Below are 45,434 nucleotides of genomic sequence, written 5' to 3'. Positions count from 1 at the left end.
TGAATATCATTTTAGATACAATAGAAGAAACAGTATGAATACAATATTTGATACACTGATAAAAAGGATGGCAACTTACGAACCGAAAAGGCTAAACAAGCCTGATACCTAAACGCCTATACCTATTTTCTTATTTAGTACCATTTCTTTAAACGCTAACACCGTGCTATCTTGATTTAGGTCAATTATATCTGTAAGAAAATCATCCGCGGTTTTTGCTTTCAAACCGAATGAATCTAATATATTCTTCAGGAAAGTCTTTTATGTTATTAGTAACTATAAGGTCGGCATTTGTTTTTATAGCAGGGGCTAATACATGGCAATCTTTGGGATCAGGCAGCTGTAAAACTGGAACCAGCGCATCATAATTTTGCACCAATGCATCCGGGAATGCTATATTGGCTTTTTGCACCCTTTTTTCAACTTCTTCAGGTGGTACTCCCTTTCTTTCCATTGCACTTCGCCACTCATCAAATATGTTGTTACTCCACTTTGGAGTGTATAAATCGTAATAGGCAAGCCAAAATAATAAATCCCTGGTTATAACCGGGTGAATAACGTTTGTATCCAAAACAGCTTTAAACCTTACATTATGAATCATATAATCCTTAAAAAAACAGTTATATCAGCACCTATCTTTCCGGCGTTGCGCTTACCGGCACCACTGCAAATAAAATTGAACAGATAATAACCCAGAAATACATTGCCGGTTTTTTACAGGACGTTGATTTTAACGCCTGGTACGAGAACAGGCGCACCGGCTACCCGGAATTTGTTTTAAACACCAGCACAAACCTGAATGTGCCTTCAACAAGTTTTTCCCCTGCGCTGGCTATACCCGCAGAGTGAATAGGGGCAGGGCAGTAAAAGATAAGCCCGGAAGCCGGAAATAATCCTCCCGTCTTCCGGGCTTTACTGACTTTCGGACTGATTTCATCCTTACAAATTAACTTATCCGCAAATAAATTTTCTGCTATCTTCACGCTTCTAAAAACGAATCATTATGGCACTTTTTCAATCAGATAATCCAACCTTATCGCAAAAAATTTTCAGCCGCTCCATTGCGCAGGACGAAGCCGGCACAATGACGGTTCGCGGCTCCGTTGGTAAATTTGGTTTTCTCTTATTCATGGTACTGGCAGCAGCTTCCTATACCTGGTACCTGTATTACAATAACCAGCCGCAAACCATGATGACCTTAATGTGGGTGGGCATAATAGGCGGTTTAATTTCGGTGCTGGCTATATGTTTCAAGCCCACGCTGGCGCCTTATCTTTCCCCGGCTTACGGCATACTCGAAGGCTTTTTTCTCGGCGCTATATCGGCCGTATTGAACGATGCCTTCAGCGAAAAATATCCCGGCCTTGTAATGCAGGCGGTAGGCTTAACGTTTGGCGTGGCGCTGGCCATGTTCCTTTTATACAATTTCAGGGTGATAAAAGCCACGGAAAGATTCAAGTCAACCATATTTGCAGCCACTGCAGGCATTGCCATATTTTATCTTATCACACTGGTGTTACGGTTATTCCATGTGAACATCCCGTTCATGTACGACAGCTCTTTACTGGGCATCGGCCTTTCCTTATTTATTGTGGCCATTGCCGCATTAAACCTTATCATAGATTTTGATATGATAGAAAAAGGCGCTGATATGGGCGCTCCAAAATACATGGAATGGTATGGCGCTTTTGGCCTGCTCGTAACCATGGTTTGGCTGTACGTTGAAATTTTAAAATTATTAAGCCGCTTTGCAGGCAGGAAATAATAATTAACCAGAAGCCTCACCAAAAAAACCGCGTTGAAAAAGCCAGCGCGGTTTTTTTATTGTTTTTCATTATTGTCCGACTAAATAATTTAAAATCTTGTATTTCAATGTTTGACCTCACCCCAACCCCTCCCGAATGGTCGGGACAAGTTCTCCAAAGGAGAGGGGCCAGAACCCGCTCTGGCAAAAGGTTTCAAGAGATTTGATAATTTTTATCCGGGCAATAATGATTGTTTTTATTAAATAAATCAATATTGAACTAATCTTGAAATCTTGAGTTAATTAATAATTTGGAATGCCGTGAAAAGCCGAAGGATCGGAATGCGAGGCCTAAGTATTTAAACTCCAGATTTGATAAATCAACCATGTAAGACATGTTAGGAGATGTAAGAAGATACTTACTGCAAAGCAGCTAACATAATTTTACATGGCTTATATGGTTAACAAAATATACTCAGGCAAATTCCTGAACAACCCGTTCACAGATAAAACAACCCTGTACCTCAAATTATTAATCAGCCGGTATAATTTATTACCTGATGGTTTAACTATTTTTGCGGCAGTGAAAAAATGGCTCTGCTCCATATTGCTTTTATATATTTTGTTCAGCATAATGGCGCCCTGCTCTTTTTTTTGACAAATGCGAAGAAGAACAGCAAACCCAACAGACTGCGAACAACAAACAAAAAAGCGATTGTGATAACTGCTCTCCTTTTTGTGTTTGCTCATCAGCACATAACTTTACCAATAATATTATCGCAACCATTGAGCCTGTAATTTTTAAGAAAGACATCATTCATAACAGCTATTATCTTTCTCCTACATCAGAATACCACCCTTCATTTTTTCAGCCTCCGCGTTTGGGTTAATAAATCACGCAGTTATCAAAAATTTACTAACCAACGAGAGTTCGGGATAGCAATTTTAATTAATCCAATGCTTTAGCATTGGGATGAATAAGCCAGTTTTCAACCGGCTTTAGCCAAAGGGAACCTGAGGATACTTAGGCTAAAGCCTTTTTATAGAACGTTTTTTAATCCCAGGCCTGAAGGCCTGGGTTATCATGAACGTTAACCAACTTTTTTTACATGAAGAAATTATTGTTACTAATCATGGTAATGTTATATGCGCATATAGCATATTCTCAATACACCATTAAATTATCTATACAAACCGCTGAAAATAAAACGCCGCTTGCAGGCGCCACAGCACACGCTGAATGATAATTCAGCCCTGCAGTTCAAGAATAGTTATTCCGGGTTTAACCGTTCCATCGCCATTCCGGGTTATTTATTTGAAGGCCGGCAGCAATCTTCTTATACTGAATTAAATTTTACTGCGAAGCAGGATAATACTTTCTGGATAGCAGGATTGAATTTTTTAACGGATGATTTTAAAGAGCAACCGCACAATACAACGCTGTTAAGAAATTATCATTATAATACTTATGGCGTATTTGTGCAAAACACCTGGGCGCCAGCCGGACATTTCAGCCATGTTTAAAATATCGCCTGTGCTTACGGCAAGGCTGGGCGGCGGCCTGGGTTATAAAACACCAACCGTATTTACAGAAGAGGCAGAGCGCATTCAGTTTCAGCATATACTTCCTATAAATGCAGCAACGGCCGTAAACGAAAGATCAGTTGGCGGCAATATTGATCTCAACTATAAAACCCATATTGGCAGGCTTGGTTTTAGCGGCAATATTTTATTTTTTTACACCAAACTAAACAAGCCGTTAATATTAACGGATACAAGCGATGGCAATAAAGCATTTGTAAATGCAAACGGGCATATTGATACAAGAAGCCTTGAAACCATCCTTCGTTTTAGTTATAAAGGTTTTAAGCTGTTTATCGGATATACTTATGGAGATGTGAACAGCCAATGATGTTAAAAGCTGGTTTCCGCTTACGCCAAGGCGCCGCTTAAATAATGTATTGATGTATGAAAAGGAAGATGATCTGAAGATTGGCCTCGAAGCCTACTATTACAGCCCGCAAAAATTAAGCGACGGCGCTGTTGGAAAACCGTACTGGATATGCGGCGTCATGGCTGAAAAGCTTTGGGATAAGTTTTCCGTATTCATCAACTTCGAAAACATTTTCGATACAAGGCAAACGAGGTTTGATACAATTTATACCGGCACAACTGACAACCCAGCCTTCCGCGATATATATGCGCCGCTGGATGGCTTCGTGGTGAATGGCGGCATTGAACTAAAATTTTAGTTATATAAGGTTTTGCCCTATTTTCGATGCATGAGGGCATTATTCATGTTCTGCTTAGTGCTAATTGCGCAAAGTCTTTTTGCGCAATTAACATTGCAGGGAAAGGTTATTGATTCGGCTACCGGGCAGCCGCTGGCCAACGTTAGTGTATTTATCAGCAACACAAGCGCAGGCACAACTACAAAGCAGGATGGAAGCTTTAGCCTGTCCATCCCGCAGGGCACATACCAAATCGTTTTTTCATATATTGGCTACACTACAAAAACGTTTACTACCAATACAATAAGCAACTCGTTCCATATAGGCCTTTCACCTGCAGAAAACCGGCTGGCAGATGTTGTGCTTATGCCTTTTGAAAAAGATGGCTGGGCCAGGTGGGGCAAATTCTTTACCGACCTTTTTATCGGCACAACAGATGAAGCCCTGCAATGCATCATACAAAACACCAAAACAATCAGGTTCAGGCAGGATAAGAAAAATAAAACGCTCCAGGCAGTGGCGTTTGAACCACTGATCATTACCAATAAAGCGCTGGGATACAAAATTCAATACCAGTTGGAGGAATTTACCTACGATTTTAATAACAAATATCTTTTTTACCAGGGCTATCCTTTATTTATGGAAATGCAGGGCAGCCGGCATAAACAAAAACACTGGCAGGAAAAAAGAAGGGAAGTGTATGAAGGGTCGCAAATGCATTTTATGAGAAGCCTGTACAGAAACACCCTTATGCAGGAAGGCTTTGATGTATTCAGGATGCTTAAAACAGAAAATGAAGAAAAGAAAAGAATAAAGCAGGCGCTTAGATACGGCCCCATACCAAAAGACAGTTCAGCCTATTATGAGAATATTCTTGCGGAGCCTGATGAAAAATCAATTATATATTCAGGCAGGCTCACCGGCGATAGCATTGCATTTGGGATTAACGATATTACCGCCGGCTTTCAATTTGATAATTATCTTTATATCAACTACAACAAAAAGAAGGTGCCGGATGCCTTTCTCAGGAGCTTTCCAAAAAGCACTGCAAACATGGCTTCAGAAATAACACTGCTCGAAAAAGTAATTTTACAGGTTGAAGCCAATGGCAACTTTCATCCACAATTAGCGCTGTTAAATACAGGCTATTGGGGATGGAGTGAAAAAATATCAAGAATACTGCCGTTTGATTATACGTATGGCAGGTAACTATGCGGAAGTGGTTGCAGATGTTCAGGACGTGATTTATATTGTTATTAAGAGCGGATTTCTGAAAATAATCAATACGCAATATTCAACAATCAATGATCAACTCCCGGGGCTTTTACACCTGAACATTGGGTATTGCCTATTGATTATTTTAAATGTTCAGCAACCGGCCATGCCCTGCATAAAAGCCTTTATTTTAATTGGTAGGTAAGCCGCTTCATTTCAATTTCTGCGGCCTTTGCCGCATAGCTCAGGTTCACCAAAAGATAACCGGCATTGGCAAAGCTTTCCTGCGCATTCTTTACATCCACAATGGTGGCTACACGCGCCTGGAATTTCATCAGCACCAGGTCAAGTAACTGTTTTGCCAATGCATAGCTTTCCCGTTGGTTTTGCAACTGCTGCAGCGATTTTTGATAGGCTTCATAATTCTTTACGGCGGTTGATGTATTATCCCGCACCAGTATGTTTTGCTGCAGCCGGGCATTCGCTGTATTGATCGCTGCAATCTTTTGCTGCCGTTTATAAACAGAGCCGTTATAAATGGGCACTGTTAAGCTCAGGCCCACGTATGGCCCATAAGTTTGATTAAGCAATACATTGCCGGCTGCTGTTTGCGAACGGCTGTAACTATAGCCGGTATTGGCATACAGCGAAGGGTATCGCTGCGCTGCCGTTTCCTTTTCTATCAACTGGTTTATAGTAACCTGCATGTTTGCCGCCGCCACGTCGGGGCTGCGGTAAATATTATCCATCACATCTTCCAGCCTGAGGCCTGCATCCACAATAATTGTATCAGCAATTACGATATTGCTGTCGGGCTTTAAAGTAAGCGTGGTCAATAAACTTGTTTTTGCCTGCTCAATAGCAAGCTCCTGTATTTTTCTTGACTGTACCAGGGCATTTAAATCAAGCTGCGATTGAAACACGTCGGCATTGTTCGCCAGCCCCACGCCCAGTTGCGTTTTCACGATATTCAGGCGTTGTTCGCCCACGGCAATCGAAGTGTCAAGCGTTGTTAAATAGCTCTGCTGGCGCACCACATCATAATATTGCGTCATTACGGTAGCAATGGTATTGATAATGCTTGCATTCAGATATTCCTCGCTTTGTTTCTCCAGTTCTTCAAGCCGGTGCTTTGTAGCCACTACCAGCAGGCCGTTGTATAAAAGCAGGCTGCCCTGCAGCCCCGCCGCAGCCGTGTTACCCGCAGCCGATTTGCGGTTAATGGTTTCACCCGTGCTTATTTTCTGGTTCACGGCGTTTACCTGTTCCCTGTCCGTAGCTGTGCCTGTCACCACGGGCAGGCCGCCAGCCATGCCATAGCTGTTATTAATGTCTGCCGCTTCCGCATTATTCCTCGCCACTTCAATATCATAACTGTTGCGCAATGCAATGGCAATAGCGCTGTCAAGCGTAAGCGGCTGCTGGCCAAAACAGGCAATGCCCGTTAGCAACAAAACACACAGCAAACTTCGCTTTGCTGCTATTTTTTTTATGAAACCAGCCACAGTAATGCCATGAAGCACGGTTGGCCTGTCCCGGTTTTTCCGGGAGTCATTCCGTTGTACAGTTGATTTGATATTCGGTAAAAGATGCATGCGGTTTTTATAATGTGTAACTGTTAAACAAATAAATTTCTCCTGTGTATTTTATTCCATGTTGTATAAAAATGTGACACGTTTTAATGTAAACCACATAATAATGAGCAAATTTACCCGGCACACGGTATAAATATTATTTTTAGCCAGGAACACTTGGACGCATTTTTCAGTTCTGCTTTTGTATAATTTTGGCCCGAAAAATTTCACGTCGGTTTGCGGTTGCTAAAATACAATTAGTATTCACCGGCAAATTAAATTTTGTATAGCGATTCCTGATTATTTTTCCAGGCTTTAACATTAAAGCAACCTGTTATTAAATTATTATGCAAACAAAAGTTCTGCGCATTCACCCAAAAGATAATGTAGCCGTTGCACTCACGGTATTGTATAAAGGCGAGCAAATTAACCAGGCCCCGCTGCCCCAGGTGGAGATACAGGAAAATATACCGGCCAAACATAAGTATGCATTGGTTGATATACATGAAGGTGATGAAATATGCATGTACGGTGTTTTGGTAGGCAGGGCCATGAGCTTTATACCAAAGGGCGGCTTGCTTTCCATAAAAAATGTAAAGCACGCTTCCGGCAATTTTATACTAAAAGAAAGGCATACGGAATGGCATAAGCCCGATGTAACGGCTTTTAAAAACAAAACCTTTAATGGCTATTACCGCGCCGACGGCTCCGTGGGCACAAGGAATTTCTGGGTGGTAATTCCCATGGTTTTCTGCGAGAATAAAAATGTGGATGTGCTGCAGGAAGCCTTTATGAAAGCATTGGGTTATGCGCCCAAAGAATCGTCTTATGAAGCTATGGTGCACCGCATGATACAGGAGTATGAAAGCGGCAATAAAGAATACGATCTCCTGTTTGCCGATGAAGATGAATTTGCGCCGGAAAACAAAAAGATATTCCCGAATGTTGACGGTATAAAATTTTTAACCCACACAATGGGCTGCGGCGGCACACGGGACGATGCCAGGGCCTTATGCGGTTTGCTGGCCGGGTATATTACCCATCCTAATGTGGCCGGTGCAACTGTATTAAGCCTCGGTTGCCAGAATGCACAGGTGGCCACGCTGAAAGAAGAGATTGAAAAGCGCGATGCGAATTTTTCAAAGCCATTGATACTGCTTGAACAGCAAAAGATAGGCAATGAAAAAAAATTGCTGGGCGAAGCCATCAAAAAAACCTTTGAAGGCCTGGTACAGGCAAATGAACTGAAGCGCAGGCCTGCACCGCTCCATAAATTGTGCATAGGCCTGGAGTGCGGCGGGTCAGACGGCTTTTCCGGTATTTCCGCTAATCCCGCTATTGGCTATACTTCTGATATACTGGTGGCATTAGGCGGCGCTGTTATCTTATCAGAATTCCCCGAGCTCTGCGGCGTTGAACAGGAGCTCAGCGACCGCTGCATGGATGATACAACAGCAGAACGCTTCATGCACTTAATGACCACATATAATCAAAAGGCTATGGATGTTGGCTCCGGGTTTTATGCCAACCCCTCTCCTGGTAATATTAAAGACGGCCTGATAACCGATGCCATTAAATCAGCAGGCGCTGCAAAAAAAGGCGGCACTTCTCCTGTGGCAGATGTGCTGGATTATCCCGGCAAGGTTTCAAAGCCAGGGCTGAATTTATTATGCACGCCCGGCAGCGACGTGGAATCCACCACGGCCGAAGTGGGCGCCGGCGCTACTATTGTTTTGTTTACAACAGGCTTGGGCACACCAACAGGTAATCCGGTAACGCCTGTATTAAAACTATCAACCAATACTGCCCTGTATCATAACATGACGGATATAATTGATATAGACACCGGTCCAATTATTGAAGGCAATGAAACGATTGAACAGGCGGGCGAAAGGATTTTGAACTACATTATTGAGGTGGCCAATGGCAATGTACAGGCTAAGGCAGAAGCAGGCCTGCATGATGATTTTATTCCGTGGAAACGCGGTATATCCTTATAGCTTAAAAACGCTGCATTGCAAAACGCGGTCTGACGCTTTGAAGCGTCAGACCGGTAGCGGTAAAAGGGTAAAATAACGTGAGATCAACAAGAATCAAGTAGTAATAACCATCAAAAAATTTCTTTTATGGGATTTACCACTTGTAAAACTCGCTGCCATCTGTTCTCCCCTATCATTAACCACCAAATGCGGCTTTACCCCCAAAGAACCAGCCTGTAGAGACTTTACCTGGTTACAGCGTATCTGAGTTGCAGATTGAGCATATCTTGTCGCAAATATTTACTAAATTTGCGACAAGATTTAAGCGGAAAAATGTCTAAAAGCATTGAACTACAAGTATTAGGGAAGATAAAGCGTAGCCCGCGAGGTACGCTTTTCTTTGTGGACAGCTTTACCACGATTGCTAATGCCAAATCGGCAAACAAGGCTTTGGAGCGCCTGGTAAAATCAGAGGAATTAGAAAGAGTTGCACAAGGTATTTACGTTCGTCCTGTAATTGATGATTATATTGGAAAAGTTTTGCCAGGCATTGAAGACATTGCCGTTGCCATTGCCAAAAGAGACAGGGCAACCATAGTACCAACAGGCAGTTATGCAATGTATAAATTAGGGCTTACAACACAAGTGCCTTTAAGCATCGTGTATTACACCGACACATCAGCGCGAAAAATAAAAATCGGAAAACAATCTATTACGTTTAAAAAAGCAAGTTCAAAGAACTTAGCTTTTATTGGCGAAGCAAGTATGTTGGCAATCCAAGCATTGCGAACAATCGGAAAAGACCAGGCAACAGACAGCGAAATAAAACAGATAAAAAAGATTTTGAAAAATGAAAATCCCAAACGCCTGCAACACGATTTACAGTTGGCACCTGTTTGGATTAGAAAAATAATTGCAGAAACGAAATGAATAAGTTTACACATCTAAAAGAATGGTTTAAGTTGCCTGACGAAACTAAAATCAGACTGTTTGCAGAAACGAGCAGACAGATTGGTTTACCTTCTTCGTCAGCCGCAGAAAAAGATTGGTGGGTCGTTCATACGTTGGCAACAAGACTACGCAACAATGATACAGACAATGATTTACGGACAGCCATTGCCATTTGACGAGCTCATAAAACGGCTGACGGAATTACAAAAACGGATAAACACAATAAGCCAGCGCACAACAGGCAGACCAAATGAACAAACAAATAACATACAGACAAGAAGGGCAAACCGCTAACGTCGGTTATCCTTGTAAACATTTTATCAAAATACTATATACAATTGAACAGCCAATGAAACGCCCATGTAAAAATGTATTCTTCACAGGGTAATGTACATCAGGGCGTTCCATGAGGCCATTAAAAAAACAAACTTGTACGAATGCAATTATTCAAAACCTCTGCCGGCCTTATTCTTCAGCGTAACGAAGCACATTTTATACTGCACGAAGATTTTGATGCGTTGATAAACCGTGATGATTTATTTGAATACCTGACGTCTGTTTCATCAGGGAAAACTTCCGTTAACTGGAATGAAATAAAAATTCTTGCCCCGATAGGCAAACAGGAAGTGTGGGCGGCCGGCGTTACCTATTTACGCAGCCGCGATGCCAGGATGGAGGAAAGCAAAGAAGCAGGCGGCGCAGTTTTTTACAGTAAAGTATATAACGCAGCAAGGCCGGAACTGTTTTTCAAGGCCCTGCCTTACAGCGTTGCATCACCGGGCGAAGAGGTTTTTATCCGTGCAGATTCCAAATGGAATGTGCCGGAACCGGAGCTTACACTGTTCATCAATACAAAAGGAAAAATTGCGGCTTATACCATTGGTAACGATATGAGCTCAAGGGATATTGAAGGCGAAAACCCTTTGTACCTGCCACAGGCCAAACTGTATTACCGCAGCGCAGCGCTCGGACCCTGTTTATATATAACTGAAAAGGAAATTTCTTTGGATACAGCCATACACCTAAGCATTAAAAGAAATGAAGAAGCCGTGTTTGAAGGTTCCATACAACTTAACCGCATGAAACGCCGTTTTACAGAACTTGCGGAATATTTATTCCGTGAAAACATATTTACACATGGCTGCTTTTTAATGACAGGCACCGGCATCATTCCGCCAAATGATTTCACGCTGCAATCCGGCGATGAGGTGGAAATTGGCATTGAAAATATTGGTGTGCTGGCAAATGTGGTGGCATACAGAATATAAGCTATATGCCCTTGTTCCTGCCTGCCGGGCTTCTGTTAAACATTCTGTTTCGCCGCAACATTTTCCCCTTTAATCGAATTTATTTTCAGGCTATTAAACAATAATGCAAAGTTTGTATCCTTAATTGAAGGAGTTAAACTTTAGCATGAAGTATAAAATTTTATTTGTAATTGTCCTGGTATTTTCTGCTGCTGCTGTATTCAGCCAGGTTGTACCTGGTTCCATAAAAGGCGTTCTGAGGGATAGCACCGAACACCAGGTGCTTAAAAATGCAACGGTGATTATTTTGCGCAGCGATTCTTCTTCATTTAAACAATCATTATCGGAAAACGATGGAAGTTTTTTAATAACGGATATACCCGCTGGCAGGTATATTTTAAAAATCGTTTTCAGCAGCTATGAAACCCGTTTAAAGAATTTTACCATAGACAGTACAAATTTTACGCTTAATGCAGGTACAATCTATATGCAGCCGCATGCGCATGAACTGGCTGAAGTGGTGGTGGAAGCGCCGCCAATTGTTATAAAAGAAGATACGATAGAATATAATGCCGGTTCATTTGCCACAAAGCCCAATGCAACGGCTGAAGACCTTTTGAAAAAGATGCCCGGCCTTGATGTGGATAAAGACGGGAATATAAAAGCGCAGGGGGAAACGGTACAGCGGGTGCTGGTAAATGGAAAACGTTTTTTTGGCGATGACCCGCGCACAGCCACCCAAAACTTACCCAGCGATGTAATTGATAAAATACAGGTTTTTGATGACCAGAGCGACCAAAGCCAGTTTACCGGGTTTGACGATGGCAACCGGGTTAAAACAATTAATATCATAGTGAAAAAAAATTCCGGCACTTTTGGAAAACTTGCTGCCGGCGCGGGAAACAAAGGCTTATATAATGCTTCCGCAAACTATAACCAGTTTAGCGATGACCAGCAAATAAGCTTCATCGGGCAATTAAATAATACCAATAAACAAAACTTTACGCCGCAGGATATTTTTTCTTCTTCAGGGAGCGGAGGTGGCGGCGGTTCGGGAGGCGGCGGCCAGAAACAGAGCAGCAGCAGTTCCGGTTCAACCAGCAATAATTCAGGGCTTATAACAACCAAAGCGGCCGGGCTGAATTACAGGGATGTTTGGGGCAAAAGCACCAATGTATATGGCAGCTATTTTTACAATAATATGCTAACGGATAAGGATCAAAAAACCCAAACAGAAAATTTCGTGAGCGGCGACTCTTCCGTCTTCAACAATAAAGAGGAAGCTTCAATAAGCAAGAATGTAAACCAGCGTTTAAACCTTAATGTTGAAGCCAAGTTTGATTCCATGAATTCAATGATCATAAGGCCTAACATTACCTACCAGGAAAAAACAAGCAATGCTTCTTCAACCGCAAGTACAACACAGGGAACATCAGACCTGTTAAATACATCTGCCGCCTCTACCAGCAGCTATAACAAAGGTTATAATGGTAACATTGACGTTCTTTTCAGGCACCGCTTTAAAACAACGGGCAGAACATTTTCGCTGGGTTTATCAGGCTCCGGCAATTCAAACGATGGGAATGGAATGAATTATTCCCTCACAGATTATTACAACAGCGGCGTGGATTCTCCTTACCTGGTTAACCAGCATTACATTTCTTCCACGCAGGGGCAAAGCATAAGCGCTACGGCTTCTTATACCGAGCCCATTGGTAAAAAATCGCAGTTAGAGCTGAATTATAATTACAGCTATAGCCTGAACACCACCAATAAAACAACCTACGATTACGATAGCGCTACGGAAAAATTTTCATCCATTGATACCTTACTCACCAACAACTATAAAAACACCTATTCCTCAAACAGGGTTACGCTGAATTACCGTATTCAGAGCGGCAACCTGAACCTTAGCTTCGGCAATGGCGTGCAGTTTGGCGATCTTAACAGCATTAACAGCAGCAAAAACGTTAATCTTGTACAGCACTATGTAAATATGTACCCCACGGCTAATCTCTCATACCAGTTTAGCAGAACTGCCCATTTTCGGTTTAATTACTCCGGCAGAACAAGCCAGCCCAGTGTAACCCAGTTGCAGCCTGTGGTTGATAACAGCGACCCGCTGAATGTGGTAATTGGCAACCCCAACCTGAAGCAATCCTTCACGCATACCTTCAGGGCCATGTATAATAACTTTAGTTTCTCTAACCGTGGCACCAGCTTCAGCTTCGATCGTGGCAATGGCTTTAACAACTATCGCAACGGCGGCAACGCAAATAACAGCAATAATAATAGTAATAGCAACAGCAGCGCCACCTCCAATAATTTTCATAATATTTTTGCCACCTTAAATGCTGACTTTACCAGCAATGATATTGTAAGCGCGGTTAAAACAAATACCATAACAGGCGTTGATACAATAACCTACGTAAACTTAAACGGCGCATATAATATTTCTGCTTTTTTTAATTATGGCTTTCAATTAAAAAAGCCTAAATCGAACCTGAACTTTACAACCAACCTTACCGATAAAAAAAGCATGAGCATAATTAACGACACCCTTAATAAAACAACGAATTATACTATAGGTGAAACGGTACGGTTTACCACGAATGTGAAAAAGAATTTTGACGTGAATTTTTCTGTAACGCCCACTTATAACATAGCCCGCTATTCAGTGCAGTCAGGTAATAATGATAATTACTTTTCCCATAGCATAAGCCTGGGCGCCACTTACTATACGGAATCGGGCTGGATACTGGAAAACGATTTTACCTACACGGCTTATACCGGCAGGGCCGATGGCTACAATACATCTGTGCCATTATGGAATGCAGCTTTTGCCAAACAGATATTTAAAAATAAAGCCGGCGAATTAAGGTTCAGCGTGTACGATTTATTAAATCAGAATGTAAGCATTTCAAGAACAGTTGAATCCACTTATATCAAGGATGTGCAAACGAAAGTGCTTACCCGGTATGTAATGCTTACATTTACGTACAACATCCGCAACTTTTCAAAAGGCCAGCAGCAAAAAAAGCTGCCCGAGTTTAGGAATGATGATAATATGCCGCCGCCCGGAGGCGGTGAACCTGGCGGTGGCGGGTCACCACCAGGCGGGCCTTCAGAATAGCCGGAGGTTTTGTAAAATGTTTATGCCCGGCTTTGTTCTGAAGCAGGAACGGGCAGTTTCGTTTGCATTGCAACCAGGATTATATCCATTGACGCTTTGTTTTCATTGCACCTTTATTTTTATCCTTCCCCAATGCAGTTTTCTTTCCATGGGGTTGAATGTTTTTGTTTCATAGCTGGCCAAAAATTCTATTTCATGGCTTATAGGGCAATCAGGTGAAATTTGAATAACAGAACTGAAGGTATAGCCATCCGGCCAGCGCGCCGGTATAATTTCATCAGCCAGCTTTTCTTCGCTGGCAATAACATAAGGGTCTTCTGTATATAACCGCAGCCGGCTGGTATCCTCGTAAAGCATGATCCTTTCACCGGCATTCGCCATCCCGTCTGCATTGCCTTTTCCATAAGCCGAATCTTTTATCAATATCCCATCATCAATTTTTATATTGGTGAATTCAGGAACGTTATAAAATACAGGCACTATAAATTCATCTTCGGTTTTATCCCATGAGGCATCTATTTTTATATAAAAACGTATAGCGGCAGGTTCTGCATGTGGCGGAGGTTTTTTAAAACAGGATAAGATGAATGGCGGAAGCGCTGCAAATTTTATAGTGTCCTGACAAGACACACTATTTAAACCTGCAGCTTAATTAGCTTTCAAGCCAAAACAAGCCGGCACATCAAAATATTAATTAACCGTTTTTTGCAAAAACTTATGCCGGTAAAATTTTACGGAGTATATTGGCGGCAGGCGTAATCGCGCCATTCCTGATCGTTCACAATACGGAATTGTATTAAGGGAACAGCTATTCAAAATAGTTTGTCCTGTTTTTAAACTGTAATATGCGCATGTTCAAAAAACCAGCAACCATTCTGTTATTTTCACTTGTATTATTTTTTAAGCTGAACGCCCAGCCGGCTTATGAACTGAATGAAGGCTGGAAATGTATGAAAGCTTCATCTGTTAAAGAAGATGGCAATACCATTTCTTCTTCCAATTATAATATTGGCAAATGGAAACCGGCGACAGTGCCCGGTACGGTTTTAACTACCATGCTGAATAATAAAGAAGTGCCCGATCCATTTTATGGAATGAATAACGAAAAGATACCGGATATATACAATGTGGGCGCAGCTTATTACACATACTGGTTTGTAAAGGATTTTACGGAAACCGCTTCATCAACAGAACAGGTTTATTTGAAATTGAGAGGCATTAATTATAGCTGCAATGTATTTCTGAATGGCCGTCAGCTAAACAAAACACTGCACAAAGGCATGTTCTTAAGCCAGGAATATAACATCACCTCTTACTTAAATAAAAACGGTAAGAACAGGCTGGCTGTGATCGTTTACCCGCCTGATGCGGTGGGCCATGCCAATGGCGGCCAGGGCGGCGATGGAACGATAGCCAGAAATATCTCGCATCAATATGTGGCAGGCTGGGACTGGATTCAGCCCATACGCGACCGCAATACCGGCATCTGGGATAAGGTGCTGATTGAAAAAACGCAACAGGTAAAAATTCAAAACACGCATATTGTAACCGATGTGCCCGGCATAAGAAAAGTGGAGGGCGCACAGCAACCAGCCATCATTCACGTTTCAACTGAATTATATAATCCCACCGAAATAGCCGTTTCAGGCATTGTAAGTTATGAACTGGGGGGCAATACAGTTTCTGAGCCTGTTACGGTGCCTGCACAATCAACCAGGGCTGTTCAGTTAAAAGACCTGCTATTGCAAAACCCGAAATTGTGGTGGCCGAATACGTATGGGCCGCAAAATGTATATCCGCTCAATCTGAAATTTACTATTGGCAATGTGTTGAGCGATGTGGATTCATCAACTATTGGCATTCGTGAAATAACCACAGACTGGAACAATGTTACGCGTAGCAGGGAAGTAGCAGTAAACGGGCAGAAGATATTTATAAAAGGCGGCAACTGGATCATCTCCGATGCTATGCTGCGATTTTCAAAAGAACGTTATGATGCAGAAGTGCGCTTTCATCATGACATGAATTTAAACCTCATCAGGATATGGGGCGGCGCCATCACGGAAAGGCCTGAATTCTATGCAGCCTGCGACAAATATGGTATGCTGGTGATGCAGGATTTCTGGGGCAGCGGCGATTGCAATGGTCGCTGGGTTGACCCGATGAAAAAAGATGACCAGTGGGCGAGAAGAAATTACCCCGATGACCATCATTTATTTATTGCATCTGCTGCCGATCAGATTAAACTGATACGCAACCATCCGTCGCTGGCAATATGGTGCGGCGGCAACGAGATAACCTTGCCGCAGGATATTTTTCATGCGCTGAAAGATTCATTAATGCCATTATTAGATGGTACCCGCTGGTTCATTGACTACTCCAATTCAGACAGCATGAGCTATAATTTCCTGGGCGGCAATGGCGACGGGCCTTATGGCATACAGGATATTAAAACTTTCTGGGGCGAAAGAACATTTCCGTTTAATTCCGAAGTAGGCTCTGTGGGCGCCGGCGATTATACCTCGCTCAAACGCTTTCTGCCGCCGGAAAATTTAATACCGCCTGTTTATGAAAACGGTAAGTATGAAGTTGATTCTGTGTGGCAATATCATAAATATATCGGCTATGATAAAACCCCGGATGCCTACGGCGGGGCAAAAGATGCAGAGGATTTTGCAACAAAAGCCCAGTTAATAAACTATGATCAGTACCGCGGCCTCATTGAAGGTTTTTCAGCGCATGCATGGGAATGGTACACAGGCGTCATTATCTGGAAAACACAAAACCCCTGGACGGCTTTGCGCGGGCAGATGTATGATTACTATCTCGATCCCAACGCCTGTTTGTATGGATTGAAAACAGCAGGCGATCCCTTGCATATTATGTTCAACCCGGTTGACAGTTCGGTAATGGCTGTGAACAATACCTTTGAAACACATCGCGATATGATGCTGCAGGTTTTACTCGTTGATATGAATGGCAAAGAAAGAATGGTAACACAGGCGTTCTCAGAAATAGGGCCTACCGTTGTAAAAAAATATCTGTCCATTGGCCCGGCGTTAAAAGAAGCGGCAGCAAAGCAGGGTGTGTTTCTGGTATTGCGTTTATTGAACTTGCGGCAGCAACCCATCAGCGATAATTTATACTGGCTGCCCGATTCAACAGGTAACTATTCAGGCCTGCAAACGCTGGCATCAACAGATTTGAATGTAAAAGCAATAAAAGTTAATAACAATCAAATTCAGCTTACATTAAATAATCCTGCTGATAAGCCGGTAGCATTCTTTAACAGGGTATCATTAATCAACAGCAAAACAAAAGAAAGAATATTACCAACATTTTATAGCGATAATTATATTTCTGTTTTGCCCGGCGCATCAAAAACAATTATGATTGATTGCAGCAGTATGCCTGCAGATGCTGCAGTAGAAGTAGAGGGTTGGAACACAGGGAAACATGCGTATAAAATAAATTAAAGATTGTCATGTGGTCAGACGCATCAGGCGTCAGACCAATAGCGGTTTGCTGGCAGGTTATAGCTATGACTGTTAATCCATTTTTTAATGAAAGTCTGAGACTTTGCGCATAATAACTGCGAAGTCAGGAGACTTCGCAGAGCGCAGGACTTCGCAGAGCGTAAATAATCCGGTCAAACGCATCCGGCGTCACACCGGCAGCAATATCTTTAACAACGCAAACGTTTGTTTACGCATCATTGCTGTACGCGGGTTAAATTTGAGAGGGTGGCAAACAGGCGCCCCGCATCAAATAAATAATTCACTATTCATATAATCAAACCAATACAACATGCAACAAACCGAAGAGTATGCACAACCAATTGAAGTAGCTGCAAAACCGCAATCAGGCACATCAAAATCCATCATTATTATCGGCGCTTTGTTTTTCATTTTTGGTTTTGTAACATGGGTAAACAGTACCCTCATCCCTTACCTGCAAATTGCCTGTGAGCTGAATACCTCGCAGGCCGTGTGGGTTACGTTTGCTTTTTATATTTCCTATGCCTTAATGGCGTTTCCCTCATCGTGGGTGATTAACAAAGTGGGCTTTAAAAGCGGTATGATGTATGGCCTTCTTGTAATGGCCATCGGGGCATTGATATTTATTCCTGCTGCGCACCAGCGCACATTTGGCTTATTTCTTACCGGCCTGTTTGTAATAGGCATTGGCCTGGCTTTATTGCAAACGGCATCCAATCCATATATCACCATCCTCGGGCCGATAGAAAGCGCTGCCAAACGCATGAGCATTATGGGCATTTGCAATAAAGGCGCAGGCGCACTGGCGCCATTGGTAATGGGTGCTATTTTATTGAAAGACATGAGCGGTTTTGAAGCCAGCCTTGCCACACTTAATCCTGCTGATAAAGCAGCCAGGTTAAACGAGCTTGCATCACAGGTGGTGATGCCCTATATTGTACTGGCCGTTATACTGGTATTGCTGGCCATCATGATACGCTTATCTTCTTTGCCAAACATACAGGCAGAAGAAGATGCTGATGCAGCAACGGGCGGCCGGCCCCTCTCCTCCTACACATATCTCTTCTTCGGCTTTATTGCTTTGTTTTTATATGTGGGGGTTGAAGTAATGGCCGGTGATATTATACAGGTGTATGGCAAAGAAATAAATATTCCGCTTGATATAGCCAAACATTTTACCACTTATACCATGATAGCGATGCTTGTGTCTTACCTGCTGGGCATTGCATTAATCCCAAAATATATCAGCCAGGAAAAATCGCTGCGCATTGCAGCTATATTAGGTATTATTTTTTCAATGGGCGCTATTTTCACGTCGGGTTATACATCCATCACTTTTATTGTTTTACTGGGTTTTGCCAATGCACCTGTTTGGCCGGCATTATGGCCGCTGGCCATAGATGGCCTGGGAAAACATATAAAAACCGGTTCTGCATTGCTCATTGTGGGCATTGCAGGCGGCGCCATCCTTCCAAAAATATGGGCCATACTGGGCGAGCATGTTGGCCTGCAAAAAGCATTCTGGATTATGGTGCCCTGTTATCTTTTTATTTTGTACTATGCTGTTTCCGGAAGCAAGATCGGCAAAAAGGTGAGGTAGGGCGCCGTATATGTTACAGCCTGGTTTATAACACCAGGCTGCCGGCATCATAACATAAAGCGCCGGCGCCCAGTACGCCGCAATGCTTCAAATCTGATATTTCAATGCTAAGATGCCCGAGTGATTTCTGGTAGGCGAATGTATTAATGCAGTCCCACATTGTTTTTTGAAAATAAGGATATACTTTTTTTATAGAACCGCCTATAATGATAAGCGCCGGGTCGTAGGTATATAATATCATTTTTATAGCATTGCCAAGATGCGTTCCAAACGCTTCAAAGCATTTTACAGCCGCCGCATCGCCTTTCATGGCTTTATCGTATAAATATTCCCCTTCTTCGTGGTATTGCTTTAAAAAAAACTGGCCGCTGGTGAAATATTCAAACGGGTAACCATTATAGTCCACCATGCCAAATTCCCCGGCGCCGCAATTGGCGCCTGTATATAGCTTATTGTTTATCATGATGCCGGCGCCAAGGCCTGTGCCAATGGTAAGGCCGATAAAAGAGTGATAGTTGCGGGCCTTGCCAAAATATTTTTCGCCCAGCACAAAACAATTGGCATCATTGTTTACGTAAGCCGTAATTCCATAGCGCGCTTCCAGGTATTGCTTCAGCAATACTTTTTTCCAGGAGGGTATATTTTGCACATCATATACAATGCCCTTTTCTATATCAACCACGCTGGGCACGCCTATTCCAATGGCCGTAACCGATTCGTCCATCAACCCGTCTATAAGCTGGTATAATTCATCCAGCACCTTTTCTTCGGTGCCTGATGATGAAACTTTAACTGATACGATTTCTGTAATTGTTTCCGCATTAATTCTTGCCCCGCGAATGTATGTTCCTCCCAGGTCCACGCCGATGATTGATGTTTTGTTCATTGCATTAATATGTTTTCGATTCTTTTTTTGCTATCCGGATAGTTTTATTGCTGATGATGGGTTTTGCCCAAATGATTATACTTAAAATATACCCGAGCGTTACATAAATAAAAAGCATGCCGGCGCGCAGGCCCGCCACATCGCCTATGCGGCCAATAACAAGCGGGATAACAGCCCCGCCTGTAACGCCCGTAAGCAGGATGCCGGAAAAAGTGCCGTGGTTTTCGCTTACAGAATTAAGCGCCAGTGAAAATATTACCGGGTACATAACCGATGCAAAGAAGCCCACCATGGGGAATGCCCATCGGGCAACAGGGCCGCTGGCAAACAGGCCAAGCGAAAAGGAAAGTATGGCTAAAACCGTAAATAAAGCAAGCACTTTTTTGCTATCCATTACCTTGAGCAGCAAAAGGCCCAGTACGCTGCCCGCTGTCATCAGCCCCCAGAAATACGCCACGGCAGAAGCCCCGATGGTTTGCGCATCATAGCCATGGTATTCATATAGAAATTGCGATGTCCAGTTAGCCACGCCCTGCTCTGTGCCTACATAGCAGAATATGCCAATAAAAAAGAGCACTACTTTTTTGTTTTTTAATAATTGCAGGTGCACCAGCATGGTGCCGGCTTTTTCATCAGCGTTAAGTATTACTTTCGGAAATTTTGAAAACAGTATTACAATAATCATCAGCAAACAAACAGCAGCAAACAGCCAATACAACGATATCCACGGCAAATCGGCAGGCGTTACAGATTTCAGGATATGTATCAATGCACTGCCGCTGCTTCCTGCATGCGCATCATTAAAACGGGTTACCAGGGAAGAATATACCAGCGGGCTAACGAATGATGCCAGGCCAAAAAACAATTGGGCCATTACAGAATTGAATGCAAAATGCTCTTCCCCGCCCGAAGTTCTCAGTAAAGGGTTAATAACCACCTGCAGTATCGCCATGCCGCAGCCTATTAAAAAAAAGGAAACAATCGCCGTTAAATAATTGGGCTGAACGGCCAGCCATATTGCACCTGCAAAAGCCAGTATAAAGGCCGCCACCATCATCCTTTTCTCTTTATACTTTTCGTTTAGAATACCTGCCGGTATTGACATAACACCATACGCTATAAAGAAGGCAAAAGGAAGTATGGCCACCAGCGTAAGGTTCAGCTTAAACTCTTTTATAATATCCGGCACCAGGGGGCCGATTACATTGGTGAGAAAAGAGATCACAAAAAATGTGAGCATGATAAGCGCTACTGTTTTATAGCTGCGCCCGTTTTGTGAATATGGCTGGTTTGGCATTATATATAAATTAGAGATTGATTAAAATGCAACACAGGTGAAATATGGTTTTGTTTACAGCACTTTCAGGTAACGGGCCATCCAGTATGGCATAAGGTATTCTACACCTGTAAGCTCGCTTTTGCCATCATTTCTATCCTTTAATTTAAGCGCATTTACATCTTTTCCGTTGCTGCTGTCATCTACCCCCCAATTTTCTCCGTCCCTCAATTTGAAAGCATTTGCATTGTAGCGGTTAACGGGCCTTTCCCGCGGGGATAAGACCTCTTTATAATATTGCATCCTGAAATTGTCCGGTAAAAGCTCAATGTCTTTACGCTTTGAGTTGTCAATGGTCCATCTTATCTGGTCCAGCGGAAACTCACGCAGGTTCCATAAGGTGGAAGCCTTATCAAAATCGCCTGAAGTACCGTAGGCTATCAGGTTCCATACAGGATTTTTTTCAGGCGCTTCTATTTTCCAGTAATCATGAATAGCTTTTGCATACTGCTTTTTTAAATCGTTGTTATATGCGTAATGATACAATACCCAGTAGCTGAGAAATTCCATTTCATCATCCGAATGGTTCCAGGGGCCCTCTCCCATTTCATGCCCATCGTAAACATATCCCGGCGTGGCCCGTATGCTGTCCGGGCTTATCATTATATTTTCCAGGTAGCCTGACTGGTACAGCAAATCCATACCTGCTTTTTTATAAATTTCTTTCCCGGTTAATGCATAGCCTAATTGCAAACCGGCAATAATATCTGTTGCGCCCAGCTTTCTGTCGCTGATGGTTTTGGCATACCAGTTTACATATTCCGGGTTCCAGCGGCCCCATAAAGTATGTTTGCCGTCCACATCCACAAATGTGTAATTATGTTCCAGTATATGGGTTAATATCTTATCCATAAAATCAGCCACCCTTGCTTTCTCCGCCTTTGTTTCCGCTACGCATTGATCCATTACCGCGGCGGCAAATATGTGCCCGCAAAACTCATCGCTGCTGGTAGTGCCTTTCCATTGCCAGCCGGAATCAACGGAAGGATGCCATGCATCTTCACCGGAAACAGGGCTGCCCGCCCGTTCATAAGAACGTGAAGGGAAACCTTTAAGCGGGTTTACCGTTAACAGCCTTTCATACGCAGCAAATGTTTCCCATGCATAGCGCTTTGCCTGCGCATCTTTGGTAACCGCATACCTGAATGCTTCGGCGGCTATATAAAATGAGCTCCACAATCCATCATTGTCTGTGTCCACCATTTTTGCAGTGGTTATATCGCCCGGCACAGCAAAATTTACCTCGGCAAGCAGGCCATAGCGTATATGCCTTTGCCTGATCTTTTCTTCAAAACAGGAGGCTTTTGACAAATAAGTTTCCGGTGAGAATTTTATTTCATTTAAACCGCTGGCCGTAAGCATATACACATTGCCCTTACTGTCCGCGCCCATGCTTATCACGCTGTCTTCATTCAGCCATCTTTTTGATGCCCAGTAATCATATTTTGCATTGTTGAGCCTGGTAAAAGCGCCGGCGCCCGTGCCTGCCCATAATGTATCATGTACATTAATAAGGCATTGTATGTTTAGTGAAGGAAGCTTTGTTTGCAATGAGACGGTTGTTTTTCCCGTAGCGTTATCAACGGCTATATAACCATTATTGGTTCCGATATAAACATTATTGCCAATAATTTCAAAAGCCTGCAGATTGCTGCCTTTATAAAATGGTTTTACCTGGCCTTTTTCAACTTTATATAAAATGCTTCCGGTTAAAACATAAAAACTGTTTTTACAGGCTTTAATATCAATAACGGGTGCATTTAAGTTTGGTAAGGCAAGCAGTTTTTTGTTTTTAATGATACCCAGGTTAGAGCCGCCTGCAACCAGTACGGTTGAATCGGCGGTTATTGCCATTTTGCTGTACACATTTTCAGGCAATGCATAAAATGGAATGCCTGTGCCTGCATTGGTTAAAATATACCCGTTATACAAATTGTACAGATAGCCGGTGCCATCCTGCAGGGTTATGTCAAGGGGAATGCGGTCTTCCAGTGTGCGGTAACGCAGGTCTTTTACCACCATGCCGTTGCTCCCGATGCATAAGCCTGCATCAGCAAGCACATATACCACATCGTTATAATCAATGAGCACTTTCTTTAAAGCTGCGCCCTTAACCGTGCCTGCCAAAGTAAATTTTACAGATACCGGCTGCCGGAATACGGAATCATTATTCTTATCAGCAGCCATGCTTTTTACAAGCATGCCAAGTATAAACCCTGTTGTAAGCACCAGATATTTTCTCATCTAACAAATTATTTTTTAAAAGGAATACTACCGTGAATAAATTAACCGCAAACATCAAATTTGAAACGCCTGGCGCCGCTAATCTGACGGATCAACCACCACATATTTTATGGATTCTTTCCCGCCGGGTAAACCGCAGGAATAGGTAATATGCAATAACCCGTCCGGGCCCTGAAGCATGGAAGGATAGGAGAAGCTGCCTTCGCCTTTTGGCTTATTCTCCAGGCTCATCATTATTCTCCAGGTTTGGCCTTCATCCTGCGATTGATACAAAGCCAGCCTGTAACGTCCATCTGCTTCATCATTACCAATAAAAACCCATTTACCGTTTGCAAGTTTTGTTACCATTACACTGGCCGTGTTGGGAATATGTATTTTTTCTGCGGCAGACCAGGTTTCCCCGCCGTCTGCCGATTCGCTCACCTGCACCCGGTTGGGCGCATCCCCGTTATCGCGCATATACGCTACTATATTGCCATTGTTTTTTACCACGAGCGCGGGCTGCACATTTCCCCTTCCAACAATTGGCTTGCTGTTATGCCAGGTTTCACCGTCATCATCAGATATGGCTATCATGGAAAAATTAAAGCCATCTGAATACAGCGGCAGCAGGATGCGTTTATTACCGGCAAGCAAAGGGCATATACGGGTCATCCAGCCGATGACTGTTTTGCCTTTATCGGTGGCGGCTTCCTTAATCATATCATCATAAGCGGGCGCATAAGCTGACCATCCTGCATGGTTACCGGGCAATTGCCTGAATTTATTGTTTACCTCCTGGGAGAAACTGCTGTCCGGATGAAGGAAGATATTGCCCTGCCAGTTCCATACCGGGGCGCCCGGCTTACGGTAATCAACAGATGTTTTATAATTCAGAACAGCATATTCCCATTTATTGGCCAGTACGGTTATCCATACAAGAAACAGCTTGTTTTCGTGATTCAGGAAAAGCACTGGGTTGCAATCGGGCAGGTTATAGGTATCGGCCATTAAAAAAGGCTTGCTCCACCGGGTTTCGCCTTTGCACAACCGGGCGCCCATGATCTTTACGTCATCAGCCGTTCTTTCCCCGCTGCCCTCAAACCAAACTGTAAGATAATCACCGTTTGGCAAACAGGTTATGCAACTGGAATGGGTATGCAACTGCTGCAGGGGAAAAACCAGCATGCTATCCTTAACCGCCTGCGCCACGGCATGCACGGTAAGCATAGCTATCACTACAGATATACAGGATATTCTTTTTCGCATTTATACAGGTTATGAAATAATAGTATCATCAACATAAAACGCTTGAATAAATTTTCCTGGGTTTGCTCTTCATAAGAAGCTGTTTTAAATTTTTTTTCGCACGGAGAACACAGAGCCGGCAGAGGCGCTTCATTACGCTGTTTACTCCTTTGCTCTTGCGAAGAATCGCTAAATCCCTGCAGAGAATTAAATTTTCAAACAGTTTCTAAGAGAAAATTATAAACAATCAACCCTGTCAGGTTATACCTGACATTACAGAGGTTTTTTACCGCAGCCCTTCTTTTTCCAGGTATTGTATAACCTTAACCGGCTCGTTGGTTTGAAAAATATTGGCGCCGCCGGTTATATATTTTTGAAAAGCCGGCAGGTTGCTGCCTGTTAAAAGGTAATCATCCATATCGCCGAGCAGGTTTATCCAGGCAGAAGCCTTACCGGTATATATCAGGTTCAGCACACTGTCGTTATAGAAGCTTGTATCTATATGCACAACAGTGGGTTTAAAGAGCCTGATGGCAGAATCTGCCTGTGTATATGAATGCGCCCTGGGCATTAGCTTAAATGCCGCACCTGCGGTCCGCGTAATTTTTAAATTTTTATAGTCATCATCAAAAAACAACAGGTTGTCAGAATAACCCACCTCTTTAATTACATTGAGCACGTTATTCATTTTATCCGTTTTCAGATCAAGGTCGAGCACGATCTTTCCCTTTGCCGTTTCCAATGCTGCCTTTAATGTGGGAATGTGACAGGGTGTTATTGAACCGGCATGTTTCAGGTAAAATTTGCTCAGTTCATCCCAGGTAAAAGATTCCGCTTCTCCCCGGCCTGTGGTGGTGCGGTCAATTGTTTTATCGTGCATTAAAAACGGCACGCCATCCCTGCTTACGTGCACATCAATCTCCACAATATCCACGCCCGCTTCAATTCCCTGCTGAATGGCCTCTATTGAATTCTCCGGCGCCTGGTGATGCTCCCCCCGGTGCGCCGCCACCAAAATATGTTTCCGGTCTGGCGACGCAAGCCGGCTCAGCGTGGCAGAAAGATGGCCTTTATCCCTGTCGTCAACAAGGCCCAGCGTATCCATAACAAAAGCGCGGGTCATCTGGTCATACGTGCCGCCCCAGGGGCAGGGGTAAGTTACCGCTACAAAAAAAGCCCTGTACCCTTTTTGCGGAACGTCTTCGGCAACCGAAAAACTATCTGTGCCGGGCTTATAGGAAATATCCTTAAACAGCCATACATTATTTCTTATATCGGCATCATTCGAATTGGCTTCCCACAGCTTTACGCATAGGGCCTTATTATTGGTTGTTACGGTTACCTTCAGTTTATTATTTTCCCGGCTTGTTTTCCATGATAACGGATTATAGCTGCCACCATGAATGGTACAGGCAAAAAAAGCATCCAGGGCGTTAAAAGCCTGCTCCCCTGTGCCGAGGTTATGGGCAGCGTTTGGCACGTATTGCAGCAGGTTAATGCCCTTCAGGCTATCGTAATAATTCTTAACGTTGTCAATTACCCAGTAGGGGTCATTGCCCCCCATAAAGATCATTTTGGGCATGGTGAGGCGATCCCTGTAGCTGTAGGGATCAACCATAGCCAGTAATTTGCGCCCTTCTTCCGATGCAGACTGCTGCGGAATGCCAAGGTTAACATAATCCTGTATCTCAATGCTGTAATCTTTCCAGGTTTTAATCTGGTAGTCAAGGCTTATGGGCATGTTCAGCACATCTATCACCATGGGGGCAATGGCTTCCACGCGGGCATCGCCGGCGCCGGTAAGCCAGGTGGTCCAGCCCCGTTTTGAAAGGCCTGATACGACAAATTTTTCAACCCTGACAGCAGCATGCGAAGCAGTGAACTCCTGTACCGCCGTCATGGCTTTTACAGCGCTCTTTACCATGGGGAACAGCAATGGCAATGTATAATCGTGCGTTTGCTGAAACTTATGAAGCGTATAAGAAATGATCTGGTCTTCCACCAGGCCGCCAAACAAAGGCTCATTCGGCACCTGACGCACCATAGCTACACAGCTCTTATTATGCACCGCAATGCCTGACAGGTTTTGAATGATTTTATCGCTATCAGAGCTCCAGCGCGGAACGTCGTCTTTAATGGAACCGCCGCTGATGAATAACAAAGCATCTGCATGCTGAAGTTGTAACGGCACTATAATAATAAGCTCATGGTTCCATACAAGGTTTTGCCATTTCTGGGAAGTAAGCAACAGCCTGTAGCCGGTTGCTCTGGTTAACTTAAATGAATCTACGATTTTCCATTTGTATATGCTGTCTTTTATCCCGAGATAATGAAACAGCGCATTTTGCGGTGTAACATTATTTTGAGCTTTTACTGAAACTATCCCAAACCAGGCAAACAGCAAACAGGATACTAACTTTATTTTTCTTATCATTTCCCCCCTGAATCGTTATGTGTATTTAAAATTAAAAACAAACTTGTTTATCACATGCGTGGTCTGCATACATTCCACATCAGTACGGCTCGCCGGTGCCCTGCAGCAACCAGAACTTAGACCAGGCGCTATTACTGCCATCAGACTCGGAATAACTTGTAGTTTCCAGGTCATCCATAGCAGCCTGAACATTGGTTGCATTGAGGCTTTGTTCATCAGATGAATAATAAAAACGCAAAGGCATTGCACTGCGTATGGCCGCCTCGCCCACCGTAAATGCAGGATAACCCGTTCTCCTGTAATCGAACCAGGCTTCTGCAGCCGCCGTCCAGGTGGCAATCCATTTTTGCGTTATAATTTGTTCCACCGTACCATCAAAAGCCACATTGGCGCCTGCTATATAATCATCATAATCATCATCAACGCCCCAGGCAACCAATGATTGCTTAATGCCGTTATCATAATAGCTCTCCGCCGTTCCGTCCACGCTCCAGCCATCTGCTGCTGCCTCAGCCAGGATAAAATTAACTTCGGCGGCGGATAATAACCTTGCCTTGAGCAAATCTCCTGAAGCTTCGGTGTAAATATCATTCAGAAATGATACATGCGGGTTATAGCTTGTTTGCCCCGGGGTGGGATTGAGGTTATAACTGGAAGGCACGCTGGAATAAGCCGGCGGAATGCCTACATAATTCTGGTCTGTATCAATATCAACGCCTTCCACCACGTCCGGCGCCAGGTAACGCTTTCCGTCTATGATCGTGTCGGTGCCGGCTGCCAGCGATGCATCCACCACCAGGGGTATCTGCACTTTATTTGCCCATACAGCCAGCCTCGGGTCGTCGCGCAGCTCCAATGCATCTACGAGCGTAGAGCACATTTTTATGCGCCTGTAGTAGGAACCTGAAGCGTCATAATTCACAGAATTATACGGCCATGAATCATCGGAGGTGGAACCCACATAAGGCATGGCTGCATCTTCGCTTTCGTCTGTAATAATCGGATAGGTATCAGGATCATTGGCTATTTTTTCAACGCCGGCCTGCGCCACGGCCGGTTCTTTGGCAGATAAGCGCATGTAATATCTCAGGGCCAGCGAATTGGCAAATCTTCTCCAGCCGTCGGGGTCGCCCCCATAATACAAATCGGCATCAGCATCTATGCCCGAATATTCTGATGCGGAGAGCGAGAGCAGGGTATTGGCAGAATCAAGATCGCTTAATATGCCCAGGTAAATATCTTCCTGGGAATCATATTTGGGCGTTAAGTAAGCAGAGTCGCCTTCATCTCCCCGGAGCGCGTCTGAATAAGGCGCAGCGCCCCACAAATCGGCAATAAGGCCAAACATAAAGCTTTTCATTACCAGGCCCACGCCAATATGAAATTGCATATCATTGGCTGCAGCCCTTTCAAGCAAAAGCTTATTGTTGCGTAGGATAGCATAATAGTCAGACCAGCTTTGGCTGTTATCCCAATCGTAGTCGTTATGCGAAGTAAACCAGGCATCTTTTTGCGTATGCTGCACCACGCCGGCAAGATCCTGGTAGCCGATATCATTGTACAATTTTGCCGCCTCGCTTAACACGGTGGGCATGATAAGGTTTGGATTTACCTGGTCTTCCTGTACGCCATTAGGGTTGATGTTTACATCATCTAATTTTTTACAGGAAACAAACAAACCTGCCAGCAAGATAAAGACAGAGATATTATATATTAACTGTTTCATAAAATGTTTTAATATTTTAAAATCCGATATTAAGCTTGATGCCTACAGGCAGGGACCACGGAGTTACATTGTAGCGCTCTATGCCTTGCTCAAAGGAGCTGCCGGTGGGCTGAAAGGCACGCTCGGGGTCAATGCCCACACCTGCTTTTGTCCATAAAATAATATTGCGGCTGTATATGGATACATTGGCAGATGACAAACCAAGCTTTTTTACAAAAGGCTGGGGCAGGTTATAACCCACAGATATTTCGCGGAGCTTGATAAAATCGGCGTCAAATAAGGCAGCCTGTGTAAAATCCCATGGATAGTCATCGCTCAGCGGAATGATCTGTGTGCCATCCTCTCCCAGGTTTTCGGTATAGCCGGTTATATTACCACTTGCATCATACTGGGCTATAACACCAGGGTTAAACACGCCAAAATATACATCCGTTCCGCTCACGTCATACGCATAACCGCCGCTTTCTGCCGTAGGCCCGCCAACAATTGGGAAAAAATTACCTTTTGGTATTACCAGGTTGTTTTTTACAAGATAATTGCGAAGCGTTGTACCGGTTTTACCATTGGGATTGATCAACTGGTCGTAGAAGCGCGCCGTTTTCATATCTGATTCATAGTAATGATATGTTTGCGAAACGAATTGCCCGCCTTTGCGCCAGTCAATAGAAAAGCTCAATGTAAAGTTCTTATACGAAAGGCTTGACTGCAGGCCCATGGTAAAGTCGGGGTTAAAATCGCCTATCTTCTGCGGTTCACTGCTTATTGATTCGCTTTGCAGGTATCCGTCATCATCCAGAATGGGATAACCATAATATGCAGAAGTTTTATCTGTAACGGTAACCAGCGTTGGCCCGTAAATACTGCCTATATCATCGCCCACATAAGCCCTGGCTGCACCCTTTGCATCCGTCCATAACTGGTAGTATTCCACACCATCAGCAAGCTCATTTACCTTCGTGCGGTTTCTTGACCAGTTAAAGTTCAGGTCCCAGTTCCACTTATCTGTTTTAACGGGGGTAAAGCCTAAGCTTAATTCAATGCCCCGGCTGGTAAGCAAGCCGGCATTCACATTTTTAGCCGTATATCCGCTTGAACTGGGCAAACCTATTGAAATAATCTGGTTCCTGTTTTCCATACGGTAATAGGTGCCGGAAAAACGCAGGCGATGCTTAAACATTTCCAGGTCAATACCGCCTTCATAAGAAGTAAGGCTTTCCGGTTTTAAATTGGGAGACAGCAAAGTGCCGGAAGTAGTGAGGCGGGTTGCATCGTCCCAGTCGCCGGCATTAGATAATACATTTTGCAGTTTGTATGGGTCTGTATCGTTACCTGCTTTTGCCCAGCCCAGCCTTAATTTAAACATATCAATTTGCCGGGTCATTTGGAAAATATCATTCAGCAGCATGCTTAAGGAAGCGGAGGGATAGAAGTAAGAGCGGTTAGAAGCCGGCAATGTGCTCGACCAGTCGTTGCGCCCCGTAACATCCAGGTAAACCATGTTCTTATATCCCACATTCAGCAGGGCATATACACTGTTCACTTCTTTTTGAGACAGGTAACTGCTGTAAACTATGCTGGTCTGGGATATGTTGGATAAAGTGTAAAGGTTAGGCAGCGTGAGGCCTACCCCGCTTGTGGTGGAGTTCTTTGTATAATTATAGCGGTTATACCTTACGTTGCCACCTCCAGACAAAGTGAAATCGAAATCGCTCACCCGTTTTTTGTAGGTGATCAAAAAGTCAGCATTCCTTTCCAGGTTGTTTATTTTTGTAATGCCGTAAGCGCCATATACATCATTTGTATAACTGTATGGTATTTTGGTTTCGCGGTTATCGTAGTTAATATCCAGCGAATAACGGCCCATTATGCTTAATGCAGGCGTTATCTGCCAGTCTGCCCGCAGGTTGCCAAACACACGGTCGCGTATAAACGCATTATCCACGGCATAAGCAAGAAAGTAGGGATTGTTATACTCGTCTTCATCCTGGGATAATTGCTGGATGCCTTCCTGGCCCGATTCCCAATAGTTTTGCAGGTCGAGGATATTGATGTGGGGCGATACAGCATAAGCCCACTGCAAAGGATTGGTACCGCGGTCGCCGGCCGGCCGGTTATTTGAGTTGTTCCGGCTCAGGTTAACCACTGTGCTTATTTTGAATTTATCGCTCAGCTTAAGGGCTGAGTTGAAGTTAAGCGAATTCCTGTACAGGTCGGAGCCGGGGATAATGCCCCTGTTTGACATATTTGAATACGACAGGCGGTAATTGGCCTTGGCGCTGCTATTGACCACCGATATATCATTGATGCTGGTTATGCCGGTTTGCACAAAATTTTTGATGTTATCCTTATACGATACCAGCGGGGTGGCGGTATAATTGCCATCGTCATCCACGGGGCTGTTCCATTGTATGGCATCATAGCCCTTATCCAGTTCCGGGCCCAGGCCGCCTGAAGAGCCTTCGTCAATGGTTATAACGCCTCCCGGGGCAGTGTCCGGCGTGTAAGGGATAACGCCCGTAGCAAACCTTTTTTGCATGGGCAGAAATTTATAAGGTGTTTCAAAAACAGTATTGGAACTAAACTCCACCTTCATTTTATCCAGGCCTGTACCGGTTTTGGTTGTAATCAATACTACGCCATTGCCCGCCCTGGAGCCATACAAAGCCGCAGCGCTCGGGCCTTTCAGAATAGAGATGCTCTCTATGTCATCCGGGTTAAGGTTTGATATGGAATTGCCATAATCAACCTTGTTTTGATTGCCTATTTCTCCTCCATTATTCAAAGTATTGGAAATAGGCACGCCGTCAACCACAAACAAAGGCTGGTTATCGCTGCTTAAAGACTTAGCGCCCCTGATGACCATGCTTACAGAAGATCCGGGATCGCCGGTATTATTTATCACCACACCGGGCACCTTGCCACTTATGGCGCTCAGCACATTCTCCTGCGCCACTTTATTAATATCATCGCTTTTCAGTTCCCCCACTGAATAGCCCAATGACCGTTTTTCCCGCTTAATGCCCAATGCCGTTACCACCACATTATCCAGCTCTTTCGACAGCTCTTCCAGCAATACCTGCCCGTTTGCTTCCGATGCCGGCACTTCTTTCTGGGTAAAGCCCACTATAGAAAAAACAAGAACAGCTTTGTTGTTGGGCACTGCGATGGTGAAGGCACCATCATTGTCGGATAATGTGGCCCGGTTTGTGCCCTTTACCGTAATTGTTACCCCTTCGAGGGGGTGCTTATCTGAAGCTGCTAATACTTTACCGCGCAAAGTATCTGTTTTGTTAAATACGCCTACAGGCGTATGAGGGCTCACATTTTTCCCGAACACAGCTTCCCGGCTCATAAATAAAAACAGGAAAAAGAAGCAGGCAAGGTAACCTGGTTGCACCGATAGTTTTTGTTCCATTAGTTTTGTTTCTTTAGTTTAATGGTATAATTGCTTAACTGGTTATTTAAGTGTATATTTGGTCTTCTCCGCATCAGTTTTGCTTCACAATTGACAGTACAATAATAGTTTTACCCTTACACTTGCATTACGCATTTTGCGATTATTAAACCTCAATTTGCGTCAAAGTTTTATGCGCGGTTCAGCCTCCCAAAAAGCTTTATACATAATGGGCTATAAGATACATCCTGTTAAGAAGGCAGCAGGACTGATGCGTAATGCAGCAGCCGGCCCCTTTAAACTTTATGGGCCAAAAAGATTAAAAATTCACCAGGAGATAATATCAGACACTATACTCCCGGACGTTTCATACATAAATTTGGAGTATATTGCTATTCTTTTTATTTTTTACCAAAGATGGAGTTCAAGGTATTACTGCTGCTTGATTTTTCTGAGGAATATAGCAAAAGTTTGCTGAAGGGCCTGAAGGCCTATGCAAAAGATTCTGCAGACAGGTGGGTGTTCTGTTCCATGCCCTTATATCACAGGGAAACCATAGGCATGTCCGGCATATTGAAATGGGCCGGCAACTGGGGCGCAAATGGCATTATAGGCCAGTTGTATAATAATCCTTCAGACGTGGATAAGCTGCTTAGCTCGGGCATACCGGTAATAGCCCAGGATTTTAAAGAACGTTTTGACCTGGTAACGAATATTACAGGCAGCTATTTTAAAACAGGGGAAATGGCTGCAGATTATTTTATTAAAAAAGGGTTCTGCCATTTTGGGTTTTATGGGTTTGAAAATATAGTGTGGTCAAGGGAAAGAGCTGAAGGCTTTGAAAGCAGGCTGCATGAATTTGGTTATTCCGTGCATTATTTTACAGATAATAAAGAACCCTCTGAAGACTTTTGGTTTTACAAGCCTGTTGCGCTTTATGCATGGCTGCGCTCCCTGCCCAAACCCATCTCTATACTGGCCTGCGACGACCGGCTGGCCCAGCATATTACAGAGGGTTGCCGTTTTCTTAATATCCGCGTTCCTGAAGATGTTTCCGTATTAGGGGTTGATAATGATGATATGATCTGCGCCTTGTCCGATCCGCCCTTATCGAGCATTGCCCTGAATGTAGAGCGTGGCGGTTACGATACAGCAAAAACGATGGAGAAAATGATCGTAAACGGCATTAATAAAACAGATGATATATATGTTGATCCCGTTAGGGTAGTTACCCGCCAGTCCACCGATATATATGCCACGAGCGATGCACTTATAACCACCTCTCTTAAATATATACATGATAATATTGACAAAAAAATGCAGGTCAGGGACGTGATGAAACAAGTGCCGCTCTCCCGCCGGGTTTTTGAAAAGCGCTTCCTCGAAAGCACCGGCCAAACCATCTATAAATATATTACCACGCTGCGGATGGAAAAGTTTGCCGAAAATATTGTTCAAACCAATTGTTCCATTAACCAGATAGCCCTGGAACTTGGTTTTGAAGATACCAAAAATATCTCCCGCCAGTTTAAGCTTGTTTATGCATGCAGCCCCAACGAATTCAGGAAACGTTATACCATAAAACGGCATTCTTATTAAACCGGCAACGCTGTAAACTGCAATTGCAACTTATTCCACCACCTTCACCCATTTGCCTTTTTCGCCAATCGGCACCCTGCTTTATAGAATCAATGTCAATTGATCATAACGCTGTCTTCCGGCATGCGGTATTTTAAAACAAAAGCCGCTATGCCCATCTTATTAAATTCTTTCGCCACAGCAAACCCTTCTTTTACAATTGATGTGATCCAGTAGCCGCCGCCCGGGCAAATAACTACGGCTGTGCCTGTTGCCATTTTTTTATCAGGTAAAAAAATCGTGAGTGTAGGCTGAGATGTATAGTGTACCAGTGTATCGCTGCCATTGTTAACAGGCTGCCACCATTCTTTGGTGCCATAAGGTTTGCTGTTGGGTACAGCGTCATCATATAAAGTAATGGTTTGTTGCGCATATAAAGCATGCATAGCAATTATGGAAATAAAAAAGATTAAAGCGAACCGTTTCATGTGTGGCAATTATTCAGTTTTATGCAAATAAATCAATTTTTAGCTTGCCAGCCATCAGGCGTTTTTTCAAGCAGGATGATATTTGATGCCTGGCTTTCATTGTTCTCACGGTCAACACTGGTAACGGCCATATAACAATTATGCCAGTCCTTGGGTATATTAATAGCCTGAAGTACAAATTCAAACTTCAGCGAGGCATCTGCAGGGATTATAATTACAGGATGCCCGGTGAGGCCTGCCGGTGTTTGCAACAAATACACTACAAAATTTTTTATGGGCTCCGTTTCTCCTTTGTTAATACCATCGCCCGAAACAGTTATCTGCTGGTTAATGGCGCTGTTGCCCAGGTCTATTTTAGTGATATGCGGAGGTTGCGGCGCTATGGTATCAATCCAATCCATAGGTGCAATTAATGCAGGCATCCTGTAATAATTAAACTGAAGGCTGTCTTCCCATCCATTGGGATTATATAACAGGAATTTACTGCTATAAAAAATGCTCCCGTTTACATGAGCGTCATCCCGCAGCATTTTTATTTCATCAGGCAATTCATTCGGGTTGCGCCATGCCGCTGTTGGTCTTTCAATGGCCCGGTAAACGCCGTGGCCAATATACAACTGTCTGCCATAGCTGTTTTCACTCCACCAGTTAAGCAAGGTTTCATAATCGCAAAGGCGGTGGCCTATCTCCCAATACAATTGTGGCGCCACATAATCTATCCATCCTTCTTTCAGCCATAATAAAACATCGGCATACAGATCATCATAACAGGTTTGCCCGGCCCTTGTATCGCTGCCCCTAGCATCAGCCGAACTGTTGCGCCATACACCAAACGGGCTGATGCCAAACTTTACAAACGGCTTATACACCAGCACCGCATCATGGATCATTTTTACAATGCTGTCGCAGTTGCTGCGGCGCCAGTCTGCTTTGCTCAATCCTTTATTTCTTGCGTATTTAAGATAAGCGGCGTTGTCAGGAAAATCTTTGCCGGGTATTTTATAGGGATAGAAATAATCATCCAGGTGTATGGCATCCACATCGTAACGCTTCAGAATGTCTATCACTACACTGGTCACATACTTCATGGCTTCCGGAATGCCTGGGTTGAAATACCGTTTATCGCCATACCATACAAACCATTCCGGGTGCCGTTTTGTAATATGATTGGGCGCCAGGAATGTTGACGGGCTCATCACAGCCCGGTAAGGGTTCAGCCATGCATGAAATTCCATGCCCCGCTTATGGGTTTCTTCTATCATGAAAGCAAGCGGGTCGTAATAAGGCGAAGGCGCCATGCCCTGCCTGCCGGTTAAATATTCACTCCAGGGCTCATATTGGGAAGCATACAATGCATCGGCCGAAGGCCGTATCTGAACGATCACGGCATTCATGCCGTTTTTTTCCTGTTCATTGAGGATGCTGATGAATTCCTGCTTCTGCTGTTCAGTAGTAAGGTTTTTGCAGCTGGGCCAGTCAATATTTGCAACAGAAGCGATCCATACCGCACGAAATTCATATTTGGGCTGACAACCGGCAGATGAAAGATGAAAGAAAAATAGGATTAATACGCAACAAAAGAATCGCATCATCAAACGAAGATAGAGTTTGAGCTGCTTTTGTTTAATGATAGCAGGAATTTTAAACCTGAATTATAAGATGCCTGCAGTTCATATTGATAAAGCCGGGAAAAATCAGTTCAGTTTTATCCGCATGTCATACACAAAATCTTTTATCTCCACAACTTTGAAATCCCCGCTGTCGGCATGCCTTGGGTTCAGCAAGTAATTAAATTCTTCGTGAATAACGGTTGAGGGGATTTTTATTACCGGGGCTTTTGCAGCGCTTAAAAGTTTAGTGCCGAATTTTTTGGTTGAAGAAGGGGCCGGAATACTTTTCCAGTCGCCGGGCAACTCTTCTTCCTTTACAATAAGCATGTTTTTGCCGGGTATTTCAAGTGTAATGATGCTTAATGCCCTTGGCACATCATCAATATTTATGTTCACCGTATATTCCAGTAATGCCAATGCCCTGCTTTCTGAAGTATAAATACAGGGCGTAAGTTTATTATTCCATCGTCCTCCAAATAATCTTGCCCCCTCTCCCGTCAGGTCGTTTGCAAATTTTGCTCTGCTGATTCTATATACAAGCATACAGCAATTAAGAATAAACACCGTACTCAATGCGGCCAATAACATTCTTTACTTCATCCCTTCCAAACTGGCTGCCAATTAATTCAAAGGGCGTTTTGCCGCCCAGCGCCTGGTTTGGCCTGAACATCCAGGTATTAAACCTTTCTTCGTTTTCAAAAACGTCATAACCATAAGAGTAAATATCGGCAAGGCCAAAAATGCGCTCACTTAAACCGGCATTAAATTTTTCCTGTTTTTTTTTATTGATTAATGTAGCCCTTGTAACCGATAAGGCCCTGGCAAGCTTATCGTAATCCATGCTTGTTTTTTCCTTTAATTTTTGAAGATCTTCTTTGCTTATGCCGTTTTCTACAGCAGCCATTTTTTCAAAATTGGTCATTTGGCTTTCAGGTTTTTGATTAAAAGAAAGAATGGAAGAAAAGCCTTTTAAACCATTGCTATTTTTTCTAACCATGTATATAGCTTCACTTTCCTGAACCATGGCTGGTGATGATTTTTGGTTTTTGCACTTTCCTGTTTTTTTATTTCGCATAGTATAAAATTTATCTTTACACAATATAAAATTATACATTCTATATTGAAAATGCAAATTTTTTTAAACTTTTTTTTGTTATTAAAGCAGCAAAAATTGCACTGAGCGTGTGTAATTAAAGTATTGCTTATTTGCCGCTTCTGAGGAATGCAACCAATGCTTTCCGGTGCCAGGAAATTGTTATTGCCACAGGCATAAAAAAAATCTTAAAAATATTGCCCTTAGATAATTCAAATGGCTTGTTTTGTCACCAGGATCTTTCGAAGAAAACAGCAACAAACCACACAATCAGGCATATACAAAAAGAAACGCCCGCCTGTTTCAGAAAGGATAGTTTGCTGTACCGGTTATTAAGTTGTTTTAGCATTGTGATGAATTGAATTAAAATTAAGGAATCCGGCCGGCTTCTTTAATTCAAAGAATGCAAAAAAAGCATTCCTTCAATCCGCGTATATTTGCCGCCCGGTTTTGGTGCCTGAGCAGCAAACTAAAGATGCCATAAATATCAAAGCCGGGGTCTAAAAAATCACTCATAAAAAAGTAGTCCCCCTTTAGGGGATAGGGGCTTATGTATCGTACACATACCTGCGGGGAACTGAGAATTGAAAATGCCGGTAAAACCGTTACGCTGGCCGGCTGGGTGCAAACTGTTCGTAAATTTGGCGCTATAACTTTTGTTGATCTGCGCGATCGCTATGGCATTACGCAGTTGTTATTTGGTGAGGCCCTGAATGCACAACTGGAAGCAAGCCCGCTGGGCCGTGAATTTGTATTGCAGGCAAAGGGAAAAGTTTCCGAACGCAGCAATAAAAATAAAAATATTCCTACCGGCGATGTGGAGATCGTTGTAAATGAATTTAAGATATTGAATAAATCGGCAGTGCCGCCTTTTACTATTCAGGATGACACCGATGGCGGCGACGACCTAAGAATGAAGTACCGTTATCTTGACCTACGCCGCAATGCGGTTAAGAAAAATCTCGAACTGCGTTATGCCATAAACCGCAGCGCCAGGAACTACTTGCACGAAAACGGCTTTTACGATATTGAAACGCCATTCTTAATAAAATCAACGCCCGAAGGAGCAAGGGATTTTGTGGTGCCAAGCCGTATGAACGCCGGCGAATTTTATGCACTGCCGCAAAGCCCGCAAACATTTAAACAGTTATTAATGGTAAGCGGTTACGACCGTTACTATCAGATCGTAAAATGTTTTCGCGATGAAGATTTGCGCGCCGACCGCCAGCCCGAGTTTACACAAATTGACTGCGAAATGGCCTTTGTAGAGCAGGAAGATATTTTAACCATGTTTGAAGGCCTGGTAAAACGCATTTTTAAAGATGTGAAAGGCATTGATTATACCGATGCCGTTGAGCGCATTACCTGGGAAGATGCCATGTGGAATTACGGAAACGACAAGCCAGACATAAGGTTTGAAATGAAAATTGCAAACCTGAAATTTCCATCACACGTTTTCCCTTCTAAAATAGCTTTCCTTCAGAATTCCCCTTTAGGCGCTGGGAGCGATTCTGGCTTTGTTGTATTTGACAGCGCCGAAACCGTTGTGGCCATTGCAATGCCCGGGTGCAGCGAATATACCCGCAAGCAAACCGATGAGTTAGCCGAATGGGTAAAACGCCCGCAAATAGGCATGAAAGGTCTGGCTTTTATAAAATGTCTGCCTGCTGAAGAGTCGGGCAATACCGATGGCAGTTATAAAAGCAGTATGGATAAGTTTTATGATGGGAAGAGATTAAAAGCTATTGCTGAGGCAACAGGCGCCAAAGCCGGCGACCTTGTTTTAATTCTTGCAGGCAATGAAGAACGCACCCGCAAAGCCATAAGCGAACTACGCCTGGAAATGGCCAAACGGTTGAACCTGCGCAAAGACAATGAGTTTAAACTGCTTTGGGTGCTCGATTTTCCATTGTTTGAATATGATGAAGAAGGCAATCGCTGGGTGGCGAGGCACCATCCTTTTACCTCGCCGAAGCCGCAGGATATTGAAGTAATGATCAACAATAATCCTGCTATTGAAGATGCAGCCAAATACCTGGAGCACCCTTATGCCGGCATTAAAGCCAATGCCTATGACATTGTTTTAAATGGCAATGAAATTGGCGGCGGTTCTATACGGATTTTTCAAAAAGAACTGCAGGAAAAAATGTTTGCCGCGCTTGGCATGAACAAAGAAGAAGCATTGCATAAGTTTGGCTTTTTATTAGGCGCTTTTGAATACGGCGCCCCGCCGCATGGCGGTATTGCTTTTGGCCTCGACAGGCTTTGCGCTATCCTCGGCGAAAGTGAAAGCATCAGGGACTTTATTGCCTTCCCCAAAAACAATTCCGGCAGGGATGTAATGCTCGATGCACCTTCTGCCATTGACGGCAAACAACTGGAAGAATTGCAGATAAAACTTGATGTAAAAGTGTAAGGTCATAGTGTATAACATTACACTTATATTACCTTCTGTTTATTAATTTTAAATAATAAGCAGGAGGTATCTTTTTTAGTACGATATTTATAGCATGATAATCTTTTATGCGAGCGCTGGTAAATAGCAAAGCAGCCCCGTTTATTTTCTGTGTTTTCGCCTATACGAGGCTTTATTAATATCCCACGGCATTATTTTCCTAACCAATAAAAAAGCAATTATGCCTGAAACATTTTTCAAAACCGTAAAGTCTGCTATTAAAAACTGGTGGGTTCATTTATTAATTGGCATCCTCTTTATTATTATGGGAATTTGGGTTATATCAACACCAGTGTCGAGTTATATCAGCCTCAGCATTTTTTTCAGCGTGCTCATGTTCATATCAGGCTTATTTGAACTGGTATTTGCTATAGCCAATGCTAAAAACATTGATGGCTGGGGCTGGTACCTCACTGCTGCAGCCATAGATTTTATTGTCGGTATTATTCTTATCAGTTATCCCAGCGTTACCATTACCATATTGCCTTTTTTTGTAGCGTTCTGGATAATGTTCAAGGGGATTTCAGCCATTGGTGTTTCTATTGAAATGAAAAGCTATAATGTAAGCTCCTGGGGCTGGATGTTATTCATGGGTATCGTAGCTATTATATTCGCCATTATGATAATTGATAACCCGCTTATTGGCGGCTTAAGTATCGTGTATTTAACAGCATTGGCATTCTTCTGCATTGGTATCTTCAGAATAACGCTCGGGCTTAAACTAAGAAGTTTGCACAAACGCCTGCAGGAATAGCACCAACTATCGCTGGCGTTTAATCGAAACAAGCAGCATATCTTGCAATGATCAGTAATACAAACTATTTCACAGGATAGGCGACATTTCTCGCTTTATTTTCCTACTTTTGCGTATGCAAAATTTAGAAGTACTTATAGGCCAAAAGATAGATGGTCGCAAATTATCGCATGGGCAAAATGAATATATCCGTATTCAAGCGGTAAAGCAGGTTCGGATAGAAAATAAAAGCCCGGAGGAAGTGATTAAAACTTTTGGGCTGCACCGCGCTAACATTTATAAATGGCTTGCCAAATATGATGCTGGTGGCTTTGCATCATTAAAGAGTACGAAATCGAAAGGCCCACAACCAAAACTCAGCGGGAAACAGCAGCAAAAACTGGTTGGCTACCTGCTTAAAAACCCACTTCAATTAAAGTTTGAGTATGCACTATGGACAGTAGATATGATAGTTGAATTAATATCCTTAAAGTTCAATGTAAACTACTCGAATGTACAGGTTGGGCGATTACTGAAAAAGCTTGGATTGAGCAAACAACGCCCCGTTGAAAGAGCCTACCAGCAAGATCCTGTTAAAGTAGAGCAATGGTTGAACACAACGTACCCGGCAATTAAAAAAGAAGCCAAAAAGGAAAAACGTGATATCTACTTTGGCGATGAGGCAGGCTTTCACGCCACGGCTCAGTACGGCGCCACTTGGGCACCAGTAGGCGAAACCCCCATTATAAAGACCACCGGCAGAAGGCAGAAAGTAAATTGTATATCGGCCATCAGCAATCAGGGAAAGATGCGCTTCATGCTTTTTGAGGAAAAATTTACAGCACTGGTTTTTATTGATTTCCTGAAAAGACTATTGCACAAGCAAACGCAGCCTGTTACCCTTATCGTGGACGGGCATAGAACACATTTTACCAAAGCTGTGAAAGAATTTGTAAAAGCACAAAATGGGAAACTAAAAATATACGCCCTCCCTTCTTACTCACCTGAAAGAAACCCGGACGAGTTGGTCTGGAACAATGCCAAACAGAAAGTTGCAAAGAAGAAGCACACACCCACTAAAAAAACATTCAGAGAAACTGTAGAAGACACCATGAAAGAAATTCAAAGAAAAATAACACTTGTGAAAGCCTTTTTTAATGAACCAAATATCGCCTATCCTAAGGAATAGTTAGTAATAATAAACAGTTTGTTTATTTGCAGACAATTCAGATTATTGAATTGATTTACTTTTACCGCTTTAAATTAAAGTCATGTATAATTTACTAAAAGGAAAGAAAGGCATCATCTTCGGTGCATTGAATGAACAAAGTATTGCCTGGAAAACTGCGCAAGCCTGCTACCATGAAGGCGCTGAGCTTGTTTTAACCAATGCGCCTATTGCTTTGCGCATGGGCGAAATAAATAAGCTTTCTGCCGAATGCGGCAATGCGCCTGTAATTCCTGCCGATGTGGTAAATATGGATGACCTTAAAAAATTATTTGAAGAAAGCATGAAACATTTTGGCGGCGGTATTGATTTCATCCTGCACTCCATTGGCATGAGCCTCAATGTGCGCAAAGGAAAAGCTTATACAGAAATTGATTATAACTTCAACCAGAAAACACTGGATATTTCGGCCATGAGCCTGCACCGTGTTTTACGTACTGCGTGGGACCTGGATGCATTGAATGAAGGCGCCAGCGTAGTAGCGCTTACCTATATTGCGGCCCAGCGTGTATTTCCTGATTATAACGAAATGGCCGATGCCAAAGCCCTGCTCGAAAGCGTTACCCGCAGCTTTGGTTATTATTATGGCATGAAGAAAAAAGTGCGCATCAATACCGTGTCTCAATCGCCAACAAAAACCACGGCCGGCAGCGGCGTAAAAGGCTTTGATGGCTTTATGGCCTATGCCGAAAAAATGAGCCCGCTGGGCAATGCCTCTGCCGAAGACTGCGCCAACTACTGCACTTTGCTTTTCAGCGATTATGCAAAAATGGTAACCATGCAAAACCTGTTTCACGATGGCGGATTCAGCTTTACCGGCGTTACACAGCAGGTTATTGAACAAATGGGCAAATAATTTTGTACGCAGCTTTGTACATAGTGTAGAAATTTATTCCTGTTCATACAATCTTTCACAGGCTCTAAAGCGCTGTATTAAAGATAGCAGTCAATGGCATGGTATTTTATTTATTGTATGCATTGTTCATCAATAAAACTTAATAACGTGAGTTCGGGATAAGCTTAGATTGTTATTTCGACCTCATCCCAACCCTTCCCGAATGGTCGGGACAAGTCCTTCAAAGGAGAAGGGCAAGAAAAAAACATGGATTTTTTGCATGTTTTATGAGTTTTAGGGCGTCGGAAGTCCTCTCCTTTGGAGAGGATTTAGGTGAGGTCTGTCTGCAAGCTTTAAACATATCGCTTATCCCGAACTCACGTTCTTAAAGCAAATGCAAACCGTGCAATAGAAAACTTTTATTTATTCTTTCCGGGAGTTACCATTTTTCATGCAGTTGCGTTTTTTGCTTTGTTCATCATTACAGGGAAAAAAGATATTCTTTATTACAGTCTTTTTTATTTTTTGCTGCCGTTTATTACGATTCAGGCGAAACATTTCATTCTATTCTGCCCGTAAGCTTTTTACAGGATTTGCCATTGCGGCTTTTACTGCCTGCAAACAAATAAGTACGGTTGTAATAAAAATCATAATAACAAATACTGCTGCAAACGGGTAAATTCCAATATCAATGCGGTAAGCATAGTTATTAAGCCAAAGTTTCATTATTAAATAGGCAACAGGAAAAGCCGGTAAAGCGGCAAATGCAATCAGTATTACAATGTCGTTCACAAACAATGCAAGTATGTTTGGCACAGAAGCGCCCATTACTTTTCGTATGCCCATTTCTTTAGTGCGTTTGGCAATGCTTAAAGCAATAATGCCAATAGTGCCAAGCAATACAATTATAACTGCAAGCACAGTTGCTGCGTATGATGCATTTTTTAATTGCAGTTCTGATTGGTAAACCATCTGCAATGTTTCATCCATAAATGAAAAATCAAAAGGTTCATCCGGCACTAAAGCTGACCATTTTTTCTTAAGCGCCTCAATCGTATGCGGCACATTACCGGACTTAATTCTTACTGAAAGAAACCGGTAAACCTGGCCCTGATAGATATTAAAAAATGCCAGCGGCTTTATCGCGGCCTGTTTTGATTCAAAATGAAAATCTTTTATTACACCGCTTATTCTGTAATGCTTATTATCGTTTGCGTTTATCAGGATTTTGCCGATTGCTTCATTGGCAGAGCGCCAGCCTAAACTTTTTAATAATGTTTCATTGATTACTGTTAAAGAAGAATCGTATTCCACATCCAGGCCACTGAAAAACTTACCAGCCAGCAATGGTATCTTAAACGTTTCGGCATATGTATCATCACTTGCAATTCCATACGTTTCAACCGCTTCTTCCGAATCTTTGCCCTGTATGTATAGTTCGGACACATCGGAAACATTCCATCCGGGCACGGTATAACTTATTGATGCCTGCTCTACATCCGAAAGCGCAGCCAGGCTATTTCTTATAGTTTCCATTTGCCTTACACCTTCAACTGACCACCTGCGCGGCAGCTTAACATTTAAGACCTGTTCTTTGTCAAATCCCAAATCAGCATTCATGTTGTAAAAAACCTGTTTTGAAATAATTATTGCTGACGTAAAAACAACAATGGCAATAAAAAACTGGAAGCCAATGAGTATCTTTCTTAATAAAATATTTTCGTTTATGGTTGTAAATTTCCCTTTTACCGATTCCGTAATTTTTACGGAAGACAAAACTGCAGCAGGATAAATACCCGCTATTAATCCGGTTATAATTATAAATACAATTAACCCGCTTATAAAATAAAATGAAAAGGAAAATAAGGAAGGAATATGCTTGCCTGTAAAGCTGCTGAAAACAGGTTGCAGTAACCGGTAAATAAACAGTGAAAAACAAACAGCAATAAATACAATTGTAAGCGACTCCATAAGAAATTGCAGTACCAACTGCCTTTTTGCACCACCAAAAACCTTGCGCAAGCCTATTTCTTTCAACCTTGATGTTGAGTTGCCGATAGAAATATTTATGAAATTCACAACTGCCATAAGCAGTATAAGCAAGGCGGTTAAAGAAAGCGTATAAATCATCTTTCTTACAGTGCCATTATTTGCATTGAGGTAAGTTTCAGGTAATGGCAAAAAACGAATTTCTGTATTTGCCTGCGTGTCTGGCGAAGTATATAATTTCAAAACCTGTTGCACCGGCTTTATTAAATCGCCGGGAGTTACGCCCGTGTTTAATTGTATATATGAAATACGCCCTGTATTCCAATCCTGCAAATCGTCTGTTCCATATAAAGTTTTCAAGGCCGGCAAGGGAAGAAAAATTGAATTATTGGAAGAAGATTTGTCATTTGTCCGGGTAGCTGTTATAGAATTAGGCGGAAGGTTTTTTAGTACGCCGGTCACAATAAAATTCTGTTTAACGCCTTTATTGTTCTCAATCGTTAATATTTTACCGACAGCATTAGCGGTATTGAAAAATTTCAATGCCTTTTCTTCAGTAAGTACAACTGAATTTGGTTCTTTAAAAGCGGTGCCCTTATTGCCATACAGCAGTTGAAAGCCAAATATGCTGAGAAAGGTTGTATCGCCCATTTGAATATTATCCCAGAAATATTTATCGCCATTTGACAGGGCTGCATTTTTCCATAGCCAGCGATAGTAATTGGTTACAAGAGCGGGATATTCATTTTTTAGCGTGGCCGCAAGCGGGTTTGAAACATAAGATTCAAAATCTGCCTGGCCGTCTTTATATCTGCTTTGCAATAGAAAAATTCAATGACTATCCGTAATTTGGAAATAGCTAATTATATTAGTATTTTTGCCTAAAATAATTAGCTATGAATATGTCAGAATTTTTCAGCAGGTATGCCGATGAAGATAGCTGCCGCCGTTTTTTCAAGGAAAGGCGGGAACAAGGGGGTTTGGAATGTTCCTGTTGCGGTTCGTTG

Annotated in this window: 34 protein-coding genes and 1 pseudogene; 20 read left to right on the top strand and 15 right to left on the bottom strand. The window is 43.0% G+C overall.

The features are described 5' to 3' along the window. Positions 1-112 (top strand): annotated as a pseudogene (locus tag QM629_RS00670) (IS1595 family transposase); the annotation flags it as partial. A gap of 90 nt (positions 113-202) precedes the next feature. On the opposite strand, the gene QM629_RS00665 reads toward QM629_RS00670, so the two are convergent. After that, positions 203-601, bottom strand: a complete 399-nt coding sequence (locus QM629_RS00665; protein ID WP_415156143.1) for a PIN domain-containing protein — start codon at positions 599-601, stop codon at positions 203-205. 23 nt (positions 602-624) lie between these two features. On the opposite strand from QM629_RS00665, the gene QM629_RS00660 reads away from it, so the two are divergent. The 7 genes from QM629_RS00660 to QM629_RS00630 all read left to right on the top strand — a co-directional run bounded on the left by QM629_RS00660 (position 625) and on the right by QM629_RS00630 (position 5,184). Continuing rightward, positions 625-849 carry a SusD/RagB family nutrient-binding outer membrane lipoprotein gene (locus QM629_RS00660; protein ID WP_415156145.1) on the top strand — a complete coding sequence of 75 codons (225 nt, stop codon included), beginning with the start codon at positions 625-627 and terminating at the stop codon, positions 847-849. A gap of 154 nt (positions 850-1,003) precedes the next feature. Beyond that, the gene (locus QM629_RS00655; protein WP_415156141.1) at positions 1,004-1,765 is read left to right on the top strand and encodes a Bax inhibitor-1/YccA family membrane protein; all 762 of its coding nucleotides are present in this window, start codon (positions 1,004-1,006) and stop codon (positions 1,763-1,765) included. 1,088 nt (positions 1,766-2,853) lie between these two features. Beyond that, complete coding sequence (locus QM629_RS00650) at positions 2,854-2,988, top strand: hypothetical protein (RefSeq protein WP_415156139.1); 135 nt, start codon at positions 2,854-2,856, stop codon at positions 2,986-2,988. Next, positions 2,960-3,268 carry a hypothetical protein gene (locus tag QM629_RS00645; protein WP_415156137.1) on the top strand — a complete coding sequence of 103 codons (309 nt, stop codon included), beginning with the start codon at positions 2,960-2,962 and terminating at the stop codon, positions 3,266-3,268. Before QM629_RS00650 ends, QM629_RS00645 begins: the two co-directional genes overlap by 29 nt. Further along, positions 3,261-3,656 carry a hypothetical protein gene (locus QM629_RS00640; protein ID WP_415156135.1) on the top strand — a complete coding sequence of 132 codons (396 nt, stop codon included), beginning with the start codon at positions 3,261-3,263 and terminating at the stop codon, positions 3,654-3,656. The genes QM629_RS00645 and QM629_RS00640 overlap by 8 nt, the downstream gene beginning before the upstream one ends. A gap of 52 nt (positions 3,657-3,708) precedes the next feature. After that, entirely contained in the window at positions 3,709-3,996 is a 288-nt protein-coding gene (locus QM629_RS00635) for a hypothetical protein (protein WP_415156133.1), read from the top strand. Positions 3,997-4,026: 30 nt separating this feature from the next. Then, the gene (locus QM629_RS00630; RefSeq protein ID WP_415156131.1) at positions 4,027-5,184 is read left to right on the top strand and encodes a carboxypeptidase-like regulatory domain-containing protein; all 1,158 of its coding nucleotides are present in this window, start codon (positions 4,027-4,029) and stop codon (positions 5,182-5,184) included. A 191-nt stretch (positions 5,185-5,375) separates the two neighbouring features. Here QM629_RS00630 and QM629_RS00625 read toward each other — a convergent pair whose 3' ends face one another. Continuing rightward, positions 5,376-6,785, bottom strand: coding sequence for a TolC family protein (locus QM629_RS00625; RefSeq protein WP_415156129.1), 1,410 nt, complete (start codon positions 6,783-6,785; stop codon positions 5,376-5,378). Positions 6,786-7,111: 326 nt separating this feature from the next. Between QM629_RS00625 and QM629_RS00620 the strand changes: the two genes are divergently transcribed. The 5 genes from QM629_RS00620 to QM629_RS00600 all read left to right on the top strand — a co-directional run bounded on the left by QM629_RS00620 (position 7,112) and on the right by QM629_RS00600 (position 14,074). Beyond that, on the top strand, positions 7,112-8,764 hold the full coding sequence (locus QM629_RS00620; RefSeq protein ID WP_415156127.1) for a UxaA family hydrolase: 1,653 nt from the start codon (positions 7,112-7,114) through the stop codon (positions 8,762-8,764). 288 nt (positions 8,765-9,052) lie between these two features. Continuing rightward, complete coding sequence (locus QM629_RS00615; protein ID WP_415156125.1) at positions 9,053-9,673, top strand: DUF6088 family protein; 621 nt, start codon at positions 9,053-9,055, stop codon at positions 9,671-9,673. After that, positions 9,670-9,870: a hypothetical protein gene (locus QM629_RS00610; RefSeq protein WP_415156123.1), complete on the top strand. Its 201-nt coding sequence runs from the start codon at positions 9,670-9,672 to the stop codon at positions 9,868-9,870. The genes QM629_RS00615 and QM629_RS00610 overlap by 4 nt, the downstream gene beginning before the upstream one ends. 261 nt (positions 9,871-10,131) lie before the next feature. Then, positions 10,132-10,962 carry a fumarylacetoacetate hydrolase family protein gene (locus QM629_RS00605; RefSeq protein WP_415156121.1) on the top strand — a complete coding sequence of 277 codons (831 nt, stop codon included), beginning with the start codon at positions 10,132-10,134 and terminating at the stop codon, positions 10,960-10,962. A 145-nt stretch (positions 10,963-11,107) separates the two neighbouring features. Beyond that, a complete protein-coding gene (locus QM629_RS00600) occupies positions 11,108-14,074 on the top strand; it encodes an outer membrane beta-barrel protein (RefSeq protein ID WP_415156119.1) in 2,967 nt (988 codons plus the stop codon). Positions 14,075-14,176: 102 nt separating this feature from the next. Here QM629_RS00600 and QM629_RS00595 read toward each other — a convergent pair whose 3' ends face one another. Beyond that, positions 14,177-14,704 carry a hypothetical protein gene (locus QM629_RS00595; RefSeq protein ID WP_415156117.1) on the bottom strand — a complete coding sequence of 176 codons (528 nt, stop codon included), beginning with the start codon at positions 14,702-14,704 and terminating at the stop codon, positions 14,177-14,179. Positions 14,705-14,925: 221 nt separating this feature from the next. Between QM629_RS00595 and QM629_RS00590 the strand changes: the two genes are divergently transcribed. Beyond that, positions 14,926-17,550, top strand: coding sequence for a glycoside hydrolase family 2 protein (locus tag QM629_RS00590; RefSeq protein WP_415156115.1), 2,625 nt, complete (start codon positions 14,926-14,928; stop codon positions 17,548-17,550). Between the two features lie 331 nt (positions 17,551-17,881). Then, positions 17,882-19,171, top strand: coding sequence for a sugar MFS transporter (locus QM629_RS00585; RefSeq protein WP_415156113.1), 1,290 nt, complete (start codon positions 17,882-17,884; stop codon positions 19,169-19,171). Between the two features lie 25 nt (positions 19,172-19,196). On the opposite strand, the gene QM629_RS00580 is transcribed toward QM629_RS00585, so the two are convergent. The 7 genes from QM629_RS00580 to QM629_RS00550 all read right to left on the bottom strand — a co-directional run bounded on the left by QM629_RS00580 (position 19,197) and on the right by QM629_RS00550 (position 32,439). After that, a complete protein-coding gene (locus QM629_RS00580; RefSeq protein WP_415156111.1) occupies positions 19,197-20,057 on the bottom strand; it encodes an ROK family protein in 861 nt (286 codons plus the stop codon). Positions 20,058-20,061: 4 nt separating this feature from the next. Further along, positions 20,062-21,354, bottom strand: coding sequence for a sugar MFS transporter (locus tag QM629_RS00575; protein WP_415156109.1), 1,293 nt, complete (start codon positions 21,352-21,354; stop codon positions 20,062-20,064). A gap of 54 nt (positions 21,355-21,408) precedes the next feature. Then, on the bottom strand, positions 21,409-23,637 hold the full coding sequence (locus QM629_RS00570; protein WP_415156107.1) for a hypothetical protein: 2,229 nt from the start codon (positions 23,635-23,637) through the stop codon (positions 21,409-21,411). A 78-nt stretch (positions 23,638-23,715) separates the two neighbouring features. Continuing rightward, the gene (locus QM629_RS00565; RefSeq protein WP_415156105.1) at positions 23,716-24,885 is read right to left on the bottom strand and encodes a sialidase family protein; all 1,170 of its coding nucleotides are present in this window, start codon (positions 24,883-24,885) and stop codon (positions 23,716-23,718) included. Between the two features lie 265 nt (positions 24,886-25,150). Further along, on the bottom strand, positions 25,151-27,298 hold the full coding sequence (locus QM629_RS00560) for a PhoPQ-activated protein PqaA family protein (protein ID WP_415156103.1): 2,148 nt from the start codon (positions 27,296-27,298) through the stop codon (positions 25,151-25,153). A 79-nt stretch (positions 27,299-27,377) separates the two neighbouring features. Beyond that, positions 27,378-29,024 carry a SusD/RagB family nutrient-binding outer membrane lipoprotein gene (locus QM629_RS00555; RefSeq protein WP_415156101.1) on the bottom strand — a complete coding sequence of 549 codons (1,647 nt, stop codon included), beginning with the start codon at positions 29,022-29,024 and terminating at the stop codon, positions 27,378-27,380. Between the two features lie 16 nt (positions 29,025-29,040). Next, entirely contained in the window at positions 29,041-32,439 is a 3,399-nt protein-coding gene (locus QM629_RS00550) for a SusC/RagA family TonB-linked outer membrane protein (protein ID WP_415156099.1), read from the bottom strand. Positions 32,440-32,835: 396 nt separating this feature from the next. Here QM629_RS00550 and QM629_RS00545 point away from each other — a divergent pair, with 396 nt between their 5' ends. Continuing rightward, complete coding sequence (locus tag QM629_RS00545; protein ID WP_415156097.1) at positions 32,836-34,017, top strand: DNA-binding transcriptional regulator; 1,182 nt, start codon at positions 32,836-32,838, stop codon at positions 34,015-34,017. A 95-nt stretch (positions 34,018-34,112) separates the two neighbouring features. Here the strand turns inward: QM629_RS00545 and QM629_RS00540 are convergent, their stop codons facing one another. From QM629_RS00540 to QM629_RS00525, 4 genes are all read right to left on the bottom strand, one after another. Beyond that, positions 34,113-34,484 carry a hypothetical protein gene (locus QM629_RS00540; RefSeq protein WP_415156095.1) on the bottom strand — a complete coding sequence of 124 codons (372 nt, stop codon included), beginning with the start codon at positions 34,482-34,484 and terminating at the stop codon, positions 34,113-34,115. A 32-nt stretch (positions 34,485-34,516) separates the two neighbouring features. After that, entirely contained in the window at positions 34,517-36,076 is a 1,560-nt protein-coding gene (locus QM629_RS00535; protein ID WP_415156093.1) for a glycoside hydrolase family 10 protein, read from the bottom strand. A gap of 102 nt (positions 36,077-36,178) precedes the next feature. Further along, on the bottom strand, positions 36,179-36,637 hold the full coding sequence (locus QM629_RS00530) for an RES family NAD+ phosphorylase (protein ID WP_415156091.1): 459 nt from the start codon (positions 36,635-36,637) through the stop codon (positions 36,179-36,181). Positions 36,638-36,644: 7 nt separating this feature from the next. Then, positions 36,645-37,169 (bottom strand): antitoxin Xre/MbcA/ParS toxin-binding domain-containing protein, encoded by a 525-nt coding sequence (locus QM629_RS00525; protein WP_415156089.1) that lies wholly within the window; start codon positions 37,167-37,169, stop codon positions 36,645-36,647. Between the two features lie 568 nt (positions 37,170-37,737). On the opposite strand from QM629_RS00525, the gene aspS reads away from it, so the two are divergent. From aspS to QM629_RS00505, 4 genes are all read left to right on the top strand, one after another. Further along, positions 37,738-39,603, top strand: coding sequence for an aspartate--tRNA ligase (aspS, locus tag QM629_RS00520; protein WP_415156087.1), 1,866 nt, complete (start codon positions 37,738-37,740; stop codon positions 39,601-39,603). Positions 39,604-39,823: 220 nt separating this feature from the next. Beyond that, positions 39,824-40,396, top strand: a complete 573-nt coding sequence (locus tag QM629_RS00515; protein ID WP_415156085.1) for an HdeD family acid-resistance protein — start codon at positions 39,824-39,826, stop codon at positions 40,394-40,396. A gap of 115 nt (positions 40,397-40,511) precedes the next feature. Further along, a complete protein-coding gene (locus QM629_RS00510; protein ID WP_415156083.1) occupies positions 40,512-41,564 on the top strand; it encodes an IS630 family transposase in 1,053 nt (350 codons plus the stop codon). Between the two features lie 82 nt (positions 41,565-41,646). Beyond that, complete coding sequence (locus tag QM629_RS00505; RefSeq protein ID WP_415156081.1) at positions 41,647-42,459, top strand: enoyl-ACP reductase; 813 nt, start codon at positions 41,647-41,649, stop codon at positions 42,457-42,459. Positions 42,460-43,002: 543 nt separating this feature from the next. Here the strand turns inward: QM629_RS00505 and QM629_RS00500 are convergent. Beyond that, on the bottom strand, positions 43,003-45,249 hold the full coding sequence (locus tag QM629_RS00500) for an ABC transporter permease (protein ID WP_415156079.1): 2,247 nt from the start codon (positions 45,247-45,249) through the stop codon (positions 43,003-43,005). Positions 45,250-45,434: the final 185 nt, after the last annotated feature.

Source organism: Parafilimonas sp. (assembly GCF_047606085.1).
In the GTDB taxonomy this organism is placed as follows: domain Bacteria; phylum Bacteroidota; class Bacteroidia; order Chitinophagales; family Chitinophagaceae; genus Parafilimonas.
This window is presented reverse-complemented; position numbering and strand designations above follow the sequence as displayed.

What these genes read in the sequence shown, in the direction of transcription:
- QM629_RS00665 (WP_415156143.1), bottom strand. Translation starts at nt 601, where the DNA reads ATGATTCATAATGTAAGGTTTAAAGCTGTTTTGGATACAAACGTTATT.
- QM629_RS00655 (WP_415156141.1), top strand. Translation starts at nt 1,004, where the DNA reads ATGGCACTTTTTCAATCAGATAATCCAACCTTATCGCAAAAAATTTTC.
- QM629_RS00650 (WP_415156139.1), top strand. Translation starts at nt 2,854, where the DNA reads ATGAAGAAATTATTGTTACTAATCATGGTAATGTTATATGCGCATATA.
- QM629_RS00640 (WP_415156135.1), top strand. Translation starts at nt 3,261, where the DNA reads ATGTTTAAAATATCGCCTGTGCTTACGGCAAGGCTGGGCGGCGGCCTG.
- QM629_RS00635 (WP_415156133.1), top strand. Translation starts at nt 3,709, where the DNA reads ATGTATGAAAAGGAAGATGATCTGAAGATTGGCCTCGAAGCCTACTAT.
- QM629_RS00630 (WP_415156131.1), top strand. Translation starts at nt 4,027, where the DNA reads ATGAGGGCATTATTCATGTTCTGCTTAGTGCTAATTGCGCAAAGTCTT.
- QM629_RS00625 (WP_415156129.1), bottom strand. Translation starts at nt 6,785, where the DNA reads ATGCATCTTTTACCGAATATCAAATCAACTGTACAACGGAATGACTCC.
- QM629_RS00620 (WP_415156127.1), top strand. Translation starts at nt 7,112, where the DNA reads ATGCAAACAAAAGTTCTGCGCATTCACCCAAAAGATAATGTAGCCGTT.
- QM629_RS00610 (WP_415156123.1), top strand. Translation starts at nt 9,670, where the DNA reads ATGAATAAGTTTACACATCTAAAAGAATGGTTTAAGTTGCCTGACGAA.
- QM629_RS00605 (WP_415156121.1), top strand. Translation starts at nt 10,132, where the DNA reads ATGCAATTATTCAAAACCTCTGCCGGCCTTATTCTTCAGCGTAACGAA.
- QM629_RS00600 (WP_415156119.1), top strand. Translation starts at nt 11,108, where the DNA reads ATGAAGTATAAAATTTTATTTGTAATTGTCCTGGTATTTTCTGCTGCT.
- QM629_RS00590 (WP_415156115.1), top strand. Translation starts at nt 14,926, where the DNA reads ATGTTCAAAAAACCAGCAACCATTCTGTTATTTTCACTTGTATTATTT.
- QM629_RS00585 (WP_415156113.1), top strand. Translation starts at nt 17,882, where the DNA reads ATGCAACAAACCGAAGAGTATGCACAACCAATTGAAGTAGCTGCAAAA.
- QM629_RS00580 (WP_415156111.1), bottom strand. Translation starts at nt 20,057, where the DNA reads ATGAACAAAACATCAATCATCGGCGTGGACCTGGGAGGAACATACATT.
- QM629_RS00575 (WP_415156109.1), bottom strand. Translation starts at nt 21,354, where the DNA reads ATGCCAAACCAGCCATATTCACAAAACGGGCGCAGCTATAAAACAGTA.
- QM629_RS00570 (WP_415156107.1), bottom strand. Translation starts at nt 23,637, where the DNA reads ATGAGAAAATATCTGGTGCTTACAACAGGGTTTATACTTGGCATGCTT.
- QM629_RS00565 (WP_415156105.1), bottom strand. Translation starts at nt 24,885, where the DNA reads ATGCGAAAAAGAATATCCTGTATATCTGTAGTGATAGCTATGCTTACC.
- QM629_RS00560 (WP_415156103.1), bottom strand. Translation starts at nt 27,298, where the DNA reads ATGATAAGAAAAATAAAGTTAGTATCCTGTTTGCTGTTTGCCTGGTTT.
- QM629_RS00555 (WP_415156101.1), bottom strand. Translation starts at nt 29,024, where the DNA reads ATGAAACAGTTAATATATAATATCTCTGTCTTTATCTTGCTGGCAGGT.
- QM629_RS00550 (WP_415156099.1), bottom strand. Translation starts at nt 32,439, where the DNA reads ATGGAACAAAAACTATCGGTGCAACCAGGTTACCTTGCCTGCTTCTTT.
- QM629_RS00545 (WP_415156097.1), top strand. Translation starts at nt 32,836, where the DNA reads ATGGAGTTCAAGGTATTACTGCTGCTTGATTTTTCTGAGGAATATAGC.
- QM629_RS00540 (WP_415156095.1), bottom strand. Translation starts at nt 34,484, where the DNA reads ATGAAACGGTTCGCTTTAATCTTTTTTATTTCCATAATTGCTATGCAT.
- QM629_RS00535 (WP_415156093.1), bottom strand. Translation starts at nt 36,076, where the DNA reads ATGATGCGATTCTTTTGTTGCGTATTAATCCTATTTTTCTTTCATCTT.
- QM629_RS00530 (WP_415156091.1), bottom strand. Translation starts at nt 36,637, where the DNA reads ATGCTTGTATATAGAATCAGCAGAGCAAAATTTGCAAACGACCTGACG.
- QM629_RS00525 (WP_415156089.1), bottom strand. Translation starts at nt 37,169, where the DNA reads ATGCGAAATAAAAAAACAGGAAAGTGCAAAAACCAAAAATCATCACCA.
- aspS (WP_415156087.1), top strand. Translation starts at nt 37,738, where the DNA reads ATGTATCGTACACATACCTGCGGGGAACTGAGAATTGAAAATGCCGGT.
- QM629_RS00515 (WP_415156085.1), top strand. Translation starts at nt 39,824, where the DNA reads ATGCCTGAAACATTTTTCAAAACCGTAAAGTCTGCTATTAAAAACTGG.
- QM629_RS00510 (WP_415156083.1), top strand. Translation starts at nt 40,512, where the DNA reads ATGCAAAATTTAGAAGTACTTATAGGCCAAAAGATAGATGGTCGCAAA.
- QM629_RS00505 (WP_415156081.1), top strand. Translation starts at nt 41,647, where the DNA reads ATGTATAATTTACTAAAAGGAAAGAAAGGCATCATCTTCGGTGCATTG.